The sequence below is a fragment of the Cohnella algarum genome (genome assembly GCF_016937515.1).
GTDB lineage: Bacteria > Bacillota > Bacilli > Paenibacillales > Paenibacillaceae > Cohnella > Cohnella algarum.
In genome coordinates, this window is record NZ_JAFHKM010000002.1 from 56,789 (window position 1) to 114,459 (window position 57,671).

Consider the following 57,671-nt stretch of genomic DNA (forward strand, 5'->3'; position numbering starts at 1 on the left):
GTATGGACTCGATTTCGCCGCTTGCCCTGCTGCTCATTGGACAGCCGGAACTACAGGCCACGTTGCAACTGAGAATCTTCAAGCCGATTACACAGCGGATGAACGTGCGTTTTCATTTGGAAGGCTTGTCGCTCGAGGAGTGCCGCGATTACATCTCCCACCAATTGGAGGTTGCCGGAAGTACAGGGCCGGTGTTTACGACAGAAGCGATGGACGCCATATACGCGCATGCTCGGGGATATGCCGAGAGATAAATAACGTCTGCACCGCTGCGCTTCTGGATGCAGTGCTGCGAAAAGACAAAATGATTGATACCGTCCATGTGACGAGGATCCTAGCTGAATTTAAGGAACAGTGAGGGATGACAAATATGAATGAGATACGATTTCATGGAGATACCGAGCGTTGGAACGTGTACGATGGAGAAGAGTTGCTTTGCTCGCTACGTTGTGGTGATGCCGTGATGATTCAAGTAGGAAAGCACTTCTTGCCATCCAACCTTGAGCTCGATACGGACTGGTACGTGAAGTTTGGAAATTCGAAGTTCTGGCTCCACCGACATGCCAAGTACCGCGTCCGACCGCTGTTCTAACTGCTCTTCGGAGCAGTTTTTTTACGCCGACAAACAAAGGCGAAATATAATTGTCTCCGAAACGGCGGTGAGGAAAGCAAAAAGCCACCGTCATTGGCGGTTCCGAATCTACCGTCAATTAAAGTGGCTGATGACAGAGTCCAGTCTGAGCATTTGATCCCGGTTGGCGAATATTCTAGGAGCCGTTGCTCCCCGACTTGACTGATCTTATTAGAAATTTGAATCGCCTTCAGCATACTCGTGCATTCGGAACATTTCAGAAATGCCATTCCTAATCCCTCCATCGCTAATGTCTGCTGATCATATTAGAACATACTGATTAGACAACATGTTGTCATAGAATATACGTTCTCATGGAATAAAACCCCCTTGCTGCTAATTCGACAATATAGGCAATAAGTCCTGTAAAAATAAGAAAAACCCAAACAAAGTAATAAAGAAACGCTTTGTTTGGGTAAATTGTATTGTATATTTGTTATTGTTAATGGGAAAGGCTCAATCAATCACGATACCTGTGCATGAGGGATCTCACTCTGATCAGCTTCTTCTACTCCCATCATCATTTTATAATGTGCATGATGATTTGTAACTTTGAATATTTTTTCAAATATATTAAGGTATCTAGCGTTTGTATCTAATGGATGTTCAATATACAAATCATCACTTGCAAAATGTGACCCGTCATTTGCCCAGGATAAAAGCGATTTACATATTAACTTTTCCTCTTCATCGAATTTATTCAGTATATCATCTTCACTAAAATTACCAAATACTTTAAAATAGTTTTCTATAATTCTACGAATCAAGTTTTGAACCGTTGTTGAAGAACTACTCTGTGTTGCAAATCTAAGTTCTTGCCACATTAACTCATATGAAGTTTTTATTGGATTTGTATCATAGGATTGAGCCTCAGTAACATTATTAACTTTTCTTATAATCCAGAATGTTTCATCATGTAATTTTCCGCCTTTTGAACGCTTTTTATTAAAAGTTACTTCTTTGTGGAAATATACATTATGGGTTAAAACAAATAATTGAACAATATTATTTTGATTGTTCCTGATATCATCAATAAGTTTTAAAATAAGATTGCTAACGATAAATAATACATTGCTATCCAAACTAGAAATAGGGTCATCAATTACAACGACTTTATTCTCTGTAATAAGATCTCTGTTATTACTTCCATTCAACAAATGCATAAAATATAAAAACGTTACGAATGTCTTTTCACCTTCACTCAACGTCTGATTCACATCTTCTCCAGTGGATCGTACCAAGCGATAATTTCCCTGGTTTTGTGTATACGCAAACTTAAAATTTGTAAAATTATACGCTTTTAACAGACGATTCATTTCATTAACGGATGGAATTACACTAGTGATTTGAGCCTCTAAACCCTCGATTTCTGAAATCAATCTGTTTTTCTCAGATGTTTTTGATGAGATCCCATCTTTTATCCCTGTAATCGCATTCTTAATATTAAATTCTTTGCGTACATATTTTTCGTGATTATGCAGATTTTCATTTGCAATGAATCTCCATATTTGATCCTTAAGAAGCTGTTCTTCATGGGCTCGGTTATCAACCAACCTGTTATGTCCAAGGATTTCCTGATTAACCCTCTCAATTTCTAAATTGATAATTTTTACAAATTCGTCAACAGGAACTAATGCAATTTTCTTACTTGGTTCTTTTTGTTTTTGTTCAATTAATTCGAGATTGATTTCGTTTTTCGATCTTATTATTTCTAACTGTTGATTTATTCTCTCTTTATCGATATATGGTACTTCTTTTTCCATTAGATCCTGGATCGAAGTCTCAAGATTATCATATGATTCCATGTATAGTTTAACACAATTTGCCAATTCCTTCATTTCATTTTCATAGGTTTCATTAAAGTACTCTTCCAATTTATTCAAAAAACCATCCGGCAATGACTGTTGACAAAAAGGGCATTTACCTTCCGACTTATGTATATGATCATATCCTCTTTTTACCCAATCGCTTATAGCCAGTCTAGAAATGAGAGCGGCGATATCGACCTCCTGCTTACCAACAATTTGTTTTTGGAATATTCGACTTGAACAAGCAACGTTTAGTTCGTCATTCTTTATTGATTGCAACGTTTGAATTTTCACTAAACTTCCATTAAATAATTTATTTGAACGAGCACGTAAATCCTCTAAATCACATAACTTATTTTCAAGTGAATGCGACTGTTTACATTTATTCATAAAGTTCATTTTATTATTTCGAACACCTGAAAAAGCTTGCAAAAACTCGTTATCATATTTTCTTTTCAATTCCCAGCAATCTTCTATAAATTCATTTTCATTCGCGTTATATTCCTCTTCTTTATTGGACAAGTTAGTGCGCAATCTACGAATCTCTTCGTCTAATTTATCAACAAGCCTCTTCTTTTCAGCAATTTCATTTTTTATTTCAGTTGACTCCTTACCTAATGTGAATATACCCTTAATGTGCGAATCCTGATGGAAATTTTCCTCAACGAATTTCTGGTTATATACCAATGTTTTTAATGGTTGTGATGTCCAATCAATATTACAATCCGGGAAGTTCTCAATATTTTTCATAGCATTTGATAATGATGTTTTCCCACTTCCATTGGAACCGTAGAAAAAATTAATTTTCTTTAATCCACTAAAGACAACACCTGTACTATCATAAGTTGCTATCTTCTTAATGGAAATTTCTTTAATCATTACTTCTTCACCCCGAAAATGTTAATTTAAAAAAGACGTAACTAAAATAGATGTCCATTTTAGTTACGCCCAGATGCAAGTAATTAAATTAGTAGTAGTATCTACAATCCGAAAATACTAAGCCCCAACAACCTCAGCGTTCTTATTAATCGTATCAATAATACCGATAATTGCTCGTGCATCGTCCAGATTATTACTAAACAGTTCCGTGATACTGCCGACCGAGCGGAATGGCTCCTCTTGGAGTACGGATTTTTCAAGAATACCGTTTTTCACTACATAATCGATAATCAGCTTCACAAACCGTAGTTGATGGACATTCAGACGGTTTTCCTGCAGGAATACCGTGAATGCTTCATTCGCGGCTTCCTGGTCGAGCCCTACGACCGTCCGTACAAGCTTCGTTACCGGTAAGTCTTTATATTCCCGCTCATAATCTTCTTTGGTTCCGAGTTCTGCCCATAGAATATGTTCAAGCGTCTCCAGATCTTGTTTCGTGATCGGTTTGTTGTTGCGCAATTTATAGATAGCGATTTGATCCTTGTTCGTTTGTAAATACTGGTTGACCTTTTTACGGTAATTTTGCAGGTCATTGGTATTATAGAAGCCTCTACTTTCCTCTACAGCAAGCCATTCATCTTTGAAGTTCGTATAATAGATTTGTTGTGTTTCCCGTTCCAGGAATTTAATGAGATCCCGTAAAGCAACACGAACTTTCTCCATTTCGAAGATGTCCGCTTCTTCCCAGAACTCTGTCGTCAAGACCTTCTCTATGACATGTCGCTGTGCGACGACTTGAGGAATCGTACCCAACTTGGAGAGTTTTTCTGCCGTCTCCATGACTTTGCGAATCGGCTTCACCGATTGTGTTCCCTGAAGCTTAGCCAATTCGATGATCAGCATCATATAGTCAAACCGCTTTGCTAATTCGTCATGGTCTAAAGAAACGACAAGAGGAGCAATATACTCCTTCAAATCCCCCATATCAGTATCGGTTAAGGAGCGCCATGCAGCGTCATTTTTATACTTATGGACATACTGGATATGCTGTCTGATGCGAAAATGCTCCTCATTTAGCGCACTCACGCTATCCTTCAACAATTTCACCAATTCCGTGCGATGTTCTATATATTCGGGTTCCTGATAACGCAGTTGTTGAAGTTCACGTACAATCTGAGTACGAACATTGAACAATTTTTCCGATAAGGTCTCGGCAATATCGGTATCCTTCCCTTTCGGATTGGCCCGGAAATACTCAAAGTTACGGCAGAAATCAAAGATCGAGAATTCCTTTTTGTCCTCACCAATTCCATGCAGATCTTTACACAACCGTGTCCCTCGGCCCACCATCTGCCAAAACTTCGACTTCGAGCGAACTTTCTTGAAGAATACCAGATTGACAACCTCAGGGATGTCTACGCCTGTATCGAGCATATCAACGGAAACAGCAATTTGAGGAAGCTTGTTCCAAATGGAAAAATCATCAATCAGAGATTGATAATAATTCGTTTTGATATCAATGACCCGTGCAAAATGCCCCTTTAATTCAGGATACAGGCTATCGAACCGCTCTACAATTGCAACTGCATGCCGATGGTTTTTGGCAAATATGATGGTCTTGCCCAGCTTATCTCCGCCTTCTACCTTCAAGCCCCGCTCCATAACAAACTGCAGCACACGGTCTATCGTATCCTGGTTAAACAACCATTCGTTAATCGCTGCACTATCAATATCCCGCGGCTCCTCTTCTTCATCCTCCAGCAACACTTCTTCGTATTGCTCTTTTTCCTCTTCGGACAGATCATCGTAGCGGATGCCGTCGTCCATGATCTTGGTTGTTGTTTCCACGGTACGGTAATCCACCAAATATCCTTCCTTGACTGCTTGCTCTAGTTCATAGGCAAAGGTTGGAACACCATTTTCCAGACGGAACACGTCATATGTGTTTTTGTCGACTTCATCTTTGGGAGTTGCCGTCAAGCCCAGTAGGATAGCATCAAAATAATCGAATATGGCCTTATATTTCTTATAGACGCTTCGATGCGATTCATCAAGGATGATCAAGTCAAAATGACCAACCGTAAACAGCTTTTTGCCGTCCTTCCGCTTGACCTCGTCGATGGCATTCATCATCGTCGGGTAAGTGGAAAAAACAATTCTTGCCGTCTCCGGATTGTCCTTGCTGTCAAGCAGGTTGCACAGTGTCATGTCGGGCAAATACTGGCTGAAGCTGTTTTTGGCTTGGCGAACAAGCGTTGTACGATCCGCAAGAAACAGCACATTCTTAACCCAATTATATCGGCTCAGCACATCAACAATGGCGCTCGCAGTGCGTGTTTTACCGCTTCCGGTCGCCATGACAAGCAAAGCGGTCCGCTGTCCTTTATTTAATGCATCACAAACCGAAAGGACTGCTTCATGCTGATAAGGGCGATTTACAATGGAGTTGTTGATTTGTACTTCCTGCAACGGTTTACGGATCGAGCGCCGGTTGACGAGCAACTGCAGCTCATCCTGACTGGCGAAACCAGATACTTGCCGACTGGCATAGTGAAGATCATCCCAGAAATTTATTACAAATCCATTGGTATAATAAATCAACGGACGCTGTCCATACCGCTGCTCCAAACAATCCGCATAGAGCTTCGCTTGCTGCTTGCCCACATTGGGATCTGCGCTGGTCCTTTTCGCTTCCACGACGGCAAGCGGCTTCCCGTTCTCACCCAATAACACGTAATCGACATAACCGATCCCTTGGCCGTTTGGCATGCCTTGTACTTCAAACTCTTCCAGTACATTTTTCTGGAATGTCCATCCGGCCAGCTTAAGCTCGAGATCGATGTAACGTTTGCGAGTCTCGAACTCGCTGATTTTATCCGGAACAAAGTTGTACTCCTGCGTGTTCTGCGCCTTGCGCTCGGTCAGCAGCTTCCGAAGCTCTTCATTTTCTTTGATCAGATCTTCCAGCTTACGGTCTTTTGAACCTAATCGGTCGTATAAATCCTGCAGCTCCTGAGGCCTAACTTTTTCTTGTTGTTTGTTCTCTTCCAATAAGAGTTGTTCGTCAAAACTTCTGGCCGTATACTCGACCGAATAACAATAATCGATCCAACTGATGAAGTTAAACAGGTTGCGAAGAGACAGAATCGCCTCGCCACGGCTGATCGTTGCATTGGAATGCACGGCGACATTTCCTAGCTTCGTAATATATTTCAACTGTGGTAGCATGGACTGATCGATTACGCGGAGAAAAGTTACATCGTGAATCAAGCTTGACAGATTGTCTTGATAAGGGACCTTCAAGTCGCTATCGTAGGTAAACAGCCATTTGACAGCAAGCTCCAGAGCCCTACGGCTGAGAATAGCGCTGGTCGCAGGACTGACGACCAACGCCTTTTCCGCCTCTATACATGCACCTGCAAAGCTGGCATAGGTTTTATTTTCTCTGAGAAATCCAAAATTCGTTAGCTGCACATCGCCCATCTAGACCGTTACACCATCCCTCACTATCAATTCGCCCTTGAAAGCTTTTTGAAGTAGTGCCTGGAAGTTGGATTCTAGTTGTTGAAGGGATTCAATCAGTTTCCCTTTTTGTATTAGGTATCGTTCGAAAACCCCAACATACTTATGTTGTGTTTCTAAATCGGGAATCGGTATCTTTATATCATTAATTTTTGCTAGTGTTAGTCGCTTTATTGCTGCTCCAGACATATTATTTGTGATTTGTTCTTTGACATATTGGTTGTTCAAATAGCTTACAACATATTGGGGGGTCGCATATTTAATATCTATTCTAATTAACGCGAGACTGGACAACATGCTAAATTCAAACTCGTATGGATTAATTGCTGCGATTCCTGTCGTAGCCCCATCTTTAATATACAAAATATCTCCCTTTTTTACAGGACATCGCTTATAGATGGCAGTATGATCACTTTCTGAAATGTAAGTTGGGTTCGAATAGAAATCAATATTATTTACCTTAACATGCTTTGCAGTTATATACGGTATACCTTCTGTCATAGGTTCGGGTGAATGATGAGTACCGTCAGTAATAAGTTCAGAAACTTCTTTAAGTTTACTAATTTTCCATGACTTGGCGTTTTTAATGGGATCACCAAACAAATCCAAAAATACAGCTTGAACTAATTCATCAAGTTTGGCTATTGCTTGTTTGCGTTTATCAATTAAAGCTTGGGCTTTGTCTAGAATATATGCAATTTCTTTTTGTTGTTCAAACGAAGGTAAAGGGACTTCAATATCTTCTAGAACTTTCTTCTGAATATGCGGAATTGTCGCCCCAGTGCAATTCTCCCTTAGAAATGAACTTTTTGATCGAAGAAACATTGCTATATAAGGGATATAGTTATTGGAATCCCGTGGTCTTAATACAGCTAATGTACTGCCTATAATTCCTGTGAGATTATAACCAATCGTTCCCGCATTGGCACCGTCCCATGCAATCAATATATCATTACTTGTTACGTATACACCATTATCAATTCTACTTACCCATTTTATGTTCTTGTCATTTCGTAGGTCTTCAATCTGGATATAACGTACCATTTCGTTTGCATCAATTCCTTGAATTCCTTCATATTTCTTTCCTTTAGCAATCGTAAATAAATCTCCAACCCGTCTAACTCTCACCCCAACAACGCCTCCAGTTCCGCAAGCCCTTCAACAATTTCATCCTCTAGCTGCTTGATCGAAGCCAGTATAACCTTCGGGTCCTCGTACTGAACTTCCTCATACTCTGTCTCTTTGTAGCGATTAATGCTGAGGTCATAGGCATTGGAGCGAATCTCATCGACCGGAACCAGGAACGATTTCTCCGTACGTTTTCGCTCCTTCTCTGCTTCCCAATTGCCAAACCGCTCCAAAATGTCGGGTATATCATTCGCCTCAATGGGATTCCGCTTGTCGTCAAGCGAATAACCGTCCGCCTTCATGTCATAGAACCAAACGTGATCCGTTCCGCCTGCACCTGTCTTTGTGAAGATTATAATGGCTGTCGATACCCCAGCATACGGCTTGAATACTCCGCTTGGCATCGAAATAACCGCTTCCAGCTTGTGATTCTCAACGATTTCCTTACGAATGTCTTTATGGGCTTTACTGTTACCGAATAGAACACCATCTGGTACGATGGAGGCGCAGCGCCCGCCTACCTTGAGCATCCGCAGGAACAGGGCAAGGAACAATAGCTCCGTTTTCTTCGTGCGAGTCACACGCAGCAGATCTGCTGCTACTGAATCCGCATCAAGCGATCCTTTAAACGGCGGATTGGCTAGGATTAACGTATATTTGTCTTTGTCCGTATTGTTTTCATTCAAGGAATCGCGGTATTCGATATTCGGGTTATCCACTCCATGAAGCAGCATATTCATGGCCCCGATGCGTAACATCGTACGGTCCATATCGAAACCGTAGAACATATGATTGTTGAAGTGCTCCTTCAAGCCCTGAACCAGGAATAGATCTGCATGATGTTTCCGCAAATATTCACCTGCGGCAACTAGAAAACCCGCCGAACCTGCAGCCGGGTCACATATGATATCTTCAGGCGTCGGTTTCATCAAAGCGACCATCATTTCGATAATGTGTCTCGGAGTACGGAACTGCCCGTTCGTTCCAGCCGTAGCTACTTTGGATAGCAGATATTCATACAAATCCCCGTTGGTATCCCTATCCTTCATGTCAATCGTATCGATGCCTTCGACAATGCGTACAAGCATATTCGGAGTCGGGATCATAAAGATGGCATCACCCATGTATTTGGCATAGGTTGAATCCTTATCTCCATGAAGCGTCTTGATGAAAGGAAATACTTCGTTCGAGACAACATCATACATCCGCTGAGGATCAAACGATTTAAATTGACTCCAGCGCAAGTGCTGCTTGTCACTTGGAAATAATCCGGTAAAAGGCAACGACAGCAGCAAGGATTCATTCTCTTTGCGCGTTTCCGCTTCGTCCAGCCCTTTAATGAACAATAAATATGTAAATTGTTCGATCACACTTAATGGATTGGTGATTCCGCCGGTCCAAAATGTCTCCCAAATCCGGTCTACTTTTTGCCTTAACTCACCTGTAATCATAACGATCTCCTCTGCATGTAGATTCTTGTCTAATTATACAACGGGCCGTCCTAATATGACATATTTCTGCAAGCTGGAAAAATACAAACCAGCTTCCTTCATCCGATAACCGAACGTCTCAGACCAGGCCTTAGCATAAGCCTGCACTTGCGGCGCATAAAACCGAACAAACTGCTCCAATTTGCTCTCATCCAATTGATCCGTTTTGAAGTCAACGATCACCCAGCCATCTTCCTCTTCGAAAGCGAAATCTATTACACCCTTCACCAAGATATGGCCACCGTTATCAGTCTGATATTTCAATGCCGCGGCAGCTGTTTCCGACATCGTTTGCTCGGTTGCGGGATAAGACATTGTCTCCCCATTGCTCTGAACCATCATAATCGGGATTTCAAACAATCGCTGCTTCGCTTGAATACTGCGCTGCCAGAGTTCGCTTTCGAGTACTTCCCGGAGTGTTGACAGAGCATCCCCCGCGTCCTTCTCTGATACTCCTTCGGTCTGGCAGAGGTATTGAACGTATACAGGCAATTCGCTCATCGGAAGACCTTTTCCAACTGCTTCAAGTCCCTTGTGGATCACACTGCCGAAGGATTGGCCTCTTCCCGTGGCTGACCATTCCGGTGTGTCGCTCATGCTCTTCGTCAGCCCGGTAACGGTTGATTCGGCATAAGTCGGTTGGCGCAGTTGATGGAACACCTGCTCTCTCTGGGCCAAGTAAGCACCTAGATCAATGGATGAGGCTTCGGACCCGGATAAACCAGATGAAGTTGTCCCAATTACAATATCTCCGTCAAGTTCCCGATCATACTCATCTGTTTGAACATCCGATTCCGGAACATCCAACTCCCGGATTAGCTCCATCCCATCCATGAGTGAACTCCACGGGCACTTGGCAGGTTGTTCGGGGTAGAGACTGACGACTAGCATTTGCTTGGCCCGCGTCGCCGCGACGTAAAGAAGCCGATCCCGCTCCGCGAGCATGAATGCACGCTCCCGCACGCTCATCGCTTCCCAGCCGACCGGCTGAGCAATCGTATCTTTCTGAAACCCTTTCGATTGCTGGATCAGGAAATAGCCCGCGGCCTCAGCCTCCGAACGATCAACAAACTGGTCGGCGTCATGATCCTTCTCCCCGCAAGGACAAGCGAGAAACACGATAGGCGCTTCAAGCCCTTTTGCCTTATGCACGTTCATGATCCGTACCGCTTGCCCTTTGCCTGTGTAGAGACTGGCGGTTTCCATCCCTTGGCTCTCCCGAATGGCCGAAATCGCATGCGCCAGTTCATGCCAATCCGATGCGAGCATGGCGTCACGCTGCAATCGCTCCAACATCTTAAGCAGTGTTCCAGACCGATTTGCTCCTGCTTCTTGCACCGTGGAATAAGGCAAAAGACCGGTATCCTCCAGAATGCAATACAAGGCTGACCATGCAGGCATTTCTTTCACCCAATCGGCATATTCCCGCAATTTACGGCATGCAGCGACAACTTGACTACCCTGTTCAGCTGACTCCTCAGGCAGCCGATAGATAGACCATGCATTCCCTTGAGCACGATACTCCATCAGCTCCTTGTCGCTAATACCGAATAGAGGTCCGCGCAATACGCTCAGCATCGCCACTTGATCGGACGGATCGGCCAGGTAGAGGGCCAATTGTCCCAGCGTATGAAGTTCGGGGTATAGAGCGGAGCTTCCTACCGTTTCCGCAGCAACGCCCCGCTTCTCCAATTCTTCTGCGTAGAGATGCAAATAATGCCTTGTCCTTGTCAATATAAGAAAATCATTGGGCCGTGCCTCTCTGAACACCCAGGATGCGCCATCCCGCTCCTGAATAAGCAAATTTCCGTCGCGGCAAGCCCACGCGATGGTTGCGGCAATACGCTGTGCGTCAACCGCCGCTACTTCCTCCTTGCCTCCGGAAATTTTCGGGTAAGTGAGTGCATAAACCCCGTGATCCGCGCGCTTATTCCCCTTTGGATTCGGTATATTCGTTTCCATCCGGACATACGCCGCTTGAACATCGGTTTCCCGGACGGGAAGCTTGCCGACAAATTGCCCGTTCACAAAAGCGCCGATCGCATCGACGGACCGGAAATTGCTGGTCAAGTGAAGCACATCTCCACATGCTTGAATCCGCGATTTCACCTCGTTATAGATGGAAATATCCGCGCGGCGGAAACGATAGATGGACTGTTTCGGGTCTCCCACGACGAACAAGGAGCCGGGCTTTGGCGTAAGCTTCCGCCAATTCCGTTCATTCGGATCATCGCCGGCTCCCGTTAAGAGAAACATCATTTCCGCTTGGACCGGGTCGGTGTCCTGAAATTCGTCGACCATAAGCCGTTGGTAGCGCCCGGCGAAAAACGCGCGAACTTCCGGGTAATCACGCAGAAGACGGCAGGCATACATCAGCAGATCCTGAAAGTTCAGCTTCCCTGCCTGCAATCGCCGTTCTCTGCAATACTCCAATGCAGGCAAGACAAATTGAATGACTTTCGGATACAGATATTCCCGCCACGATTGAAGAAAGGGGAACAGGACCGTAATCTGCCAATCGTGAAATCGTTCGGATATGGCTTTGGCTTGCTTCTTATCCGTCCATTTGTACTGCTTCACATCCAGTTTGAAGTCAAACATCTTCGCAAGCGTTAGCATCAACATATCGTCCTGCTCATCCGACAACCGCAGCATACGATTAGCAGTACGCAGTTTTGCCTGAAGATTATCCCACCCTTTTTCCGGTTCAGCTGTCGGTAGAAACCTGTTGGCTTCTTCAATCATGGGAAGCAAGGAGAGTCGGATGAGGTTGAAATCAGGACGATGAACCGGTTCGCAAGGGATTTGGAGATCCGTAAAAATAGATACCCGATCATAGACATTCTTCAGGATGCTGACGTCGATTCCCACCTCGGTAAAGGAGCCATTCCTGTAATGAATTAAAATGCGGTTTGCAAAACAAAAAGCGCCTCCTGTATGCTGGGTCTCGGAATGGTGCACATTCACTGCCCTAATTAAGAGGAGGACGCTCACTATGAAGTTTAACCAATCGAGCAAGCAAAATCAACGGATTTCGAGAATTTCTGAAACAACATTGGTCATCGGGACGGATATCGCGAAGCACAACCATGTCGCTCGGGCCTTCACCTACCGTGGCATTGAGCTCGGTAAGCGTTGCCTGTTCCAGAACGACGAGAATGGCCTACTGGACTTGTTGGCCTGGGCCGAATCCATCCAGCAAGAACATGGACTGACGGACGTACTACTTGGCGTAGAGCCCACCGGGCACTACTGGTTCCCGCTGTTTCACTTCCTGAAGCAGCGCAGCATCGAAGTGGTGCTCGTGAATCCGCATCACGTCAAGAAAAGCAAGGAACTCGACGACAACTCGCCGACCAAGAACGACATCAAAGATGCGAAGGTCGTCGCCAAACTCGTCATCGACGGACGCTATACACAGCCGCAGCTGCCGGAGGGTGTTTACGCCGACCTGCGTGTACTGATGAACCAGCGTGACCGTCTATGCGGGGATTTGAATCGGGTGAAAGGAAGAATCCACAATTGGCTGGATCGCTTCTTTCCCGAATATAGGCAAGTGTTTAAAGACTGGGAAGGCAAGGCCTCGCTCATTACGTTGCAACACTTTCCGCTGCCACAAGACGTCGTCTCCGCCGGCGAAACGACAGTCGTGGCGACTTGGAAGAAGAACGATGTGAAACGAGCTGTGGGCCCCAAGAGAGCGGGACTGCTCTACCGGAAAGCCCAAACGTCCATCGGCCTCACGGAAGGCGCTACGGCGGCCAAACATGAGCTAGCCATGTATTTGGAACAGTACGCCATGCTGTGCAGGCAGATCGAACAACTGATGGAGCATGTGGCGGATCTGGTGGAACAGATTCCGGGCGCCACCCACATGATGAGCATTCCGTGTATCGGCCTCATCACTGTGGCAGGATTCCTGGCGGAAGTCGGAGACTTGAGCGGCTACGATCACAGCAGGCAAATCGTTCGTCACGCCGGTCTCAGCCTGCGAGAAAACAGCTCCGGGCTTCACAAAGGGGAAACGACCATCAGCAAGCGAGGTCGTTGTCGTCTCCGGGCTTTGCTGTACCGGGCGGCATTGACCTTGGTTGCCAAAAATCCGGAGTTCCGCGCACTGCACCTGTACTTCACGACGCGCCGGGATAATCCGCTGAAAAAAAAGCAGTCGATGATTGCGATTTCGAGCAAGCTCATTCGAGTCATGTTTGAGCTAGGCCGTAAACAGAAGAACTATGACGTCAGCAAAGTACTCGGCCCCCATCGGGAGGCTCAATTGCAAGCGGCAGCTTAATTCATTCACAGATGGATAACTCACTTTGGTTTCATCGCTTACACACATGTTGATCTTTGACAAACGAAGCACGGATAGGCTGGGAGTAATCGATTCCATTAGGGCAACGACCCCGTAAAGGAGCTAACCTGGCCTCCACCCCTTGAGAGGTAGAACGAAGGAATGTAAGGGCAACGACCCAGGGAGATATGGGAGGGTAAACCGCAAGGGCACATGTGGAGATCCATATGCGACCATACGGCTTTCAAAAAGCGGGGTGGTCCCCACCTCTATTCCCGCCAACAGGTCGATCCCAAATATTCGCTCCGCGTCAAATCTTATCCAAGGGAGCCTCGGATGTCAAAGTTGAAATCCTGAGAAAATGCGAGAAAAACGGAGAAAAGATTAATTTATTGAGGGAGGCAAGTGCTTCACTATCTTCCTCCTGCAGCTGAATCAGATATTCATCCCAGCATTGATCGTGGAACGCACGATTCATTTCATCATCCATTTCTTCGAAAGAAGGGTCCAATCCGGCCTCAATCGGTCGCTCGCGAAGCATGGAGGAACAGAACGCATGGATCGTTCCAATAAAGATTTGGTCTAGATTGGCCAAAGCTTCTTCCATTCGTTCTCTAGTTTCGCCTTCAATATCAGCCGTTTTCCGCTCTAAAGCAATGCGGAAACGCTCCTTCATCTCATCCGCCGCTTTATTCGTAAAGGTGATCGCCGCAATATGCTCCATCTTCGCCGTTCCGGACTCGATGAGTGCCAGCAATCTGCCGACCAAGCTGGTTGTCTTTCCCGAGCCTGCACCGGCTTCTACCAGAAAGGTCGTGTTCAGCTCCTCCAATATCCTCTTTCTAGCTTGTTGATCGGATGGTTCATTCAATGTTCTCCACCTCCAGCAGCGTGTGCAGTAGTTCCGAATTTGCTTCATCCTTTCGCTTATGGGCCATCATCTCTGCGTGCTCTCCGCATACAGCCGCATAGTCGCAATATCGGCAGACCGCAGGATTTGAAGCGGGAATAAACAATCCCTGTTCCATCGACAAAAGGATTCCCCGGATCACCGCGGTGACTCGATTCCGTTCGGTTTGCGGGCGTGCAATCACTTGCCCGTGCCCCCGTTCGCTTGGAAAGACGTAAGACGCTTCAAGCACTTTTGCATCAGAATCCACACCCGTTTGCCGCATCCATAGCTCCGTCCCCATTGCGTAAAGCGCGTGTTGCAGCTGCGTACCGCCTGCGAACATGCCATTTTCCTTGTAAGGCCGAGGACTGCCGGTCTTATAGTCGATAATCCGATATTGATGCGGCGCAACTTGATCGATCCGGTCGACGATCCCGCGCAGCGTAATCGCCATGTCCTCGCCAAGCTCAAGGTGCAACGGCTGGCCGTCCACGATGAGCTCTTGTTCGAAAAACCGGGGAGCCGTCTTAGCCTGCAATTCCATGCGATAGAACACGTCCACATCCCGGAGCATCGCTTGCCGTTCCCTCTCAAACACATGAGGGCTCGGTGCCGGAATCCGCTCGGCATACAAGAGAATCGTCTCCTCCGCAATACGAAGCAAACGGGCATGATCGTGTGTAATAGGCATGACTTTACTTGCGTTGACTTCCGTCATATAACGACGATAAACCTCGTGCAGCAGCGAGCCTCTTTCATTCGGCTTCAGCCAGGAGGTACGGTCAAAAGTCACCTGATCTTTCACGCGAATCCTGAGCACATATTGGAAAAAGTACCGCATCGGACATTCCGCGTACTTCTCCAATTGACTTGCGCTAAGCGTCCGTTCGTCCCGGTCTTTCCAATAATCAGTCCATTCATCCCCCGCTATATATCCGTCATGCTCCGTCACTTGCGAGCTGCCACGCGCCTCGAGTGCAAGTCTGCCTTGACGAAGCGACGGATAGACCGATTCGATGAAGGATTGCCGGTCCCTCATAAGGTTTACATTCGCATGGATTTGTCGGAAGACATAATGAGAGCCGTCCAATGGCAGTCCATTTAGCTCAGTAGAGGATGGCTGCTCTACATCCAAATACCCGACAGGTTCGCCTAAGCTTCGGTGCAACATCTCATAGTCCGCATTCGTTTTTCCGGATACTTTTCGGAATACCTGTAGAAGTTGAAAAGCCGGGCTTGCTGTCGCTCCTTCTGCCAAGTCATACGACGAGAAGCTAAATGTGATATTGCCACTTATCATCCCAAGCCGACCATCACGAAGGCGTTGCCGATCTCTTTGTCTCTGCACGGCTGTTTGAAGCCCGGCATCGATCCGTCTGCACTCTTCATCGAGAAGCATGGGATTTTGCCTGATATTCCCGGACCACGACTGTTCATCCATCCCGAGAAGAAACGTATGTTTTCTCCCGCTGATCCCCCGTTCGCCAAACTCGATATGTACAGGAATCCGGGCTTGGGTAACCGTTGCACCCCGACTCGAAGTTCCTGCAGCATGTCTCGGGCATACAAGAACATTTGCTGAAACGGCATCGAGTCCGGAACAGGACATTCCTGCAGTTCTTTAGCGATACCTTTCATTTCTTGCAGGACGATCGCATCCTCTTCCGTTCCGCATACACCAAATCTATCCAAGATGTTAACGAGCCATCCCCAGATTCCCTTAGGAGATGAGAGCGCCGCTTCGTCTGGAAACAATTCTCCCAGGAGGTTTGTCAGATGCTTCTTGATGTCGTCATCCCGCTGTTGTTGTTCCGTCCGCTCCCGTTCTTCGGGTCTTTCATCTGCATCCCCTTGGAACCGAACATGCCCCGACCCCAGCAACTTGATATACCGTTCTTTCCCCCAGCCGATTCCGCTTTTCTCCAGGGCTCGAATACAATCCGCATTCGTTATTCCTTGGTCACGATCGGAGAACGTGATCAATTGCTGTTGCAGCATCAATACGAGCTGCCGCACCTGATAACCGGACTCCAACCAGTTCAGCAGAAAATGTGCGGCTCTTCCCATTCCGGATGTAATCACAGGCAGCCCGTCTGCATAGGAACAGGGAATACCGAAAGAAGCACACATGGTCGAAATAACCAACGCATATTCTTCATCCGGTACGATCATCTCCACTTCATCCAATGGCATCCGGCCCTGAATAATGCGTCTCAATGCTTCGCGAACCTCCGCCAGCCTTCCGGTCGCATGATAGAACTGAACCTTTCCGAACGGCATTGTGGATTGGACGTCAGTGAAGGAAGAAACCGCTATAATCCTCGTCATCCGTCCGTTTGACAACCGCTCCAGCATTCGAGCGGAAACCGGTGAAAGCGGCATAGGGTCTGGCAGAATAAGCTCCACGTTTTCCGGCAATTGGGTTGGTATATGCGACAAAAGGCCGGAGAAATCGATCCAGCTCCGCTGATTCAGAAAGCGCTCATACGCTGACAACACCTTTCTGACATAGCTGCCTTTTTGCTGGCTCATAAAGTGGTCGTCTCGAAGCTCCCCCGCACTCACTCCGGCACGGCGCAGATCCATAATGGCTTGGTGAACATGCATGGCAATACCAGGCTTTACTTGATCCACCGCGATGTAGGAATCCGGCTTGGAAGCCATTTGTTCCATGACATGATGGATAATCCAAAAGGACCGCTGTTCCCCGATTAAAGTCAGCCCTTGTTGATACAGGGAGAACTGAACCTGACTTCTTACAAAGGATTGAACCGTTTGGACCTCCACATTCATAACCGGCCCTAATTCCCGGCATATTCGCATCAACCAGGACTGTCCTTCGATGTAGGAAGGAGCAATAACAATTTTGCGGCGAAATGGCTCTCTACGGATTGCATCATATAAACGTTCTAGAAACGTGCCTACTATTTTCAAAAGGGATACCTTCCTTTCGTCTATCTTTCAACAACAGCAACTTACTGCCCATACAACTGTCCCCAACGCTGTAGCTGTTCCTTAAACTTTTCCCGGACAGATGCAGGCTCTAAAATCTCCGCTGAAGGTCCGTACTGAACCACCCAATTCATAAACTCCCGCTCGTGGTTGACGGTGACCTCGAATAATAAGCTGCCGTCCGGCAGATCGGTCATCTTCGGTCTCACGAACAATTCTTCTTCCTTCACATAGCGGGCGACATCCGGATGGAATTTAATCTTAAAAGTGATTAAAGAATCCCCGCGTTCAATCGACCAGGTATGCTTCATATACTGAGCAATGTTAAAATCACCCTTGTCGAATCGATTACTTGTCAACTCTACATGGCGGAAACGGCTTATACGAAACGTGCGAATGTCCTGCTTGGAATGACAATAGCCGATCAAGTAAAACCGTTGATCCCGCGGGACCAAATAGTACGGATCAATTTGGCGCTCCGTCAATTCATTCCGGCTCTGGGTATGGTAAACAGCCCTGATCGTCTTACTGGCGATAATCGCTTCCATGATGGGCAGCAAGAAGTTGGCACTGTTCTCCCGATAAGCCGGGGTGCCCATTTGGATCATGTCTGCGACATTTTCCAGTGTATCGTACCGCTTCCGGGTTTCTTTCACATGGGTAGCCATCACCTTGTCGTAGGCGGATTCAAAGCCTGGAGGCAATTTGCTGGTGTCCAACACGGAGGGCAGGACAGAGAACACCAACGCTTCCTGCTCCGTGAAATTCAGCGGGTACATGGCGAAATTACCGACAAAACGGTACCCTTTTCCGTAACCCTCGTTTGTAATCGGTGCGATCAAGTCCAAAATCCGCATGTCCCTATAAATCGTACGATCCGTTGTCTCGCATTTGTCCGCCAGCTCCTTGGCCGAAATCCCCGGATTGGATTGAATGGCGAGAAGTATTTTAAAGAGCCGAATCACTTTATCCGTCATGCTATATCTCCTATCGTGGCATATAGAATGTAAATCCTTATCATCATTGGGATTCTACGCTTTACCTGGTTCTTCCTGCCTATAAGGAGAAAACGAAACGTTCTCTGTCGTTTTGATGATGTACACTTCCTCTAGACCCGGCGTAAGTTCAACAATTGCCGTATCCTTAACGACAAATCGCACCATGCCGCAAACATGATGCTCAAACATATCATAAATCCGGCCGGCGCTGCGGCATCCTTTCGGTACGGTATGCGGACTGTTGGCGACATAACCGATTTTGCCCAATGGGATCATATCCACCTTTATCGCTTCATGGTCATGCGGATTATCCGGGTCTTTGATCAAGTGAACGACCTGACCCGGCTTTAGAAATGCTGCTCCGTAGTAATGCTGCGTGCCTGTGACGGCGATATAGATCGGTTGATCCACTGTACTCACTCCCGCATGTCTTTCCTTCATTATGACGGATCGCAACGACCATAGATTGTCAGCGAATATATGTTCTGCGCACAAAAAAAGCACTGCGGCATCTCAACTTGAGATCGCAGTGCTGCATTCATTTTAGAAAATGGGCAAACTGATCCGGCGCATTCCGAATGTCTTGTGCCAACTTCTCGTATTCCGCGGATAATTTGACCGAACGAACTCTTTTGGCGTCTTGATCGCGCGGCTCAATGAATCCTTCTTCTCTCCAATGACTTACCTTTTCCCTTATTGAACGGTCCGACAAACGCAGCAGGTCCCTCATTTCGCTTGTCGTTAGGGTATCTTGTTTAAAGGTTAATTGAGCAAACACCATTCTTTGCTGGGGATCTAACTTGCGAATTAGATCCGGTTCGATTTTCGTCATTTGAGCAGATTTCTCCGTTACGATGGCAGCGGCTTCTTGAAAAACCTCCGCCAAACCATCGATAAAGAATTCCAGCCAAGGCGTCAAATCAGCTTCATTCCGCCCAAAATAATAATTGTGATGGAGACCCAACTGGAGTCGGCGATAATATTCAGCCAAGTTGCGGTCATAGAAATTCTCGAGTACAAATAACCCCTTTAAGCCATATCCGCCGCGTCGTAAAAGATATGTCGTGATCATCCGAGCCGTTCGGCCATTCCCGTCCAAATACGGATGGATCGTTAGGAACTGCCACATGAATATGCCAGCCTTGATAGGAACCGGAACCGAATAGGTTTCCGGCGAGTTCACCCAGGCAACCAAATCCTCCATTAATACCGGGACATCTTTCCATTCCGGCGGCAAATAAAAACCGGAGGCATTGCGGCTGCCTACTTGATTCTGTTCTTCGCGATACTCGCTAACACGCGGTCTTCGTCCGTGTGATATTCGGATAATAGCATGCAGCTTTTTAATAAATTCCTCTGTGACCGGGAGCTGTCTTTTTTCGGCTTCATCCAGGTATTCCAAAGCTTTCATTAAGTTATAAACTTCCTGCTCTTCATTGTCATTGCTGGTTTGGTACAAGACTTTTCGCTTCGTCGCCTCGTCAAGCGTGTTTCCTTCAATTTTCGTTGAAAGAATGACCGTCTTTTCCATCGATTCTTTCTTAAGCAAATCCAGAATAGATGCGGGCAGTGGAAGCAAATCCACCACAACACTGGCGCGTTGTATATCCATTAGTCTGCGGGCTATGGTGTCCGTTATTGAATATTTGGGTGTAAACATAACATCACCTTCCTCAATAACACTATACCATTGCCGCTATTTTGCCGCAAAGTATTTTTGTTTCATTGCATTTTCTTCGTATATTTTAATTTCTACAATGACATCCTGTACAACGCTTTATTCTCCAGCCCTCGGACCGGCTGTGTCCACAACTCCTTGTCCGAAGTGGCGCTTAGTGCGTCCTCCGCCATCTGGAGTTTGGCATCCAGTGCGTCAATATAGTGCAATGCTACCGCTTCTGCCGTTTGCGGCTGTACCGGGCTCCCCCATTCCCCGAGGTTATGGTGAGAGAGAATAAGGTGCTGCAATCCGATCACTTGTTCCGAATCAAGCGGAAGTTCCAGCCGCAACGCAGCTTCTGTGATCCAACTGGCCGCCATTGCGATATGCCCGATCAACTTACCCTGAACGCTGTAGTCTGTCACAACCCCAAGCTGGGCAATCATCTCTTCTGGTTTGGCGATATCATGTAGGATAATCCCGGCCTTGATCATATCTGCATTCAGAAAGGGCCGCTGCTTGCATAGGAACTCGCCGATCTCCAGCATACGAACAATATGATAGGCCAGTCCTGCAAAGTAAACATGGTGGTGCATTTTGGCCGCCGGATAATGAGCCAGTTTCTCTCTTACCTTATCTACACAAAAGCCTACAATATCGCGTATCACCGGGTCCGAAATACTCTCGATGACTCTGTTTATGACCTCTAATAATTCCGAAGATCCAATTGGGGCCGCCCGAATAAAATCGGTTAGAGACACACCGTCTTCATTACTTACATTGCGAATCCGGGTGATCTTAACCTGCGGCTTTTCCCGATACAATTGAACGATTCCCTGAACCTTGACTAGCGTCATGGGAGAAAAGCTGTCTTTTTCTGTTTCCTTCACATCCCAATACTTTGCAGGGAGCTGGCCGCTGGCATCACACAGCACCTGTCACCGCCGGGATATAATTGACCCACCAGCGCCGGAATGAAAATGACCCACCCCTGTAGAATATATCTCCTCGAGAATATCGGCCAAGATATTTGGAGAGGAGGAAATATGCTAAGGAGTGGGACAGTGATTAGATTACATGAACTTCAAGCTAGCGGCAAGAGTATCCGTGAGATCATGCGGGAGACGGGTCATTCGAGAAATACGATTCGTAAATATCTTAGAGCCGATGGTATCCCTGAACCCAATCCCCGCAAGAAAAGAGCTTCCAAACTAGATCCATACAAGTCCCAGTTGGATCTTTACTTGGCCAAAGGAATATTCAATTGTGAAGTTCTACTACGTCTCTTAAGAGAACAAGGATATGGCGGTGGAATTACGATCATCAAGGACTATGTGAAGCCGCATCGTCCTCCAAAACAGGCGCCGGCTGTGCAACGCTACGAGACGAAACCTGGACAACAAGCACAGGTAGACTGGAAGATTTGCGAGTACGTCGATCTAACCGGGGAGGTTCGGAAGATCCCTGTCTTTGCAATGGTTTTGGGCCACTCCCGCGCGACGTATATGGAGTTTACGAAACGCTGTGACATCCACAGCTTTCTACGCTGCTTGATGAACGCCCTAGAATACTTTGGCGGCGTCCCGAAAACGATGCTCACCGACCAGATGAAAACCGTCATCTTGGGCATGGGCGACGACCGAAAGCCGCGCTGGCATCCGTTGTTTGAAGACTTCGCCGCAGCCATCGGCATGATCCCTAAGGTCTGCCGCGTACGACGTCCACAAACCAAAGGCAAAGTCGAACGAAGCGTTCAGTTCATCGAGCAGAACTTCATGCCAGGAAGACAATTCACGGATCTCGGTGATCTGAACCGCCAGGCCCGGAAGTGGTGTGACGAACAAAATCGCCGCATTCATGGCACAACCGGCGAAAGACCATTCGACCGTTTGGCCAATGAAGCGCTTGGGCCGTTGCCAACTCCGGAGCGCTGGGAAAAGTACCGATTCGAGCCTCGAAAGGCCAGCCGGGACGGATTCGTCAGCTACGATGGCGTACGGTACGGCGTTCCTTGGCGGTTCAGTGGCCGTGATGTGAAGGTGCGTGAAGTGAATGGCATAGTCGAGATTTATTCTGAGAAGCAGCTCATTGCCCAGCATGAAAAGCAATACCGATCACGAACGCTTGTCATGTGCGAGAACCAGTACACCAACCTGAGTACGGCGCAAGGCTATGCCTACCCAAGGCCTCAAGGGCTTCAGATACCTGAACAAGATGTGGAGGTGCGATCTCTCGATGTTTATGATCGCCTTGTGGAGGTGGGCGCATGATTGCACTAGAACAAGCTCGCCTCCGTCTGGAGGAACTCGGCTTAGAACAAGCTGCCCAAGCTCTCGATGCAAAGTTAGAGGCCGCCGGCAGAAGCCAAAGCACTTACCTCACTTTCCTAAACGAGTTGCTGGAGGCTGAGATTTTGGAGCGTCAACGCCGAAACGTTGAGGTACGAATGAAACTTTCGCATCTACCGTATCGACGAACGCTAAGTGATTTCGACTTCACGTTTCAACCTGGGCTTGATGAGCGCCTGATTCGTGAACTTGCTGCATTAACATTCGTTGGGAGGCAGGAGAATGTTCTCTTTCTCGGCCCTCCCGGCGTCGGGAAGACCCATTTAGCCGTCGCAATTGCGATGGAGGCGATTGGACAAGGCTTGCCGGTGTATTTCGTTTCGCTCGCTCAACTAGTTAGCGATTTGCGAAAGGCGTACGAGGAAAACCGATTGGAGAAGCGAATGAGGGTTTATCTTCGTCCTCGGATACTCATCGTCGACGAGGTGGGCTATCTCCCCCTGGACCCACTGGGTGCGAACCTGTTTTTCCAACTGGTCTGTGCTCGGTACGAGAAAAGCAGCATGATCCTGACCAGTAACAAAAGCTTTGGTGAGTGGGGCGAACTTATGGGAGATGCCGTTCTTGCAACGGCCGTGCTTGATCGCCTCCTCCATCATTCCCACGTAGTAAACATCCGTGGGAACAGCTACAGGCTTAAAGAAAAACTAAAAACCGGAATCTATTCGTCACCAAGCGCACAGGTGGGTCAAAATTATCCCGGCGCTAGTGGGTCAATTTAATTCCGGCGTTGACAGCACCAAATCGAAGTAATCCTTTGCCGGGGATGTATTGGTCTGCTTCAGCTCCAGCTCTTTCAGCAAATAGAAGCCGACGAACTCATCGTTCGTGGTCAGTTCTTTTATCAAAGTCATTCTTTTCACCCCCATCTACAACTCCAAAAACTCTGCCTCTGCCTCAGTGATCTAGTATATTTTTATTTTATAGTTAAGTCATGACAACACTTTGTCAGCGAATATATGTTCTGCACAAAAAAACGACCAGATCTAATCCGGTCGCGTAGAATTCCTTATTCACATTGGGAGAAATGTAAAATTCAAGATTTAATCATCTTCGGTTAGTAGTAATTCCCTTTTACAAACATCACACTGGACCTTGATAACCAATCCTAGACTTGTTGGTATAAATATGTACGCAAACTTTGCTCCCGTTACATCTTTGGGTTCACATTTATCCCAATTATTAATTTTGTTTTCCATAGATTTGCTAATTTCAAACTTCATATGATTCTCCATAATCAATGTAACTGATCCTTGATCTTATGCACCCATTTTGGAAGAGATTCGGCCTGATATTTTAAAATACTATGTTCAGCTTGCATAACGATTTTACCGGAAACTTCGCTATTATCAATCACAATCAAATGATCAATGAGATGGATATGAGTTAGCAGATTTTGCATGGATGTGGTTTGTCTCCGAATGATGTCTTCAGTCGGTATATGATGTCCGCCGTTTCGAACTCTGGCGGCAACACGTTCGATATTGAGCCGAACATCGTTTAGACCCACATAAAACATCGTCACTTCAAAGCCGTTCGCCTTGGCTTCCCGTATCAGTCTTATCGCATTACCGCCGGCCAAAGTCGTTTCTACAGAAAAATCGCGTTTATGATGGATACAATCTCTCGCAAGTTTAATCGCTTCTTTGCCTGCGGATACTTTGCGGCGATCCGGATGGTCAGAATCAATGCCGCGAGCTAAAGCGTCGGGATCTATATTGACACTGATACCAAGCCTGTCCACTATCAAATTGCGAATGGTGCTTTTGCCGCTGCCGTTATTGCCGGCGAATACAACCATCACTGTGGAGTACTCATTCATGATGAACCCCAGGATTGTCGATTGGCTCGATCACACCGTTTGAATATTCTTTGACAATCTGGCCTTTTTCCGTTTGATAGACAATGTAAGTCCCGTTCGCTTTTGCATCCAGTTTCGCGCGATCGCCCGTAAGTTTGATCAGTTTTTGCAAATCTTGAACACGATCCATCATTGATCACCACCGAATCCGTCTCCATTTAGACATTATTATAACATATTCGATTATGATCAAAATTACAGGTTTCGCATACCGGTTTGTCCACCCTCATCACAAAAAAATCCGCTGTGCACAAACCGCGTGACTTCTTATTCCATTATAAAGTTCAAAAACGGATCTTCCCCAACTCCTCCCGGAAAGCCGGTCTTCGCGGAAACCTGGTTAACAATTCTTGTGTGACGGTGAACGCTTCTTTCCGCCCGCCAACCTGTTGAAGCATTCGAATGATCCGGCAAACATCGGCGTAATCTCGCCTGTCCCTGGATTGATCCGCCCGGAATTCGATATATGCCACGAAAAGCGCCTTCACCTCCTCCGGGTAATGCGGAAGCAATTGCTCATAGAACGATTCAATTCGGTAAGGTGCCTTGCGGACATGTTCCAAAAGCCGTGCGAACATCTCCTCTTCCACCAGAATTTGGGTATACGTATGCTCTCCCCTCGGGCTCTGCTCCAATTGATCTAACATATCTTGCAGATACAAGGACCATTCTCCCTCATCCGAAAATGTATCCTTCACAGACCGGTAATAATCATATTCTCCGTTCATGATCAGCTCCATCCCGAGTTTCCGCTGCTGTTCGACTTGTCCTGTGCGATGGTATGCCTCATACCGATATTTCTTCCAGCGATAGACGAGCCCCGGCAGCCCCTGATCTTGAGCTTCCCCGGCCTCCGCCAATCGAATCGCTTCCTCGGCATCGCCTTGCTCAAGCGCCGCTCGAATCGCAATCTCCCGAATTTCCGGGAAATGCAGATGTTTATACAAATAAGCTTTCGCCTGGTCCTCACCTGATCGTTCCAAAATTTGACCATATCGGAGCACAGCCACCCGCTCGTCTGCGTACCCCCGCGACCAATGGCTTCCGGACATATGACCCAGGAGTGATTCCGCCGCATCATCCCATTGATGTTGCATCTCCTCCGACTCAATCAGCGCGCCTGCCGCCTCGAGGAGCACGAGCTGCCAATCCGACCACCCGTCGTAATAAGGCTGGTGTGTCTCCTCCAACAACCGGCGGAAAATCTTCAAGCGTTCTTCCGCCGGAATATGATGGTGATCCTGAACCAGCTTGAAGATCGATTCCAGACAGCTTTCGATCACGATCCCGACTCCACCGTCCGAATCGTCGGCGGACTGCAATAATTCAATCATCTCTTCGATGATGCAAAACAGAATCGCCAGCCCGTGCAACCATTCCTCTTCATCGAAGGCGGAGAGAGCCTTTTCAGCGACGATCTCCGCACCTTCCACCGCGCGGCTTACGTTCCGCCAAGACACAAAACCATGATCATCCGAATATGTGTCAATGTAGGATCGAATCAACCGCCGGCAGGCGTCCAACTCCTGATCCGCGCCCCTTTTCGACAAGTGGAGTCTGATGCGCTCTTCCGCGGTATATGAATCCGATGCAATCGAGAGCAGCAATTCGATTAATTTCTCCTTGCTCTCTGCTTCCAACAGTTGCCGGAGAGACGGTTCCGGTGAAGATACCCCGTCTGCTTCTCTATTCTTAAGCTCGAGGAATACGGCGACTTGATGCTTGCAGACCGGTCCAAAATCGTACGGACAATCGCATTCCGATTCCATTATGTTGTTCTCGTTGTCTAGCCTTACATAAACCTCATAATCCTCGTACCCGCGCACAACCGCAGTGTACTTTTCATCGGCAATGGACTTCAAGGAAATTACCCGTCCTTCGGACGCGTATTCCTTCCCTCTGTGTACAACTGCAGGATCTATGTATCTGGAAAAATCGGATAAATTCAAGAGGACCACCCCCTTTGGATGCTTCTTTCCATCTTGGAATTCCAATAGTCGATGAACACCTGATAAGATCGCACCGTGGTAAAGAAGGGAATATGTTGGTCTGCCGCAGCGTCGACATATTCATCTTTTAGAAATGGTGACAGCGACACAGGTCGTATATCGGTTGCCATTTGGAAAATAATCCTGCTCATTTGTTGCTTTTATGCTTAAGGATGTATGTTTTAGCCAAGTGGTTTAGATGGCCAACAGCAATTGAATTGGGATCACTCGGGTCATGCTTCTTCTGCATGGCACGTTCAAATTCATCAATCATCTTTGCAAAATCGCATACATTCTGCTCAAGACCAAATAAGCGTTTCATGTCTCGATAGTGTCGAAAAAAGACTGCGTTAGCTTGATCATTGGGATAACCTAATTGTTGAAGTTCCGAAATGACCGCTTGAGCATACAGCCTAATCATCGTCTGTCTTGAAGAACGTTTCACCGGTATCCCCTGCCCAAACATTTCTTTATTACTCGAGAATCAACTTCACTTCAATGGATTCCAACCAATCAGAAACACGTTTGCGATTCTGCTCTTCAACAAACTGGTAATACCGCTCTAACTGCTCGCTGTCGGAAGATAACGTTGAATCTTCGGAATATTCTCTTGCCGCCGCTCAATATGTGCATCAAAGTGGATTGCAGCTTTTTATCTTCAACCGTTTCCGCAAAATCAACCATGTCGGTATATCCTTCATCCGACTCCCGTTTCGGTATCCGAAAGTAAATTTCATTAAAGCCTTCTTCAATGATCTCGCTTAATTCTTCGTCCTCTTCATCCCGGTCAAACGTTCGCAACATGACAACATCTCCAGTTTCGATATTCAGGAAGGACTCTATTCCTTCTACGTACATGTCGTATGCATCCACAATCTCCTGAAACTGCTGCTTGGTCAATTTCAATTCTTTCATAGGTTCTCCCTCAGCTACTATCGCTTTGATCAACTCGCCGCGTTGTTCCGCCTCATATTCCTCCCACGTGATTCCATACGGGAAGCCGCCATCCGTATATCCGGCGATAAAATAGAAATTCTCGTCTTGCTCCAACAGCCCCGCGGACTCCGATTTGTGATTGGCCCGCTTCACTTTCTTCCTTCCACGCATCATGCCACTCACCTAAATCCATCGTATTTGAGCGTGCAGTTCAGCCAAATGGTCATGAAAACCCCAGCCGATCCCTTCTGTTTTCGAAACAACGGCTTCGAGACGCTCCTCGAATTCGTCAAACAACTCGGCTGTTTCATCTTTATTTACTTGATCAATGATATCGGCATACATGGACACCATGCTGTAGTAGAAGCGTTCATCAATATCCCCGTAGCTTAGGGTGAAATCAACTCCATTTTCAACGTAGACCAGCTTCAATTCCAGGGCGTACCTGGCATTTCCAGTCAATCTCTCGAATTCCGAAATCGCATGTTTCGCTTCCTGGAGTCTCAGCTTGCCAAATCCCCGCTCAGGGAAAAACTCCTTCTCAATCTTCTTGCGATACTCTTGAAACAGAGACTCTACCGCTTCATCGCCTAGTATTCTTACGGCAAGAAACTTCTCCATATCTTTGCTGGCGCCATAACATGCCTTCACCAAATCGATAAGCTGGTCGCTATTTAGCTGCTTCAGATGCTTATTCAGAGCAGACTTCGTCAGCTTCACAGGCTTTTTCCCTGCCGGCCGCTTAACCAGTGACTTGGGGATCAGCTTGTCCTTCTGCCGCTCAAGCTCCTGATTCACTTCTTCGCAGGAGAAATGTTCGGGATCATATCCTTCTCGAACCCAGCCTATAAAATGATCCCGCTCCGGATGATTGGGAGTAAGCAGTACTTCCAGCATATGCTGATGCCCCCAGACACCTCCCACATCTTCAAGCGGGCAACTGCGAGCTCCATCCAGACACAAGGGCGCCGGATCGGAAATCGATGCGTCAATGTTGATCAACGTAACCGTGTGCCGCCAATCGTCGCCAAAATCATAGACGTATGTAAAAACGGCGTTTTCCTCTTGAACGTGCTTCTGAACGGTTTCTCTTCGTGCATTTAGTATCTCACGGTTCTCCAAATCCGCGAATGTCGGATCAGGCAGCCCGATCACCTTCTCGTTCACATGAAACTCGTACAAATGGTAATTTTCCCAACCCATGACCGCTTGGATGATTTTGTGAAGCTGATGAAACGTCACATCGGGATGAAATTGAAACTCCCTCCAAATCTTCGGAGCAATCTCATCCAGTTCGATTCTGCATCGATAAACCATGATCGTCTGTTCTCCTTTTGGTATTCCGAATATAGAAACAAACCCATTGTATCCCGATTGGAATTACAATGGGTAGGCTAAATGGTAAACAGCGGCAAACCGAATGCTTCCCGAACAAAGCTCATATCGTGATCCCTTGATACAAGACCAAGCTGGTGCTCAATAGAAGTTGCAATAATAATTGCGTCCGGAGTTTTAAGCTTCCGTCCTCTCGACTTTTGTTCCCTGCGTATGTCCCCGGCAAGTCGGGCAACACTGGAACTTACCTCAATACATCTTCGTGAATTAAACAGCTTGATTCCTTGCAAACGATAAGCGGATTCCAGCCCGCTGAACACTTCGCACTCCGTAATGACGGAGAAATAAATCGACATCCGATCGTCACTGGCCTGCCTGACAAAATCCAACGCGGCATGCTCCCCAGCCAGCAATGCGATCGCAATATTGGTATCGAGTAAATAACCGCCCATTTAGTTCCACTCTTCCTCACGCATTTTCTTGACTTCATTAGCCAACTGCTTTGCTTGTTCCGGTGTTAATACCCCTGCCGACTCAAGGATGTCATCAATGGAGTAGTCATCCTCTACTTCAATCGTGTCGTTATCCAAATTGATTTTTACTTTGCTGTGCGTAATATTCATCTTTTGCAGTATGGAGCGAAGTTCCTTAGCCGTTTGCTGATCCATCTTTTTGGGCAAAGACATGGTTTAAACACCAACCTTCCGATTTAAGATTTGCAAGATATTTCAGTATTTCCGACGTACTCAAGGTCTTGCCGGATTTATATTCAACTCTGCTTTGTTCAATCATGAATTTCAGCTCCGGAATCGCTTCAACATCGGCTTGAATGGATCGCTGATCTTCAATATCATTTCAGAAGCAATTCTTCTTGTCATGCCGATGCGTTCATATAGTGTTATCAACAGTATAACATACACCACTACGAATCCAGAAGAAGCAGAAATCCGGCCCTACCGGACCGGCTTATCGCCCCATATAGCTCGTCCACCCTCGCCGCACAAACCGCCCGCTGCACACAAAACGCGCCGTTTCCTGACGTCGATTCGTGTTCACAACGTGTTGTTATTTTGGGGGACAAAGAGCCGATTGTTCGAAGAAAAAAGCCGAACCCGCCGCCAACGAACGAAGTCGGCCCGGATTCGGCAATGATAAATGGCGTATGAGACCCTTCAGCTCCCCGCGAACGAGCGAATTTCCTGCAAAAAGGCTTGTCCGTACTTGGCGAATTTGGCGTCCCCGATGCCTTTCACCCCGCGCAGCTCGTCGCTCGACCGCGGCATGGCCCGGCACATCTCCAGCAGCGTCGAATCGTGGAAAATGACGAACGGCGGCACGCCTTCCCGGTCGGCCAGCTCCTTGCGCAGCTTGCGAAGCCTCTCGAACAGCTCCGGGTTGGCGGCGCCCCCTGCCGAAGCCGCCGCGCTTCCCCGGCTCGCCCTGCCGCGTCCGGCCGGCGCCGGCGCTTCCGCGCGCCGGAGCACGCGCGCCTCCCCGCTCATCACGTCCCGTACCTTCTCCTGAAGCTGCAGGACCGGATACTGGCTGTCCGACAGGCGCAAGTAGCCGTCGGCGACCAACGCGTGAATGAGCTGCGTCAGCTCCTTTTCGGAAACGCCGCTCAGCCGGCCGTACACGCTCAGCCGGTCGAAGCCGAACTGGCGCACTTTGGCGTCGTTCGCCCCGCGGAGCACCTTGGCCGTCAGCGTGACGCCGAACCGCTGCCGCATCGCGGACACGCAGGCGAACACCAGCTTCGCCTCGTCCGTCACGTCGCGCAGCTCCCGCTCGTCCGTGCAGTTGCCGCAGCGGCCGCACGGCTCGGCGTCCCGCTCCCCGAAATACCGGACGATCGCCCGCTGCAGGCAATCCGACGTGTTGACGTACTCGACCATATCGTTCAGCAGCCGATAATCGTTCCGCTTTCGCTCCTCGTCCGCCTCGCTCCGGTCGATGAAAAATTTTTGCGTCATCGTATCCTGCCCGGAAAAAAGCAGCACGCACTCGCCCGCTTCCCCGTCGCGCCCGGCGCGCCCTGCCTCCTGGTAATAGGCCTCGAGGTTTTTCGGCATGTTGTAATGCACGACGAAGCGGACGTTGGATTTGTCGATGCCCATCCCGAACGCGTTGGTCGCTACGATCAGCTGAATGTCGTCGCGCAAAAAAGCGTCCTGCACCTCCGCGCGCTCCTCTTCCGTCCGTCCCGCGTGGTAGTAGCCCGCGCGAAAGCCCATCTCCCGCAAAAAGCGATAGCAGCCTTCCACTTCCCGCCGGGTGGCGGCATACACGATGCCGGCCTGATTCGGACGCTCCCGGATATAGCGGAGCAAGTATTCCCGTTTGTCGACGTTTTTGACGACGGAAAGCGTCAGGTTGTCGCGGGCGTACCCGGTCGTGACCCGCACGGGCGAGTCGAGCGCCAAACGCTCGGCGATGTCGGCTTTGACGACGTCCGTCGCGGTCGCCGTAAAAGCGGCTACGACCGGGCGCGGCTCGATCCGGCGAAGCAGCCTGACGATCGTCAGATAGCTCGGGCGGAAATCGTGGCCCCACTGGGACACGCAGTGCGCCTCGTCCACCGCCACCAGCGGAATGTCGAGCTGGCCGACGAGCGACATGAACCGTTCGGATTCGAGACGCTCCGGCGCAATGTAAACCAGCTTGTATTTCCCTTGAACGAGATTACGCAGCCGCTCGTTCGTCTCTTGCGCGCTCAAGGAGCTGTTGATGTACGTCGCCGGAATTCCCGCCGCCGTCAGCGCGTCGACCTGATCCTTCATCAGCGAGATGAGCGGAGAAACGACAAGGGACGTGCCCGGAAGCAGGATCGCCGGAATCTGATAGCAGACCGACTTGCCGGCCCCGGTCGGCATGACGCCCAAGGCGTCGCGCCCTTCCAGAATCGCCCGGATCAGCTCGGCCTGGCCGCTGCGGAACGAGTCGTAGCCGTAATAGGCGCGGAGCGCTTCGAGCGCCCGCTCGAGCCCCCTCACGCCCCGCCTCCCGGCAATTCGGCCGTCTCCGCGGGCCGAGTGCTGCCTTCCGGATTCAGCAGCGGCGAAGCTTCTCCCGTATGATACACATGCAGCAGGTGAAGCGCCCGCGTGCAAACCGTGTAAAGCAGCTTGCGGTCCTGCTCCCGGCCGTACCTTTCGGCGGAAGCGTCCCACACGAGCACGGCGTCGAACTCGATTCCCTTGGACAAATACGAGGGCAGAATCGAGAGACCCGGAGGCAGCTTCGCCGACTCCCCGGTAACGAGCGCGAGCGGCACATCGTCGGGCAGCCGCTCTTTCAGCAGAGCCGCGGCATTGGCGGTCTCGCCGGCCGTTTTCGTGATGATGCCGATCGTCGCATGGCCCGCTTTCAGGAGCGATTCCGCGTCAGCGGCGACGCGCCGCGCCAGATCCGCGGCATCGAGACAGCCGATCACCTCGGGAACGTCGCCGCCGCGGTGAAACGGCGCAATGGCGGCGGCGTCCTCGGGCCGCAAAATCCGTTTCGAAAACTCGACGATCGGCTCGGTGGACCGATAGCTTGTCGTCAGGCGCCATATCGCCGTGTCTTCCGGAGGCACGAGCCGCGTCCAGCCGCCGAAGCCGCCGCTTTCCTGCGCCTGCACGTAAATCGCCTGGTTGAAATCGCCCAGCACCGTCAAGCGCGCCTTCGGAAACCGCCGCCGCAAAAAAGCCGCCTGAAACGGCGAATAATCCTGCGCCTCGTCGACGAACAGGTGGCGGACTTCCCCGTCCACCTTGCGGAAGCCCTCGAGCGCCTCGAGCACGTACAGCAAAGGAGTGGCGTCCTCGTGGTCGATCGCCTTGCGGTCCAGCGTCTCCTCCGCCCGCCGCGCCATCCATTCCCAGCCGGCGGGCAGCTTCCTGTCCGGCGAGCAGGCGGCGAACAGCGTGCGGCTGCGGAACAGCTCCGCGTACGTGCCGATCGGATCGACGAACCGGAAGCCGCGCACCGCCCTGCGGAGCGGTTCGATCAGCCGTTCCGCCGCGCTGCGCCTAAGCAGCTCGGTCATGCGCTCCTCGTCGTCGAACGCCCCGTCGTGAAACCCGCCTTCGCGCCGAATTTGCACGTAGGCGCGCTGAATCGCCTCCTCGTCCGCCAGCTCCGCCGCTTCCTCCAGCCAGGCTTCGCCCATCTGGCCGTCGATCCATTCGGTCAGCCGCTCGTTCAGCCAGCGCCTCATCTTGATCATCCGCTCGCCGAAATCGCCCGCTCCGTAAGCGCCGTAAAACTGCTGCTCCATCTCGGCGGTGGAGACGATCGTGTCCTTCCGGAAGCGCAGCGGCCGAAACTTGACGCCTTCCTTCAGCAGCCGCTCCAAATAGCGGACGATCGTCTGGAAGAAGTGCTCCGAGCCCTTGTAGCGCACCGAACGCTCTCTGGCGTCGCCTTCGGCGGTTCCTTCGATAGCGGAGAGCGCTTCGACCTGCGAAAACAGGTCTTCCGTCTGCCATCTCCGGCCGAGCCGGGCTTCGATCAGCTCGCGAAACGTCATTTGCCGCATGTTCGCCTCGCCCAAATCCGGCAGCACGCGGGAGACGTATCCTTTAAATACCGGATTCGGCGAAAAAAGGACGATTTGATCGCTCGTCAGCGTTTCGCGGAACCGGTACAGCAAGTACGCGATGCGCTGCAGCGCCGCCGACGTCTTTCCGCTCCCCGCGGCCCCCTGCACGACCAGCAGCTTGTGGCGTTCGTCGCGGATGATCCGGTTCTGTTCCTTCTGAATGGTGGCGACGATGCTTTTCATCGACGTATCCGACCGCTCCGACAGCACCGCCTGCAAAATGTCGTCGCCGATCGTCTCGTCCGTGTCGAACACATGCTTCAGCTTCCCGCCGCGAATGACGAATTGCCGCTTGAGCGACATTTGGCCGGTCGCTTCGCCGCTCGGCGTCTCGAACGATACCCGTCCGGGCTCCGCATCGTAAAACAGGCTCGAGATCGGCGCGCGCCAATCGTAAATATAGAACGTTTGCCCGTCCTCGCCGATAAGCGAGCCCCGGCCGATGTAGATTTTTTCCGTTTCGGTTCCGTCCTCCGCGAAATCGATGCGGGCAAAGTACGGATTGTCGTGCTGCCTGGCAAGCCGCTCCGCTTCGGCCGAAGCCACCTTGTGGCTCCGTTCGCGCTCGGCGAGCAATTCGGCTTGCTGCACGATGCTGGACCACGTTTCGCCGAGCTCCGTCGCATCGGAGAAGTTGACCGTGACGTCGTCCCAAAACTCCTGGCGGATGCCGACGACGTCGCCCCGCCTGTCGCCGAGAACCGACAGCTCTTTGCGCAGCTTGCGATCGACGATTCCGAGCACTTCCTTCAGCCGTTTCGTCTCCTCCTCGCGGATGGAGTGTTCCTTGGACACCGCGATCTTCCTTTCCGCTGCAAAATTTCGATATCCCTTGTTGTATCACGCCATGCGTTCGAGCGCAAGCTTTGCGGGCTCTTTCGGACCGAAAAAACGGTCGATATTTCCCGGGAAACAAACGCCCCATTTTGGAAAAGCCATGCTATGCGCCGCCCTGCTTGTCGCTCGGCTGCAGTCGCTTTCCTCCGAAGTCATCGCCGCGGTCCCGTTTCGAGTATAATGGGATTGTCCTTATTTTTTTCAATGCCGAATGGGGTGCGAACTTGAACAAGTGGGCGCTGACCGTTATCTATTTGCTCGCATGCGCGTTTCTGACCCGGCTCATTCCGTTTTCCTCCTTTTTTCGCACCGTCGATACGCTCGTTCACGAGTTCGGCCATGCGGCCGTCACTTTGCTGATGTCCGGGAGGGTGCTCTCCATCGAGCTGCATGCCGATCATAGCGGCCTCACCCGCTCGCTGCTGCAGGGCCAATGGAAGTTCGTCCCGGTAACGCTGGCCGGCTATATCGCCGCTTCCCTGTTTGCCGTCCTCTTGTTTTGGTTGTACGACCGGGGCCGCCTGCGAACGGGCCTTGCCGTCTGCTCCTCGATCGCGCTCGCGACGCTCGTTTTTTTCGTCCGTTCCGGCTACGGCACGACCTGGCTGATCGGGTTCGTCGCCCTCAATCTGGCCGTCCTCCTGATCCGGAAAGCGTGGCTTACGAAAACGTATTACCTGCTCGTCGCTTTCCTCAGCCTCGAGGAATCCGTGCTCGGACCGGCTTTTCTCGTGTACGCTTCCGTCACCCGGCCGGCCGCTTCCGGCGACGCGTACGGCATGCAAAATCTGACCGGCGTTCCCGCCGTCGCATGGGCATTGCTGTTTCTAGGCGTCGCCTTGCTGTGCGCAAGAAGCTCGCTTCGATTGTTTTTGAAGCGGAGGACGGCGCAGGCGAACGAATGAAAACTCTCAGCGGCGCAAGAATCAAGCCCGAAAAATCTTGTCCGTCAGGCACATCCCGCGCCTTCCCCTCATATACATAAGGTGGTGGAAACTTTGCCATGGGGAGGGGCAGGCCGCTGTGACCTACGAAGAGGAACTGGAACGGTCGATCGGCGAAATTACGGAAATCGCCAAAGGCTTCGGACTCGATTTTTATCCGATGAGATACGAAATTTGTCCGCCCGACATCATCTATACATTCGGCGCCTACGGCATGCCGACCCGGTTCAGCCATTGGAGCTTCGGAAAAACCTTCAATCGCATGAAAATGCAGTACGACCTCGGCCTAAGCAAAATTTACGAGCTCGTTATCAATTCCAATCCCTGTTACGCCTTTCTGCTGGACGGCAACTCGCTCGTGCAAAACAAGCTGATCGTCGCCCACGTGCTCGCCCACTGCGACTTTTTCAAAAACAACGCGCGCTTCTCCGCCACCAACCGCGATATGGTCGAAAGCATGTCGGCCACCGCGGAACGGATCCGCCAGTATGAAATCGACTACGGCGCGGACGAAGTGGAAACCTTTCTCGACGCGGTTCTCGCGATTCAGGAGCACGTCGATCCCGGCATCGTGAAGCCCCACGGACTGGACAAACGCAGATACATGCAATGGCAGCAAAAACAAGATAAGGAAAAGCTGCGGCGTCCCGCTTCTCCCTACGACGACCTGTGGTCGCTCGACGAGCGGAATTCCGAACCGAAGGAGCGCGACCAGCCGAAAAGCGCCGAAGCCAAAAAATTTCCTCCCCAGCCCGAGAAGGACCTGCTCTGGTTCGTGCAGGAATTTTCGCCGGTGCTGGAAGACTGGCAGCGCGACATCATGTCGATGCTGCGCGAGGAAATGCTCTATTTCTGGCCGCAAATCGAAACGAAAATCATGAACGAAGGCTGGGCGACGTTCTGGCATCAGCGGATTATGCGGGAGCTGCCCCTGACGAGCGAGGAGACGATCGAGTACGCCAAGCTGAATTCCGCCGTCGTCCAGCCTTCGCGCAGCTCGCTCAATCCGTATTATTTGGGCCTGAAAATTTTCGAGGACATCGAAAAGCGCTGGGGCCGCGAGCGGATGTTCGACATTCGGGAAATGGATTCGGATCCGTCGTTTTTGCGCAATTACTTAACGAAGGAACTGACGGATGAGCTCGATCTGTACGTTTTCGAGAAAAAGGGGCCGGAGTGGACGATTACCGATAAAACGTGGGAACATATCCGCGACCAGCTCGTGTACTCGCGCGTCAACGGCGGATTCCCCTATCTGGTCGTAACGGACGGGGACTGGCAGCGCAGCGGCGAACTGTATCTCGCTCACCGCTACGAAGGGATCGAGCTGGACTTGAAATACGTCGAGCGGACGATGCCGTACGTCGCCCGGCTGTGGGGCAAGCCGGTCCATCTCGAAACGATCGTGGACGGAGCCGGCGTTCTGTTCAGCTGCGACGGAAAAAAAACGACCCGCAAAAGCATCTGATCGTTCGGCTTCCCGCAAGCGGACGGCGCAAGCCGGGCGGGAAGCCTTTTTTCGTTTTGGCGTTTAAATTTCGGCGCTTGGTCGTAATCTACTCCTATGGAAAGGAGTGGAGCTTAAGCCATGATGATGTCAACCGATCAACCGTCCCAGCCGAACCGTCCGAACCATTTTCCCCCGCAGCATCAGGACCGCCAGCCGGGACTGGAAAGCGACATGACGCCGCCGCCGGAAGCCGAATCGCCGATCTACAAGCCCGCCGACAAGCTTTCCGGCAAAGTCGCGCTCATTACCGGCGGCGACAGCGGCATCGGCAGGGCCGTCGCCATCGCGTTCGCGAAGGAGGGCGCGGACGTCGCGATCGTTTATTTGAACGAATTTACCGACGCCCGCGAAACGCAGCGGCAGGTCGAGGCCGAAGGCCGTCGCTGCGCCATCTTCGACGGCGACGTCGGCGACCCGGTGTTTTGCGCCAAAGCCGTCCAGGAAACGCTGAACGCGTTCGGCAAGCTCGACATTCTCGTCAACAACGCCGCCGAGCAGCACCCGCAGGACAAGCTCGAGAAGATTACGCCGCAGCAGCTCGAGCGAACGTTCAAAACGAACGTTTTCGCCATGTTCTATTTGACGCAGTCGGCCCTGCCCCATATGAAATCCGGCGCGGCGATCATTAACACGACCTCCGTGACGGCTTACCGGGGGAGTCCGAACCTGCTCGATTATTCGTCGACGAAGGGGGCGGTCGTCTCCTTTACCCGCTCGCTGGCGCTGAACCTGGCCGCGCAAGGCATCCGCGTCAACGGCGTGGCGCCCGGTCCGGTTTGGACGCCGCTCATCCCGTCCACCTTCGACTCCCAGCAGGTGGCGAAATTCGGCTCCGACACGCCGCTCGGACGCGCCGGGCAGCCGGACGAAATCGCCCCCGCCTACGTCTACCTGGCCGGCGAGGATTCCTCGTACGTGTCGGGTCAGGTGCTGCACGTGAACGGCGGCGAGATTGTCAACGGGTAAATACGCGCAAAAGGGCCGATTCGATCGCGGATCGGCCTTCGTTTTGCGGCTGCGGCTCCCTAGAAAAAAGAAAAACGGGAGGAAGAACAGCGAGGCGAGCAGCGCCAGGCTGACGGCGAAACCCGCGCCATAAGGATAGCCGTAAGGGTAGCCGAAACCGCCGAAGCCGAGAAACGCGTTCGTCTTCGCTTTCGCCCCGCCCTTTTTCCTCCCGGCGCAGCCTTCTCTTATTCCGATCCGAACAAAGGCTTGTTGAAGGGCTTGTACTTGGAGGGAGCTTCCTTGACCAGGTGATCGACTTTCTTCACGTTGGCCTCCGAAACGGTCGCAAACCGGCTGTCTTTGCCCCAGGGATAGTCGAAATACACTTTCCGCGTCTTCGGATCGAACGCTTCCGCGCGGTTCAGATTGGCCAAATTCGTCCGATCGAGCCGTTCGAACCCGTGTTCCTTGAACAAAACCTGCAGTTCCTCCAGCGTCGTCGGATAAAAATACGTTTCATCCTTCGTCAAAAACACCGGCCCGTTGGGCGACGGCTTCACGACTACGATATCCGCAAGCTCCAACGTACAGGGCTTGCCCTCTTTGTCCAACAACCGGATTTGCTCTCCCATGGCTTCTTCCCTCCGTGTCCGTCTATTTCCGCATCTGATCATTTCCTCTGCCGTCAACTATGAAATAATTGCCATAATTATAGAATAATTGATTCTATATAAGTTCAACTAATGATTCTAGACGTCAATGAGCTTTTGTAAGGAAGATTCCATGCGAATGCACAGACGGTCAATTATGGCCCACTTGTCTTTGGAGATTTCCTCCATGAAGGTCTTCACATTCTTACGAATCTCGGCGACCGTATGATAAAAAACATTGTTAATGACATCAGCTTTCAGCCACTTCCATAGCCCTTCTACAACGTTGAACTGAGGGCTGTACGGAGGCAAGAAGGCGAACTCCAACCGGCCTTTCTGCTCTTCCAGGAAAGGTTGCAGTAATTTCGCATGATGGATACGGGCATTGTCCAGCACGATCACGATCTTGCCCGTAGCGTAATGAGCAAGGACGATTTTCAGGAAAGCCAGAAATGTTTCGGCTGTGTACTGCTCATCTTCTTGCCATACGATTTCACCGGTCTCGTAGTCCACAGTGGCGAGCAATTTCACGCCGCGATGTTTGCCCGTGGTCGGAATGATCCGTTGCTTTCCTTTCTCGAACCAAGTTTGCTGCAAGGCTTGGTAGTCCCGAATCATGCTTTCGTCTTCAAACAGCAAATGATGAATTTCGCCGTTCATCAGTCTTTTTTTAACTGAGGAAACTGCTCTTGGACAAAAGCCTTTTGCTTGGCTTCATCGGCTGCTTCGAGCGTATACGTTGGTTTAGTGAATCGCAGGTCCAGTCGGTGCAGCAATTTGGCCATACCTGCGATGGTATAGCTTCTTTCAAACTCACGCATCACATAAGCGACAGCCAGAGCCAGCGTCCAATTGTACTTCGCGGGAAATCCAACTTCGTGTGGAAGCTTCGTGATGATGATCTGCTTGAGCTGTTGTTGCTGCTCGGCGGTTAACTGATTAGGAGCGCCTGTAGAGACGCCCATCGCCAAGCCATCCAGCCCTGAATCTTGATAGGATAGGATGTAGGTGTTCACCGTTACGGGTTTTCTACGAATGATCTCCGCAATTTCGGTCACCGTCATCTGTTTCACGGCATGCAAGTAAATCGTTTGGTAGCGTTCATACATCCGGCGGCTTTTTTCTTGCTTGAGCCGCTTCTCCAATTCTTGTTGCTCTGCTGGTTGAATTTCCATCATTATCACTCGTCTCATTTGTTTTCTTATCTCTTCGACGTGTGGGTCGGAAATTCATGCCAGAGTTCAAAAAACTTTAGTTTAACTTATATATTAATGCAACCGTTGGAAAAAAGAAAAAAAGCCCCGAAGCGGGGAACGCGATAACCGGTTTCGTTATCGGCGGCCGGCATCGGGGCTCCTTGACCATTACCGGTTCAGCAAGCTTCCGACATACCGCAGCAGCTCGTTGGCGCACACCGGGCAATAGTTGTGCTCTTCGATGAGACGCTTCGTGACTTCGTTGATCCGCTTGAGCTGATTTTCGTCCGGCGTTTTCGTGGAGGTCGTGATTTTGACGATGTCCTTCAAATCCGCGAACAGCTTTTTCTCGATCGCTTCCCGCAGCCGTTCGTGCGTGTTGTAGTCGAATTTCCTTCCTTTCCGCGAATAAGCCGAAATGCGGATCAAAATTTCTTCGCGGAACGCCTTTTTCGCGTTTTCCGACACGCCGATCTGCTCCTCGATCGAGCGCATGAGCCGCTCGTCCGGGTCCATCTCCTCGCCGGTGAGCGGGTCCTTCATTTTCGTCCAGTTGCAGTACGCCTCGATATTGTCCAAATAGTTCTCGAACAGCGTGCGCGCCGACTCCTCGAACGAATAGACGAACGCCTTTTGAATTTCTTTTTTGGCCAGATTGTCGTATTCCTGGCGCGCCACCGAAATGAAATTCAAAAATTTTTCCCGCTCTTCCTTCGTGATGGAAGGATGCTGATCCAACCCGTCCTTGAGCGCCCGGAGCACATCCAGCGCGTTGATGCAGGGCAAGTCGTGCTTGATGAGCGCGCTCGAAATCCGGTTGATCACGTAGCGCGGATCGATGCCGGACATCCCTTCGTCCGTGTACTCGTTTTGCATTTCCTTCAAATCGGCTTCCTTGAAGCCTTCCACCTCTTCGCCGTCGTACAGCCGCATTTTTTTGACCAGGTCCATGCCCTGTTTTTTCGATTCCTTCAGCCGCGTCAAAATGGAAAAGACGGCCGCCGACCGGAGCGCATGCGGCGCGATATGGATATGGCTCATGTCCGACTGTTTGATGAGCTTGTCGTAAATTTTTTCTTCGTCGGTCACTTTCAGATTGTACGGGATCGGCATGACGATCATCCGCGATTGCAGCGCCTCGTTTTTCTTGTTGGCGATGAACGCCTTGTACTCGGATTCGTTCGTGTGGGCCACGATCAGCTCGTCGGCGCTGATGAGCGCGAAGCGGCCGGCCTTGAAATTGCCCTCCTGGGTAAGCGACAGCAGGTTCCACAAAAACTTCTCGTCGCATTTGAGCATTTCCTGAAATTCCATCAGCCCCCGGTTGGCCTTGTTCAGCTCGCCGTCGAAACGGTACGCCCGGGGATCGGATTCCGAGCCGTATTCGGTAATCGTCGAAAAGTCGATGCTGCCCGTCAAATCCGCAATGTCCTGGGATTTCGGGTCGGACGGGCTGAACGTGCCGATGCCGACGCGATTTTCTTCGGAAATGAACACCCGCTCCACCGGCACCCGCATAATGTCGCCCTCGTATTCGGTTCGGAGCCGCATTTGGCAGGACGGGCACAAATTCCCTTCGATCCGCACCTTGAGCTCATGCTCGATATCGGGCCGCAGCTCGTGCGGGATGAGGTGCAAGGGCTCCTCGTGCATCGGGCAGCCCCGAATGGCGTACACGGCGCCCCGCTGCGTCCGGGCGTACTGTTCCAGCCCTTTTTTCAGCATCGCCACGATCGTCGATTTGCCGCCGCTTACCGGCCCCATCAGCAGCAGGATCCGCTTGCGGACGTCCAGCCGGCGGGCCGACGAGTGGAAATATTCCTCCACGAGCTTCTCGATGGTCCGGTCGAGTCCGTAAATTTCGTTTTCAAAAAACTTATATCGCTTCTGTCCACCGATCTCCTCCACGCCCTGCGCCAAAATCATGTCGTACACGCGGGCATGCGCGGTCATCGCCGGAGTCGGATCGCGGCGCAACAGTTCAATGTAATCCGCGAACGTGCCGGACCATGCCAGTTTCTCGCTTTCGGCCCGATATTCCGCGATCCGTTTAAAGATATCCATGCCGCTTCCTCCCTCGTTCTCTGTCTCTTCCCGTTACGAAACGTACTACATACCTATGCGGCTAGTTCGACGATATTTCTCGGAAAAACGATGAAAACGAAGCGGAGGTTTCTCATGTCAGCTTTGAATGCCGCCGCGCCGCGCCCCGGCCGGGAAAAGAAAATCGTTCGTGTTATAATGAAAAAAAGAAACGGATCGCCATTCGGGAGGGCTTGCGTTTGGCCATAAAAAAAGAAACGGAGCTGTACGCGCCGGTCAAATCGTTTTTCGCGGGACGCGGATACGAGGTGAAAGCGGAAGTGCTCGGCTGCGACCTGGTCGCCGTGCGGCCGGATGCGGCCGCCCCCGTTATCGTCGAGATGAAAAAGACGTTTTCGCTCCCGCTGCTGCTTCAAGGGATCGACCGTCAGCGCACGGGAGCGGAGGTGTGGCTTGCCGTCGAACGGAACCGCACGAAAAAAGGCGCCCACAACCAGCGGTTTGCGGAGCTGTCCGCGCTGTGCAGGCGCCTGTCGCTCGGCTTTATGACCGTTACGTTCTACAAGACGAAGGCTCCGGTCATCGAAGTGTGGTGCGAGCCCGGGGCGGCGGGGGCAAGCTCGGGTCCGCCGGCGCGGCCGCGGATCGTGGCCGCCGAAGGGCAAGCGCCCTTCGGCGGGCAGCTCGCGGCCGAAACCCCGCTTGCGGCGTCCTATGCCGTCGCGGCCGGGGGCCGCAAACGCTCCCGCGCGGCCAAGCTGCTGAAGGAATTTGCCGGCCGAAGCGGGGACTACAACGTCGGGGGAAGCACGGGCCGCAAGCTGGTGACGGCTTACCGCGAGCGGGCGCTGCAGTGCGCCCTCGCGCTCCATTGCCGCGGCGAGCTCCCGCCCCGCGAGATCGGAAAGCTGACCGGAGTGCCGAATGCCGGCCTGCTGCTCCGGGACAACCACTACGGCTGGTTCCGCCGCGTCAGCCGGGGCGTTTACGGTTTGACCGACGCGGGCCGCGCGGCGCTCGGCGAATACGAGGCGGTAGCCGCCGTATGGGCCGCCCGCTTTGAATGGGCGGCCGGCTGGCTCGCCGCGGACGAAACCGCCGCGGGTTCGGCGCGCCGGGCCCGGGGCGACGGAGAACCGGACGCCGGCAGCCCGGACGCCAGCGGCCCGAATGCCAGCGGCCGGCGGCCGTAGCCGGTTTCGCCGATCCGCCGGCAATCGTCGCCCCGAATCCTTCGCGCCGCCGGCAACGCCAGCCCGGCGCCCGGATTTGCCGGCGGCCCGCGGCCGCAGCTGTCGCCGGCTGCCGGCTTCCTCAGCCGTAACGCCCCATCATCTCCTCCACGGTCGCCTGCAGGCGCTGAACGCCGGCGCGAATCTGTTTCTCGTCCGAATGGACCGCGGTGATCCGGAGCTTGAACCGTTCCGGCTCCGAAGCGTAGAACGCCCTTCCCGGCTGGAACAGCAAGCCGTGAATCCACGCTGCGCGCAGAAGCGAATCCGCATCCAGCCCTTCCGGGAGCGTAACCCATACATGCATCCCTTCTTTCGGCGTTTCCCAAGCCAGCGCCCGCGGGTTGTGCCGGCTCAGTTGCTCCAGCAGCAGCCCGACTCGCGCCTGGCAAACGAACCTTTGCGTCGCGACCAGCGACTCGAGCGTTCCGGCCTGCAGCAGTTCCGCCGCCGCTTGCTGTTCCGCCGGCGGCACCTGCGGAAGGCGCCCGCTTCCGGCGGAGAGCGCCTGCAGCCGCTCCTCCCCGATTCCCCTGCACGCCAGCCAGCCGAGGCGCAAGTCCGCCACGATGCCCGGGGCCATTCCCCGACCGAGCATAGCGGAGCTCCGGCTTCCGCTTCCGCATCGGGCGCAAGTCCATCCTGCGCGAGCAGCAGCTGGCGGTCGTCCCTCAGCAGCGGCACGTTCGCTTCCCTGCACCGCTCCGCCAGCGCGATTCTCCGCTCCGCGCTCCACGCCCGCCCTTCCGGATCCGTACATGCGACCGCCGCGTACACAAGCTTCGGTTTCCATTGCCGGATGGCGCGGGCAAGGGCATCCGGATCCATGCCGTCGCGATCCCCCGGCACGGCTACGGCGACCGCCCCCGCCCGTTGAAAAATTTGCAAAGCCGACCGCCCGCAAGGGCGCTCGACGAGCACGACATCCTCCGCGCGCAGCCAGCCGCGGACCGCCAGTTCGATCGCCGCATCCGCTCCGGCGGCAATCCAGACGCGGGACGGGTCGCGTTCCGCCGCGCTTCCGGCGATCCGTTCGGCCACTTGCTCCCGAAGGCCGAAATGTCCTTGTACCGGCTCGGTCCCCAACGTCTCCTGCCGACCCGTTGCGGCGAACTTGCCCGTTCGCTCCTCCCACTCCCCCGCGCCGATCAGGCCTTCCTTCGGCCATCCGCCCATCCAGTTAATGATCCGGTTCAACCGCCACTCCTCCCCCATGCGTCAAAAAGGAGCTTTTTTCGAATCTTTATCAATGTATGCCGGACAATCCCCACATTTTGCGTTTTCTTTTTGGCGGGTGTTGGGTATAATAAAGGAAGTTCAGTGGAGGTGTGGAAGATGATTCTGGGGATGAGCGATAAATTTTGGATTGTAGTTCTTGTTTTCGCGATGCTGGTCGTCGCCATTCTGACGGCCGCCTACAACGACGACAAGACGAAGGGCCTGTAACATTAGCTTTTATCCATATGGCATGATTGGAAAACGCCGCACCCCGCCGCAAGACGGAGAGGTCGATCGGCGTTTTTGGCTTTTCGGGGCATCTCGATCTCGGCAAAATCAAAGAACCGCCGACAACGTCGAGGGACGGTTGCAGGCGGTTCTTATTCGCAATGAGTGCGAGTCCCGAATTTTAAACTCTTTGCATTTCGTCGATGCATTCGGCGCAAACGTAGCGTTCCTTGAATTCCCCTACGGATTCCATCGAACCGCAAAATACGCACCGCGGACGATACCGCTCCAAAATAATATGATCGCCCTGCACCAAAATTTCGACGGGATCCCCCTCGTTCATTTGGTACCTTTTGCGCAAAGATTTCGGCAGCACGATGCGGCCCAGTTGATCTACCTTCCGAACGACTCCAGCAGGTTTCAACGTATTTCCTCCCATTCATTCCCGGTAATCTAAGCTGGTAATCTCCCTAATGCATTTACCCACGTTAACATTTCGCTAACGCCAATCCGTTTCCTTCCGTTTTTCGGATTTGCTTAACATTATACAAGATTTCGATAAAATTTGAGCGATTTTGTCAACATTTGTCGAAAAATATTTCATTCCAACGCGAAAAACCCGTTTTGCCGGAGCGCCTCGTAAACGATAATGGCCGCCGAATTGGCCAAATTGAGCGAGCGCACCTTATCCGTCATCGGCAGACGCATGCACGTGTCGGGCGATGCGTCGAGCAGCGCCTGCGGAAGGCCCTTCGTTTCCTTGCCGAATACGAAAAAATCGCCGTTTCGAAATTGAAAGTCGCTATAGCGCTTTTGGGCGCGCGTGCTCGTATAAAAAAACCGTCCTTCCGGATGGGCGGCCTGCACCTCCCGAAAGGAATCGTAATACGTTATGTTCACCGCATACCAGTAATCCAGCCCCGCCCGCTTCAGCTCCCGATCGTCGGTCGAAAAACCGAGCGGCCGCACGAGATGCAAATGGGTGCCGGTGGCGGCGCACGTTCTGGCGATATTGCCCGTATTGGCCGGAATTTCCGGCTCGACGAGCACGATATTCAAGGGCATTGCCGTTTTCCTCCTTCATGCTAATGAGATCGCGCATGCAGCATGCATGCATGCAAAGACCGCGGCAGGGAGCCGCGGTCCGCAGGTAAAACCAAGCTTTAGTTAAGACGGAAGCTTCGTTTCCGTTATCCGTGACGCCGTTTGAATTCGTCCATGAACTGGACGAGCGCCTGCACGCTGGCCAGCGGCACCGCGTTGTAGATCGAAGCCCGAAGGCCTCCTACGCTGCGGTGACCCTTCAAGCCGACGAAGCCTTCCGCTTCCGATTCCTTGACGAACCGCTTCTCGAGCTCCTCGCTGCCGAGCCGGAACGTAACGTTCATGATCGAACGGCTGTCCGGGGCGGCGAAGCCGCGATAAAAGCCGCCGCTTTGGTCGATCGTTTCATACAGCAGGTTCGCTTTCGTCCGATTCGCTTTTTCGACAGCTTCCGCTCCGCCCTGGGCCTTGACCCATTTGAGCACGAGATTTGTCATGTAAATGGCGAACGTCGGCGGGGTATTGTACAGCGAATCGTTCTTCGCGTGGGTATCGTACCGCAGCATCGTCGGCACCGGCATCGACGGAGCGCCGATCAAATCCTCGCGGACGATGACGATCGTCACGCCGGACGGGCCGAGATTTTTTTGCGCGCCGGCATAAATGAGGCCGAATTGCGAAATTTGCAGCGGCCGGCACAAAATGTCGCTCGACATGTCCGCGACGAGCGGCACCGATTCGGTATCCGGGTATTCCGGCCATTGCGTGCCTTCGATCGTTTCGTTCGAAGTCAGATGAACGTAAGCCGAATCCGGCGCGATTAGCAGTTCGCTCGCTTTCGGAATCCGGTTGTATTTGTCGCTTTCCGACGAGCCCGCGATTGCCGTCTGGCCGAACAGCTTCGCTTCCTTGATCGCCTTGGCGGCCCAGCTTCCGGTGTCGATATAGGAAGCCGTCTTGCCCGGCTGGAGCAGGTTCATCGGCACCATCGCAAACTGGGTGCTGGCCCCGCCTTGGACGAACAGCACCTTGTAGCCGTCCGGAATGCCGAGCAGCTCGCGCAGCAATTGTTCCGTTTCCTTGTGAACGCCCTCGTACACGGCCCCTCGATGCGACATCTCCATGAGCGACATGCCGGTTTCGCCGAAGTCGACAAATTGCTGCTGCGCCTGCTGCAGCACTTCCAACGGAAGGGCGGCCGGACCGGCGTTAAAATTAAAGGCTCGTTTAGCCATCGGATTCCCACCTTGTGTTCTTCATAATAGGCTAATCATATCAAAGCGTTACGGACACATCAACCGGGAAAACGGCAAAAAGGTTGTCAAATCTAAGAATATCCGAACAAAATCATGAGCTTCGGATTAAAATCTTCGGTTCTACGCTCTTTTGATTCCCGACAGAAATCGATCCTTTCCGAGACGACAAAAAGCTCCCTTTCGGGAGCTTTTCGCGACTTTTCGATTTTTCGATATTAGCAATCGAAGTAGAGGCCGTATTCGTACGGATGCACGCGGATGGAAACGGCTTTCGCTTCGGCGCGTTTGAATTCTACATAATTGTCGATGAATTCTTTCGTGAAGACGCCGCCTTCGGTCAGGAACTCGTAGTCGGCTTCCAGAGCGTCGAGCGCTTCGTCCAGCGAGCCCGGAACGCTGCGGATTTCTTTCTTCTCTTCATCGGAAAGTTCGTAGATGTTTTTGTCGTACGGACCGTAGCCGAGAGCGGTCGGGTCGATTTTGCGCTTGATGCCGTCCAGGCCGGCCATCAGCATAGCCGCGAACGCCAGGTACGGGTTCGCCGTGGAGTCCGGCGTACGGAACTCGATGCGGCAGCCCTTCGGCGTAACGGCAGCGACCGGAATACGTACGGCGGCGGAACGGTTGCCCTTCGAGTAAACGAGGTTTACCGGAGCTTCGTAACCCGGAACGAGACGTTTGAACGAGTTCGTGGACGGGTTCGTCAGCGCGATCAGGGCCGGAGCGTGGTACAGGATACCGCCGATGTAGTTCAGAGCCAGTTGGCTCAGGTTCGCGTAAGCGCCCTTCTCATAGAAAAGCGGCTCGCCTTCGTTGAAGATCGATTGGTGAACGTGCATCCCGCTGCCGTTGTCTCCGAAGAGCGGCTTCGGCATGAACGTTGCCACTTTGCCGTATTGGCGAGCGACGTTGTGAACGATGTATTTGTATTTCATCAGGTTGTCGGCCGTTTTCGTCAGCGTGTCGAAGCGGAAGTTGATTTCGGCTTGACCCGCCGTCGCCACTTCGTGGTGGTGGCGTTCTACGCGAAGGCCGGCTTCTTGCATCAGGCGCACCATTTCGCTGCGGATGTCTTGCTGCGAGTCGACCGGAGCTACCGGCACGTAGCCGCCCTTGACGCCGACTTTGAAGCCGAGGTTGCCGCCTTCTTCTTTGCGGTTCGTGTTCCAAGCCGCCTCTTCGGAATCGACGACATACGTCGAGGAGTTCATCGTCGTTTCGTAGCGAACGTCGTCGAATACGAAAAACTCGGATTCCGGAGCAAAGAACGCTGCGGTGCCTACGCCGGATTTTTGCAGGAATTCTTCAGCCTTGTGGGCGATGGAACGCGGATCGCGCTCATAGCGGTCGCCGTCCGGCGTATAAATATTGCTCATGACGATCAGCGTAGCGTGCGCGGTGAACGGGTCCACGTATACGGACTCGGCATCGGGCATCATAACCATATCGGATTCTTCGATGCCGCGGAAGCCGGGAATCGAGGAACCGTCGAAAGCGACCCCATTAACGAAGGTGTCGGCGTCTACTTCGGATGCAGGCAGCGTAATGTGGTGCGCGCGGCCGGAAAGATCTACGAAGCGGAAATCCACAAACTCGATATTCTTTTCTTTGATGAGTTCCAAAACATTTTGAACGGACATCTTAAATTTTCCTCCTCATTTCCGAACATTAAGTCCGCAAGAGCGTCTGAACGTTCAACTTTTACTGAACTTATTGAGGTTATTATAATTCTCGCTTTAGGGAGCGTCAATAGTTATGTAAGGTATTTTTTGTGGAAGTGTTAGCTATTCTGACACTTTTGAAAACCCGGCCGGCGCCTTGTAAACGCCTTCATCAGGAGCGTCCCCTTGCGTTTCGTTCGGCGGAGACCACCTTTTTTTAGACCGGATTCCTGAGTTTCCCGTTCAACCCCTTCCGGAGGCGGCCCGCCTTCATTTGGAAACATGTTACATTTTCGGCATACGGCTATTTCCGAATATTTTCGTTCGACAGGGCTGAACGGGACGAGCGGCGGCTTAACGAATGAACAACTCGGACAGCAATTCGTAACCTCTGACGCGCAGCCGGAAGTCGGACATCATGCTCGCCACCATGACCTCGTTCGTTCCGTAGCCGTCCGCGAATTGTTCGAGCCGGCGTTTTACGGTCTCGGGTCCCCCGACGATCATCCGGTTGCGGTTGTCGCGCACGCGCTCCCGTTCCCATTCCGAATAAGGGTAAACGAGCGCTTCCTCCGGCGTCGGATACGGCAAGCCGTACTCGCCTCGCTCGTGGCGCAGCAGGCGCAAGTCCATCGCCGCCGCCTCCCGCTCGGCGATCGCGTCCGAGTCGGCGCAAAAAACGAATACGCATGCCGTTGCGCGAGAACGCTTCCCGAGCGGACCCGGACGGAAATGGCTCCGGTAATCCCGGACGGCCCCCTGCCCCCCGGCGCCGTTGATAAAATGGGCGAACGCAAACCCGGCCCCGAAATGGGAGGCAAGCGCCGCGCTGTAGCCGCTGGAGCCCAGCAGCCAGATTTCCGGCGCCGTTCGAACGCCCGGAGTCGCTTTAAGCCCGCTTAACGGGTGCTCCGGCGGCAGCGGTTCCCCGATTTCCAGATAGGCGGCCAATTCCTTCAGCATCTCCTCGAACCGCGCCTCGTTCGCCTTCGCCTGCTCGCCTCTTAACGCCTGCGACGTCAACGGCATCCCGCCCGGCGCCCGGCCGATGCCCAAATCGACCCTTCCGGGGAAAAGCCCCTCCAGCACGCGAAAATTTTCCGCGACCTTGTACGGACTGTAATGGGGCAGCAGCACGCCTCCGGAACCGATCCGAATCCGGGACGTGTTCGCCCCGATCGCCGAAATGAGCACTTCGGGCGAAGAGCCCGCAAGCCCGGCGGCGTTATGGTGCTCCGACACCCAATAGCGGGCAAACCCTAACCGGTCGGCCACCCGCGCCAGCGCCAACGTATTTCGCAGCGCCCTCGACGCGTCCTCGCCCGGACCGAGCGGCGATTGGTCCAGCACCCCCAGCTTCAGCTTTTTCAACGGCCATTCCTCCTCTCGTCGTACGTCTATGCTAGCGAGTTCAAAAGCAGAAGCGCAGATCCCCTTCTTTGCCCGACGCCGGGGGATTTGCGATAAGTATATCATGCAGAAACAGGTTGCGCGGGGGTGCGGGGGTGCGCAGGATAGCGCGGGGGTGCGCAGGATAGCGCGGGGGTGCGCAGGATAGCGCGGGGGTGCGCAGGATAGCGCGGGGGTGCGCAGGATAGCGCGGGGGTGCGCAGGATAGCGCGGGGGTGCACAGGATGACGCAGGGATCGGCGAAGCTTGATTGGATTTTGTCCAATCAAAAACCGGTGTTTTCGCCAAACACGTCATCTTCGTTGGATTTTGTCCAATCTGGCGAGGCTTTTTTCGCCTATTCACGCAAATTCCTAGTTCCCCATTGGATAAAATCCACTCTAGACTACGGTTTCCCCATTTTCCGCTCCCTTGACTGGACAAAATCCAACATAGGCTCCCTCCGCATCCCTCCGCTTGAGCGCCCTTCTCCTGCTCCCTACATTTTCCGCAAAACGATTCCGTAAGGTGAAGAACTGCTATTTCCGATAGGCGAACGAAAAATTCCGCACGCCCCTTCGGGAACATGCGGAATGTTGGTCGGCTTATTTATTTCGCCCAGGTCGCGAACGCTTCGGCCGGCGCCTTCGGCGTTTCGAAACGTTTGCCGACGAGCGGAGCCAACTGCTCCAGCTCTTTCAGCAAATTCGCGAATTGGTCGGGGAACAGCGATTGGACGCCGTCGCCGGTCGCGGAATTGTCCGGATCGGTATGCATTTCGATAATGAGGCCGTTGGCTCCGGCCGCTACCGACGCTTTCGTCATCGGTTCGACCAGTTCGCGGCGGCCCGTCGCATGGCTCGGGTCGGCGATGACCGGCAGGTGCGACAGCTGCTGGATGACCGGAATGGCCGCCAGGTCGAACGTGTTGCGGGTGTAAGACTCGAAGGTGCGGATGCCGCGCTCGCAAAGCATGACGTCGGGGTTCCCGCCGGCCAGAATGTACTCGGCCGCATTGAGCCATTCGTCGTACGTGGCGCTGAAGCCGCGCTTCAGCAGCACGGGCGTCCGAATCGTGCCCAGCTTCCGCAGCAGGTCGAAGTTTTGCATGTTCCGCGTGCCGACCTGCAAAATATCCGCATACTCGGCGCACACTTCGACCGTTTCCGGCGTCATCACTTCCGTGATGGTGAGCAGGCCGTGCTTTTCCCCGGCTTCCTTCATCCATTTAAGGCCTTCGACGCCGATGCCCTGGAAGCTGTAGGGACCCGTTCTCGGCTTGAACGCGCCGCCGCGGAGCACCTGTCCGCCGGAAGCCTTGACGAGGCGGGCGATTTCGTCGATTTGCTCGGGCGTCTCGACCGCGCAAGGTCCGCCCATGACGACCAGGTTGTCGCCGCCGATCTTCACGCCTTTGATCTCGATGATCGTGTCGTCCGGATGGAAGTCGCGGCTTGCCAGCTTGTAGGATTTCGAAATTTTTATGACATTTTCCACGCCCTTCATCGAGCGAAGATGCTCGGCCAGGTGCGGGTCGGCTTTGCCGATAATGCCGATGACGGTACGGTCCGTTCCGCGCGACACGTGCGCTTGCACGCCGCTCTTTTCAATCGTGCCGACGATTTCCGCAATTCGTTCTTCCGAAATGGTAGGGGAAGTAATAACGATCATTCAAGTCCACGCTCCCGAATAAAATATGCCCACTTGCTTCAACGCTTGTTTGCTTTGACGCTTATACGCTTTTAAGTGATAAAGCAAATATAGCCGAAAAAATGCCCCGTGTCAACGCCCAAAATGGAGGCGGCACGGGACATGGCATCGCATCGGCGTTTACACCGATTTCTCGCGAATCGTCGGCAACAGCTTCTTCATGTTGACCGTTCGCCGGATTTCCCACGTATCCGGGTTGTCGTGATCGTACTGCTCCAAATAAGCGATCACTTCCTTCGTAAGGGGCGTCGGCGTCGAAGCGCCGGAAGTGACCGAAACCCGGTTGACTCCTTCGAGCCATTCCCGCTTGATTTCGGTGACGTCCGCCACCCGGTAAGCAGGGACGCCGGCGATTTCTTCGGATACCTGGGCGAGCCGGTTGGAGTTGTTGCTGCGCGGGTCGCCGACTACGATGCACAGGTCCGCTTCCTTCGCCTGCGCCGCGACGGCCTCCTGCCGAACCTGGGTCGCGAGGCAAATCTCGTTATGGACTTCAGCGCCCGGATAGACCTCCAGCAGCTTCGAAATCAGATGCTTGATGTCCCATTGCGACATCGTCGTCTGGTTCGTCACGATAATCCGCTCCGAGGCCAAAACCAGGTTCCGGATGTCTTCCTCGCGCTCGATCAGGTGAACCCGGTCCGGCGCAATGCCGATCGCGCCTTCGGGCTCGGGATGGCCTTTCTTCCCGATGTAGATGACGTCGTAGCCTTCGGCGACTTTTTCCCGGATCAGATCGTGCGTCTTCGTGACGTCCGGACAAGTCGCGTCAACGGTCGTCAGTCCCTTCTCTTTCGCTTTGCGGCGGACCTCGGGCGAAACGCCGTGCGCGGTGAAAATGACCGTGCCGCTGTCGATTTTATCCAAAATGTCGAGCCGGTTGGCGCCGTCCAGCGTTATGATGCCTTCGTTCTCGAACGCTTCCGTCACATGCGTATTGTGAACGATCATGCCCAAAATATAAATGGGGCGCGGCAGGTCCCGGTTCTTCGCCGTTTGCAGCGCGAGCACCATGGCATCCACTACGCCGTAGCAATATCCTCGAGGGGAAATTTTAACGACTTCCATATTCAACGCCTGCTTTCCCGCCCTGATAGTAGGTTGACGTTCTCTCTAGCTTTCCTCCCTTTCCGGGAGTCGAGGGCGTTCCGTAGGCTCTATTATATCGTATTCCGCCGGCTCGGAAAAGTCGACGGGAAACCAGACGAAAAAGCGGCTGCCTTCGCCCAGCTTCGTCCGCACCTCAAGCGACGCGTTGTGCATGTCCGCTATCCATTTCGCAATGGAGAGGCCGAGTCCCGTGCCGGACGTCTTGCCCCGCGACTCGTCGGCCCGGTAAAACCGGTCGAAAATGTGCGGCACTTCCTCCTTGCTCATGCCGATTCCCGTATCCGCCACGACCAGCCCGACCCGGTCTTCCGAACGGACCGCCTCCAGCCGGACTTCGCCCGAAGGCGTGTACTTGAATCCGTTTTCGATAAAAATAAACAGCAGCTGCAGCAAATAGTCCCGGTTGCCCTTCACCCAGACGCCGTCAAGCGCCTCGAGCGGACCGACGATCCATTCGGCATTCCGCGGCAAAAACGCCGCGCGCCGAGCCGCTTCCTCGGCAAGAGGCCGCAGCGACAATCTTTCCATCGGAACGTCGGAGCCCGCGTCGGCTCTCGCCAGCGCCAGCAAATCGTTGACGAGCCGGCTCATCCGCCGCGCCTCGTCCGCGATATCGTGAATCGCCTCTTTCGATAGCTGTTCCCGCTCCTCCGTCGTCAGCGCCTGCGATTTCTCTCCGTGCGCGCCTTCCCACACTTTGGCGAGGAAATCGACGTTGCCGCGGATCGTCGTAAGCGGAGTGCGCAGCTCGTGAGACGCGTCCGACACGAACCGCCGTTGGGCGATGTTCGACTCCTCCAGCCCTTTGTAGGCCGTCTCCAGGCGCTCGAGCATATGGTTCAGCGTGCTGCGCAGCCGCCCGATCTCGTCCTGGCTGTCCCCCGGAATCCGGGTGCTGAGGTCGGATCCGCTCTGAATTCGCTCGGCGGCCGCCGTCACCTGCTCGATCGGCTGCAGCGCCTTGCGGGAAAGGAACATGCCGAGCATGAACGCCACCAGCAGCGCCGCGACCCCGGTCAGCACCAAAATCGTGCGCAGCAGCAGGAGCATGCTTTCTTCTTTACCGATATATCCGGCGACTTGCAGCAGGCCGACGATTTCGGTGCTGCCCGTTAATGTTATGGGCGTTTCAAAGACGTAAAACGGCGATCCGTCCATATGCACTTTCGTATACCTGCTCTTCGCGTCCTTCTTGGCCGGATAAGCCAGGTCCGTCCCGTAGGCGAAGCTTTTCCGGCTTACCGTTCCTTCCCGATCTTGAAGATAACTGACCACCTGAATGCCGATCATATTATAATCGAAATCTCTCGGAACGGAGATTCCCAAATCGAATCCGATCCCATTGCGGTTGGGGGATATATAGGGTTCGAGCGCCTTGGCTTCATCCTGAAGCCGGCCCTTCAATTCCTGCATCGTATTTAAACTCACCACGTAATACACCAGAAACCCGAACGCGATCATCGTCAAGGCCAGCAGCCCGGAAAACCATAATGTCAGGCGAAGTCGGATAGACATCGCTTAATTGTCTCCTTTCAGGACGTAGCCCGCCCCCCGGACCGTCTGGATGAGACGGCTTCCCCCGTGCTCCTCCAGCTTTTGCCGGAGCATGGCCACGTAAACCTCCAGCACGTTCGATTCGCCGCTGTAATCGTATCCCCATATGCGTTCCATAATTTGATCCCGGGACAGCACCCGCTTCGGATTTTGCATGAAAAAATGCAGCAAATCGAATTCCTTGGCGGTCAGCTCGATCCGCTTCTCTCCCCGGATGACCTCGCGGGAGTCGACATCGAGCAGCAGATCGGCAAATCGGAGGGAATGGTTCTCCTCCATCTGCTCGGGATTGCGCCGCAGCAGCGCGCGAACCCGAGCCGTCAGCTCCTCCAGGGCGAACGGCTTCACCAGGTAATCGTCCGCGCCCAGATCGAGCCCTTTTACCCGATCCTGCACGTCGTCCTTCGCCGTCAACATGAGCACCGGCGACTGGATGCCGGCCGCCCGCAAACGCCGGCACACTTCCCAGCCGTCCAGCAGCGGCATCATGACGTCGAGAATGACGAGATCGGCATGGCGGCCGATCAACACTCTGAGGCCTTCCTGGCCGTTGGGGGCGGTCGTCACTTCGTATCCCTCGAACGCGAGGCTTCGGCGCAAAAGGGACGTTATTTTTTCATCATCATCGATTACAACGATATGCGGTCTCATCGCGGACTCCTCTCGATACTCGCTTTCATGGCATTCTTTCTCTTTATCATAACCCGATTTTAAACGAAAAGGACAGCCCTGGTAGACTGCCCTTTTCGTACGATTGCCGCTTACTCTTCGGTTTGCTGCGATGCGTCGTACTCGTTTTTGTCGCCGATCGTGACCGTCAAATCGATTTCCTTGCCGCCCCGGATGACATTCAGCGTCACCTTGTCGCCGACGTTTTTGGCGCGGATCGCGTCGGTCAGTTCATCCGGCGTATTGTATTTCGTTCCGTCGATGCCGACAATGACGTCGTATTGGCGAAGGTCCCCGTTGTAGGCGGGCGTGTTGTACAGCACGTTGTAGACGAGCGATCCGTCCGTGCTGCTCAGGCCCAACTGGCGGGCCGTCGATTCGGTCAGCGCCTGCAAGTTCGCGCCGATATACGGAATCGGTTCCTTCGGAATTTCCGTGTTCGTCTTCAGGTTTTCCAGCACTTCGCTGATCGTGCTCGTCGGAATGGCGAAGCCGATGCCTTGCGCTTCCGAGCTGACGGCCGTATTGATGCCGATTACTTCGCCGTTCATGTTAATGAGCGGGCCGCCGGAGTTGCCGGGGTTGATCGAAGCGTCCGTTTGCAGCAGATGCTCGTAATTGCGGGTGCCGTTAGTGTCCTGGATGCTGATTTCGCGCTCGTTGGAGCTGAGAACTCCGACAGTGACGGTATGGTCGAAGCCATACGGGTTGCCGATGGCGACGACCCAATCGCCCATGTTGAGCGCGTTGGAATCGCCGAGCTTCAGCGTCGGGAAGTTGCTGCCTTCGATTTTCAGGACGGCCAGGTCGAGATCGTAGCTGGAGCCGAGCAATTCCGCCGTGAACGGCTCTTCGAACCCTTGCACGGTGACCTTGATTTCGGTCGCGCCTTCGATCACGTGCTCGTTCGTCAAAATATAACCGGTCGAATCGAAGAAGAAGCCGGAACCCGTTCCCGTTTGCTGCAGCGAATCGCTTCCCTGGCCGCCTTGGCTGTCCTGCTCATCCCCGAAAAACTGCCGGAAGAACGGATCGTCCATCCAGAAGTTATTGGAACCGGACCGGGACGATGCGTACGTTTCGATTTTGACGACGGCCGGGCTCGCTTGCTCGAAAATCGCCGAAATGTTGTCCGGCCGGGTCGTATCGGCAACGTTGCTGACCGTGCTTCCGCTCTGCGCCGACGGGGACGGACTGGAAGTCGTGCCGGTTGCGGCGGTCAACGCCTGATCGCCGCCGAACCAGTTGTAACGGTCTGCCGAAAACATCAGGCCGCCGACGACAAGCACGCCGACCATGAAGGAAGCGAAAATCGCCAGGAACGGGGAGCGGCGGCGCTTTTGCGGGGGCGCTTCCCAATTGCGGCCTCCCGAGACGGTAAACGGACGGTAATCCCGGGTCACGGGCACAAGCTCGGGCTTATCGCCTCCGTCTCCTCCGCCCGACTGCGACGACCCGGCGAAAGGACCGTACGTATTATATACGTTCGAGCTTGGCGAAGACGATTCGTTCGCATCGCGGTGATTCGGGCTTCCGTCGCTCGCTCCGTATCCGCTGTAGCCGTTATATTTGGTAGTTGCGGAGGACGTTCCGTAGCTCCCGGGCCTATGAGGCCGGAAAATCGTCTCCTCGTCGGAAGAAGCGGATTCCGCCGCCTTCGTTTCCCCTTGCGTTTCGTTCATCTTTTCGGACGCGTCGTCGCGGCCGTATCGGAATCCGAACAGATCGTCGTTTCTTTTGTTTTGGTCGTCCATAGGGTCATTCCTCCTGGAAGGCCGCCGCGGTCGCGTTCGCGGTTGCCATATCGTTCATGATTCTATATTCGGCTATTTACCTTAAAGCTATATTAAAACGAAATAAATGTGAATTAAATCTTCCATTCGCCCTTTATCGCCTATTCCCCCGAAAAAGTCAAATTCATTTTCATATCCGGTTCTCCCTTTCTCTCAATCATCGCTTACCGAGATGGGCGCCGGCTCCGATTCGATATCGCGGAAATTCTATCTTAACTCATCATGCGGAATAAAATCATCACGCACACATCGCAAAGTCGGACCGTCAAGCGGTTCTGCACATGCTTTTGTATGATACTTCATACAAAGAACCACTACAAACCGCTTTCACGGGGACATTTGTATGATTTTTCATACAAATTCTGCCCATCAAGCGGTTCTGCACACGCTTTTGTATGATATTTCATACAAAAAACCACTATAAACCGCTTTCTCGGGGATATTTGTATGATTTTTCATACAAACTCGGCCCGGCAGGCGGTTCTGTACACGCTTTTGTATGATATTTCGTACAAACCCGTCTGCGGGATCGTACCGGGCTAGCCGAGCACAAACGTTGCTAGAGGAACGAACGACCGGCAGCCGCGGGGCACCCGCGCTTTTCCGGCAAAAAACCGAAGCCCTCCGGGCAGCCGGAGGGTTGGCAAAACGTAAGGCCGGAGATCCGGCCGGTCGATGTTCGAATTCGCGCATGCAGCCCTGCGATCGTCATTCCCGAAGCAAATTGTTCGAATTCGCGCATGCAGCCCTGCGATCGTCATTCCCGAAGCAGTTGTTCGGCTTCGCTCAACCGCCCTCGCGCCGTTTCGATCCAGCGCGGTTCGATATCCGCATCGCTGTCCAGCGGGTCGGAAAATTGGTCGAACGTCGCCCCGAGCGTTCTCGGCTGGGCTTCCGGATCCAACCCTTCATTATAGACATGCTTCAGCACGTAAGGCTCCTCGAAGCGGATATCCGCCTTGATGTCGTCCGTTTCGCTGTCCAGGCTGCCTCTCGTGACGACGAAAGGCAAACGGAGATAAACCTTTTTCGCTTCGTCCAGCGCGCAATCGAACGATCCGCGCCGGTAATCCCAGTTCCCGCCAAGCGAAAAGCCCTTTTCGCCGAGCGCCCGTCTGGCCGAAGCGAATTCCCGCTCCCGGCCGGTCAAGGACGAAGAGATGGCATACATAGGGACATCCCCTTTTTATAGTATAGCCTATCCTCGTTCGTTCCGTTTTATCCCTTTTTGTGCCTTGGCCGGGATTGATTCTCTCCGCATCGCCCCGAGCCGGGTTCCGCCTTCATTGAGCCCAACCTTTGCGATGGGCGTAAATGGCCAGCTGGGTGCGATCCTCGACTTCGCATTTCATCAGCAGATTGCTGACATGGG

The 57,671-nt window shown here is 52.4% G+C and carries 48 protein-coding genes and 1 pseudogene (2 of these 49 running past the window's edge); 9 read left to right on the forward strand and 40 right to left on the reverse strand.

Features of this window, described 5'->3' with window-relative positions; all coding sequences use genetic code 11:
- A protein-coding gene (locus JW799_RS00360) for an ExeA family protein (protein ID WP_205428197.1) crosses the window boundary here: on the forward strand, positions 1 to 254 show its end. It extends 445 nt beyond the left edge of the window; only the last 254 of its 699 coding nucleotides appear in the window; the start codon falls outside the window, past its left edge; the stop codon is at positions 252 to 254.
- Positions 255 to 370: 116 nt separating this feature from the next.
- On the forward strand, positions 371 to 592 hold the full coding sequence (locus JW799_RS29890; protein ID WP_176220599.1) for a DUF5348 domain-containing protein: 222 nt from the start codon (positions 371 to 373) through the stop codon (positions 590 to 592).
- Between the two features lie 503 nt (positions 593 to 1,095).
- Here the strand turns inward: JW799_RS29890 and JW799_RS00370 are convergent.
- The 5 genes from JW799_RS00370 to JW799_RS00390 all read right to left on the reverse strand — a co-directional run bounded on the left by JW799_RS00370 (position 1,096) and on the right by JW799_RS00390 (position 12,419).
- Positions 1,096 to 3,318, reverse strand: a complete 2,223-nt coding sequence (locus JW799_RS00370) for an AAA family ATPase (RefSeq protein ID WP_205428198.1) — start codon at positions 3,316 to 3,318, stop codon at positions 1,096 to 1,098.
- A gap of 117 nt (positions 3,319 to 3,435) precedes the next feature.
- The gene (locus JW799_RS00375) at positions 3,436 to 6,801 is read right to left on the reverse strand and encodes a DEAD/DEAH box helicase family protein (protein ID WP_205428199.1); all 3,366 of its coding nucleotides are present in this window, start codon (positions 6,799 to 6,801) and stop codon (positions 3,436 to 3,438) included.
- Positions 6,802 to 7,968 (reverse strand): restriction endonuclease subunit S, encoded by a 1,167-nt coding sequence (locus JW799_RS29475; protein WP_205428200.1) that lies wholly within the window; start codon positions 7,966 to 7,968, stop codon positions 6,802 to 6,804.
- Positions 7,965 to 9,419, reverse strand: a complete 1,455-nt coding sequence (locus tag JW799_RS00385; RefSeq protein WP_205428201.1) for a type I restriction-modification system subunit M — start codon at positions 9,417 to 9,419, stop codon at positions 7,965 to 7,967. Before JW799_RS00385 ends, JW799_RS29475 begins: the two co-directional genes overlap by 4 nt.
- A 33-nt stretch (positions 9,420 to 9,452) precedes the next feature.
- Positions 9,453 to 12,419, reverse strand: coding sequence for a UvrD-helicase domain-containing protein (locus tag JW799_RS00390; protein WP_205428202.1), 2,967 nt, complete (start codon positions 12,417 to 12,419; stop codon positions 9,453 to 9,455).
- A 34-nt stretch (positions 12,420 to 12,453) separates the two neighbouring features.
- Here JW799_RS00390 and JW799_RS00395 point away from each other — a divergent pair, with 34 nt between their 5' ends.
- The gene (locus JW799_RS00395; RefSeq protein ID WP_080834646.1) at positions 12,454 to 13,752 is read left to right on the forward strand and encodes an IS110 family RNA-guided transposase; all 1,299 of its coding nucleotides are present in this window, start codon (positions 12,454 to 12,456) and stop codon (positions 13,750 to 13,752) included.
- A 310-nt stretch (positions 13,753 to 14,062) separates the two neighbouring features.
- On the opposite strand, the gene JW799_RS00400 is transcribed toward JW799_RS00395, so the two are convergent.
- The 7 genes from JW799_RS00400 to JW799_RS00430 form a co-directional block, all read right to left on the reverse strand.
- Positions 14,063 to 14,623, reverse strand: a complete 561-nt coding sequence (locus JW799_RS00400; RefSeq protein ID WP_205428203.1) for a UvrD-helicase domain-containing protein — start codon at positions 14,621 to 14,623, stop codon at positions 14,063 to 14,065.
- Entirely contained in the window at positions 14,616 to 15,944 is a 1,329-nt protein-coding gene (locus JW799_RS00405) for a RecB family exonuclease (protein ID WP_205428204.1), read from the reverse strand. Before JW799_RS00405 ends, JW799_RS00400 begins: the two co-directional genes overlap by 8 nt.
- Entirely contained in the window at positions 15,941 to 17,578 is a 1,638-nt protein-coding gene (locus JW799_RS00410) for a PD-(D/E)XK nuclease family protein (RefSeq protein ID WP_205428205.1), read from the reverse strand. The genes JW799_RS00405 and JW799_RS00410 overlap by 4 nt, the downstream gene beginning before the upstream one ends.
- Positions 17,579 to 17,619: 41 nt before the next feature.
- Positions 17,620 to 18,573: a helix-turn-helix transcriptional regulator gene (locus tag JW799_RS00415; protein ID WP_074730127.1), complete on the reverse strand. Its 954-nt coding sequence runs from the start codon at positions 18,571 to 18,573 to the stop codon at positions 17,620 to 17,622.
- A gap of 54 nt (positions 18,574 to 18,627) precedes the next feature.
- Positions 18,628 to 19,005, reverse strand: coding sequence for an HIRAN domain-containing protein (locus JW799_RS00420; protein ID WP_197186978.1), 378 nt, complete (start codon positions 19,003 to 19,005; stop codon positions 18,628 to 18,630).
- 127 nt (positions 19,006 to 19,132) lie between these two features.
- Positions 19,133 to 20,254, reverse strand: a complete 1,122-nt coding sequence (locus JW799_RS00425) for a Fic family protein (RefSeq protein ID WP_201318253.1) — start codon at positions 20,252 to 20,254, stop codon at positions 19,133 to 19,135.
- Positions 20,255 to 20,346: 92 nt separating this feature from the next.
- A complete protein-coding gene (locus JW799_RS00430) occupies positions 20,347 to 21,189 on the reverse strand; it encodes a 3'-5' exoribonuclease YhaM family protein (RefSeq protein WP_338026184.1) in 843 nt (280 codons plus the stop codon).
- Between the two features lie 111 nt (positions 21,190 to 21,300).
- On the opposite strand from JW799_RS00430, the gene istA reads away from it, so the two are divergent.
- Positions 21,301 to 22,524, forward strand: coding sequence for an IS21 family transposase (istA, locus tag JW799_RS00435; RefSeq protein ID WP_205428206.1), 1,224 nt, complete (start codon positions 21,301 to 21,303; stop codon positions 22,522 to 22,524).
- The gene (gene istB, locus JW799_RS00440) at positions 22,521 to 23,324 is read left to right on the forward strand and encodes an IS21-like element helper ATPase IstB (RefSeq protein WP_205428207.1); all 804 of its coding nucleotides are present in this window, start codon (positions 22,521 to 22,523) and stop codon (positions 23,322 to 23,324) included. The genes istA and istB overlap by 4 nt, the downstream gene beginning before the upstream one ends.
- Before the next feature lie 9 nt (positions 23,325 to 23,333).
- Here the strand turns inward: istB and JW799_RS00445 are convergent.
- The 11 genes and pseudogenes from JW799_RS00445 to helD all read right to left on the reverse strand — a co-directional run.
- Positions 23,334 to 23,456: pseudogene (locus JW799_RS00445) on the reverse strand (3'-5' exoribonuclease YhaM family protein); the annotation flags it as partial.
- Positions 23,457 to 23,839: 383 nt separating this feature from the next.
- Complete coding sequence (locus JW799_RS00450; RefSeq protein ID WP_240353108.1) at positions 23,840 to 24,424, reverse strand: ATPase; 585 nt, start codon at positions 24,422 to 24,424, stop codon at positions 23,840 to 23,842.
- Entirely contained in the window at positions 24,417 to 24,596 is a 180-nt protein-coding gene (locus tag JW799_RS00455) for a hypothetical protein (protein WP_019537557.1), read from the reverse strand. Before JW799_RS00455 ends, JW799_RS00450 begins: the two co-directional genes overlap by 8 nt.
- Positions 24,597 to 24,747: 151 nt before the next feature.
- On the reverse strand, positions 24,748 to 26,412 hold the full coding sequence (locus tag JW799_RS00460) for an SWIM zinc finger family protein (protein WP_205428208.1): 1,665 nt from the start codon (positions 26,410 to 26,412) through the stop codon (positions 24,748 to 24,750).
- 187 nt (positions 26,413 to 26,599) lie between these two features.
- Positions 26,600 to 26,896, reverse strand: coding sequence for a nucleotide exchange factor GrpE (locus JW799_RS00465; protein WP_150959863.1), 297 nt, complete (start codon positions 26,894 to 26,896; stop codon positions 26,600 to 26,602).
- 95 nt (positions 26,897 to 26,991) lie between these two features.
- Complete coding sequence (locus JW799_RS00470; protein WP_338026185.1) at positions 26,992 to 27,570, reverse strand: hypothetical protein; 579 nt, start codon at positions 27,568 to 27,570, stop codon at positions 26,992 to 26,994.
- Positions 27,571 to 28,704, reverse strand: a complete 1,134-nt coding sequence (locus tag JW799_RS00475) for a DUF6155 family protein (protein WP_205428209.1) — start codon at positions 28,702 to 28,704, stop codon at positions 27,571 to 27,573. It lies immediately after the preceding gene.
- 77 nt (positions 28,705 to 28,781) lie between these two features.
- A complete protein-coding gene (locus JW799_RS00480; RefSeq protein WP_205428210.1) occupies positions 28,782 to 29,174 on the reverse strand; it encodes a type II toxin-antitoxin system VapC family toxin in 393 nt (130 codons plus the stop codon).
- Positions 29,175 to 29,408 carry a hypothetical protein gene (locus JW799_RS00485; protein ID WP_007781139.1) on the reverse strand — a complete coding sequence of 78 codons (234 nt, stop codon included), beginning with the start codon at positions 29,406 to 29,408 and terminating at the stop codon, positions 29,175 to 29,177. It abuts the gene before it with no gap.
- Between the two features lie 486 nt (positions 29,409 to 29,894).
- The gene (gene recQ, locus JW799_RS00490; RefSeq protein WP_205428211.1) at positions 29,895 to 31,715 is read right to left on the reverse strand and encodes a DNA helicase RecQ; all 1,821 of its coding nucleotides are present in this window, start codon (positions 31,713 to 31,715) and stop codon (positions 29,895 to 29,897) included.
- On the reverse strand, positions 31,712 to 34,102 hold the full coding sequence (gene helD / locus JW799_RS00495; protein WP_080836734.1) for an RNA polymerase recycling motor HelD: 2,391 nt from the start codon (positions 34,100 to 34,102) through the stop codon (positions 31,712 to 31,714). Before helD ends, recQ begins: the two co-directional genes overlap by 4 nt.
- Before the next feature lie 266 nt (positions 34,103 to 34,368).
- On the opposite strand from helD, the gene JW799_RS00500 reads away from it, so the two are divergent.
- The 3 genes from JW799_RS00500 (at position 34,369) to JW799_RS00510 (ending at position 37,564) form a co-directional block, all read left to right on the forward strand.
- The gene (locus JW799_RS00500; RefSeq protein ID WP_205428212.1) at positions 34,369 to 35,049 is read left to right on the forward strand and encodes a M50 family metallopeptidase; all 681 of its coding nucleotides are present in this window, start codon (positions 34,369 to 34,371) and stop codon (positions 35,047 to 35,049) included.
- Between the two features lie 118 nt (positions 35,050 to 35,167).
- Complete coding sequence (locus JW799_RS00505; protein WP_205428213.1) at positions 35,168 to 36,556, forward strand: SpoVR family protein; 1,389 nt, start codon at positions 35,168 to 35,170, stop codon at positions 36,554 to 36,556.
- Positions 36,557 to 36,682: 126 nt separating this feature from the next.
- Positions 36,683 to 37,564, forward strand: coding sequence for an SDR family oxidoreductase (locus tag JW799_RS00510; protein WP_420830668.1), 882 nt, complete (start codon positions 36,683 to 36,685; stop codon positions 37,562 to 37,564).
- A 227-nt stretch (positions 37,565 to 37,791) separates the two neighbouring features.
- Here the strand turns inward: JW799_RS00510 and JW799_RS00515 are convergent, their stop codons facing one another.
- The 3 genes from JW799_RS00515 to JW799_RS00525 form a co-directional block, all read right to left on the reverse strand.
- Positions 37,792 to 38,178 (reverse strand): LytTR family transcriptional regulator DNA-binding domain-containing protein, encoded by a 387-nt coding sequence (locus JW799_RS00515; protein WP_080836727.1) that lies wholly within the window; start codon positions 38,176 to 38,178, stop codon positions 37,792 to 37,794.
- Between the two features lie 117 nt (positions 38,179 to 38,295).
- Positions 38,296 to 39,365 (reverse strand): IS630 family transposase gene (locus JW799_RS00520; protein ID WP_420830669.1). Its coding sequence is split into 2 segments (ribosomal slippage): positions 38,296 to 38,859 and positions 38,862 to 39,365, totalling 1,068 coding nucleotides; the frame shifts between segments, so codons are not numbered across the junction.
- A gap of 195 nt (positions 39,366 to 39,560) precedes the next feature.
- Positions 39,561 to 41,456, reverse strand: coding sequence for a PrkA family serine protein kinase (locus tag JW799_RS00525; RefSeq protein WP_080836725.1), 1,896 nt, complete (start codon positions 41,454 to 41,456; stop codon positions 39,561 to 39,563).
- A gap of 218 nt (positions 41,457 to 41,674) precedes the next feature.
- Here JW799_RS00525 and JW799_RS00530 point away from each other — a divergent pair, with 218 nt between their 5' ends.
- Positions 41,675 to 42,628: a DUF2161 domain-containing phosphodiesterase gene (locus tag JW799_RS00530; protein ID WP_205428215.1), complete on the forward strand. Its 954-nt coding sequence runs from the start codon at positions 41,675 to 41,677 to the stop codon at positions 42,626 to 42,628.
- 121 nt (positions 42,629 to 42,749) lie between these two features.
- On the opposite strand, the gene JW799_RS00535 is transcribed toward JW799_RS00530, so the two are convergent.
- The 14 genes from JW799_RS00535 to JW799_RS00600 form a co-directional block, all read right to left on the reverse strand.
- Positions 42,750 to 42,974 carry a hypothetical protein gene (locus JW799_RS00535; protein WP_205428216.1) on the reverse strand — a complete coding sequence of 75 codons (225 nt, stop codon included), beginning with the start codon at positions 42,972 to 42,974 and terminating at the stop codon, positions 42,750 to 42,752.
- 47 nt (positions 42,975 to 43,021) lie between these two features.
- Complete coding sequence (locus tag JW799_RS00540; protein WP_205428217.1) at positions 43,022 to 43,864, reverse strand: aminotransferase class I/II-fold pyridoxal phosphate-dependent enzyme; 843 nt, start codon at positions 43,862 to 43,864, stop codon at positions 43,022 to 43,024.
- A 430-nt stretch (positions 43,865 to 44,294) separates the two neighbouring features.
- The gene (locus JW799_RS00545) at positions 44,295 to 44,537 is read right to left on the reverse strand and encodes an AbrB/MazE/SpoVT family DNA-binding domain-containing protein (RefSeq protein ID WP_080836721.1); all 243 of its coding nucleotides are present in this window, start codon (positions 44,535 to 44,537) and stop codon (positions 44,295 to 44,297) included.
- A gap of 176 nt (positions 44,538 to 44,713) precedes the next feature.
- Positions 44,714 to 45,178 (reverse strand): tRNA (uridine(34)/cytosine(34)/5-carboxymethylaminomethyluridine(34)-2'-O)-methyltransferase TrmL, encoded by a 465-nt coding sequence (gene trmL / locus JW799_RS00550; protein WP_080836719.1) that lies wholly within the window; start codon positions 45,176 to 45,178, stop codon positions 44,714 to 44,716.
- A gap of 125 nt (positions 45,179 to 45,303) precedes the next feature.
- Complete coding sequence (serC, locus tag JW799_RS00555) at positions 45,304 to 46,392, reverse strand: 3-phosphoserine/phosphohydroxythreonine transaminase (protein WP_080836717.1); 1,089 nt, start codon at positions 46,390 to 46,392, stop codon at positions 45,304 to 45,306.
- A gap of 236 nt (positions 46,393 to 46,628) precedes the next feature.
- Positions 46,629 to 48,053 (reverse strand): type I glutamate--ammonia ligase, encoded by a 1,425-nt coding sequence (glnA, locus tag JW799_RS00560; protein WP_080836715.1) that lies wholly within the window; start codon positions 48,051 to 48,053, stop codon positions 46,629 to 46,631.
- Positions 48,054 to 48,428: 375 nt separating this feature from the next.
- Complete coding sequence (locus tag JW799_RS00565; RefSeq protein WP_240353109.1) at positions 48,429 to 49,445, reverse strand: LLM class flavin-dependent oxidoreductase; 1,017 nt, start codon at positions 49,443 to 49,445, stop codon at positions 48,429 to 48,431.
- 627 nt (positions 49,446 to 50,072) lie between these two features.
- Entirely contained in the window at positions 50,073 to 51,134 is a 1,062-nt protein-coding gene (aroF, locus tag JW799_RS00570) for a 3-deoxy-7-phosphoheptulonate synthase (RefSeq protein ID WP_080836711.1), read from the reverse strand.
- Between the two features lie 159 nt (positions 51,135 to 51,293).
- Entirely contained in the window at positions 51,294 to 52,241 is a 948-nt protein-coding gene (locus tag JW799_RS00575) for a 4-hydroxy-3-methylbut-2-enyl diphosphate reductase (RefSeq protein ID WP_205428219.1), read from the reverse strand.
- A gap of 45 nt (positions 52,242 to 52,286) precedes the next feature.
- Positions 52,287 to 53,798, reverse strand: coding sequence for a sensor histidine kinase (locus JW799_RS00580; RefSeq protein ID WP_205428220.1), 1,512 nt, complete (start codon positions 53,796 to 53,798; stop codon positions 52,287 to 52,289).
- 3 nt (positions 53,799 to 53,801) lie between these two features.
- Positions 53,802 to 54,488, reverse strand: coding sequence for a response regulator transcription factor (locus tag JW799_RS00585; RefSeq protein ID WP_080836704.1), 687 nt, complete (start codon positions 54,486 to 54,488; stop codon positions 53,802 to 53,804).
- A gap of 110 nt (positions 54,489 to 54,598) precedes the next feature.
- A complete protein-coding gene (locus tag JW799_RS00590; protein WP_205428221.1) occupies positions 54,599 to 56,260 on the reverse strand; it encodes a S1C family serine protease in 1,662 nt (553 codons plus the stop codon).
- 796 nt (positions 56,261 to 57,056) lie between these two features.
- The gene (locus tag JW799_RS00595) at positions 57,057 to 57,470 is read right to left on the reverse strand and encodes a YugN family protein (RefSeq protein ID WP_205428222.1); all 414 of its coding nucleotides are present in this window, start codon (positions 57,468 to 57,470) and stop codon (positions 57,057 to 57,059) included.
- Between the two features lie 112 nt (positions 57,471 to 57,582).
- Positions 57,583 to 57,671 carry the final stretch of a response regulator gene (locus JW799_RS00600; protein ID WP_080836698.1) on the reverse strand. It continues 577 nt past the right edge of the window, so 89 of the gene's 666 nt are visible here — the last part of the coding sequence; the start codon falls outside the window, past its right edge — the gene reads right to left on this strand; it ends in the stop codon at positions 57,583 to 57,585.

What these genes read in the sequence shown, in the direction of transcription:
- JW799_RS00585 (WP_080836704.1), bottom strand. Translation starts at nt 54,488, where the DNA reads ATGAGACCGCATATCGTTGTAATCGATGATGATGAAAAAATAACGTCC.
- trmL (WP_080836719.1), bottom strand. Translation starts at nt 45,178, where the DNA reads ATGCCCTTGAATATCGTGCTCGTCGAGCCGGAAATTCCGGCCAATACG.
- istA (WP_205428206.1), top strand. Translation starts at nt 21,301, where the DNA reads ATGCTAAGGAGTGGGACAGTGATTAGATTACATGAACTTCAAGCTAGC.
- JW799_RS00370 (WP_205428198.1), bottom strand. Translation starts at nt 3,318, where the DNA reads ATGATTAAAGAAATTTCCATTAAGAAGATAGCAACTTATGATAGTACA.
- JW799_RS00425 (WP_201318253.1), bottom strand. Translation starts at nt 20,254, where the DNA reads ATGTTTACACCCAAATATTCAATAACGGACACCATAGCCCGCAGACTA.
- JW799_RS00475 (WP_205428209.1), bottom strand. Translation starts at nt 28,704, where the DNA reads ATGGTTTATCGATGCAGAATCGAACTGGATGAGATTGCTCCGAAGATT.
- JW799_RS00455 (WP_019537557.1), bottom strand. Translation starts at nt 24,596, where the DNA reads ATGATGGATCGTGTTCAAGATTTGCAAAAACTGATCAAACTTACGGGC.
- JW799_RS00590 (WP_205428221.1), bottom strand. Translation starts at nt 56,260, where the DNA reads ATGGACGACCAAAACAAAAGAAACGACGATCTGTTCGGATTCCGATAC.
- JW799_RS00515 (WP_080836727.1), bottom strand. Translation starts at nt 38,178, where the DNA reads ATGGGAGAGCAAATCCGGTTGTTGGACAAAGAGGGCAAGCCCTGTACG.
- JW799_RS00485 (WP_007781139.1), bottom strand. Translation starts at nt 29,408, where the DNA reads ATGTCTTTGCCCAAAAAGATGGATCAGCAAACGGCTAAGGAACTTCGC.
- JW799_RS00375 (WP_205428199.1), bottom strand. Translation starts at nt 6,801, where the DNA reads ATGGGCGATGTGCAGCTAACGAATTTTGGATTTCTCAGAGAAAATAAA.
- serC (WP_080836717.1), bottom strand. Translation starts at nt 46,392, where the DNA reads ATGGCTAAACGAGCCTTTAATTTTAACGCCGGTCCGGCCGCCCTTCCG.
- JW799_RS00525 (WP_080836725.1), bottom strand. Translation starts at nt 41,456, where the DNA reads ATGGATATCTTTAAACGGATCGCGGAATATCGGGCCGAAAGCGAGAAA.
- JW799_RS00575 (WP_205428219.1), bottom strand. Translation starts at nt 52,241, where the DNA reads ATGGAAGTCGTTAAAATTTCCCCTCGAGGATATTGCTACGGCGTAGTG.
- JW799_RS00395 (WP_080834646.1), top strand. Translation starts at nt 12,454, where the DNA reads ATGAAGTTTAACCAATCGAGCAAGCAAAATCAACGGATTTCGAGAATT.
- JW799_RS00580 (WP_205428220.1), bottom strand. Translation starts at nt 53,798, where the DNA reads ATGTCTATCCGACTTCGCCTGACATTATGGTTTTCCGGGCTGCTGGCC.
- JW799_RS00595 (WP_205428222.1), bottom strand. Translation starts at nt 57,470, where the DNA reads ATGTATGCCATCTCTTCGTCCTTGACCGGCCGGGAGCGGGAATTCGCT.
- aroF (WP_080836711.1), bottom strand. Translation starts at nt 51,134, where the DNA reads ATGATCGTTATTACTTCCCCTACCATTTCGGAAGAACGAATTGCGGAA.
- JW799_RS00535 (WP_205428216.1), bottom strand. Translation starts at nt 42,974, where the DNA reads ATGCATGTATGGGTTACGCTCCCGGAAGGGCTGGATGCGGATTCGCTT.
- JW799_RS00405 (WP_205428204.1), bottom strand. Translation starts at nt 15,944, where the DNA reads ATGATAAGTGGCAATATCACATTTAGCTTCTCGTCGTATGACTTGGCA.
- istB (WP_205428207.1), top strand. Translation starts at nt 22,521, where the DNA reads ATGATTGCACTAGAACAAGCTCGCCTCCGTCTGGAGGAACTCGGCTTA.
- JW799_RS00385 (WP_205428201.1), bottom strand. Translation starts at nt 9,419, where the DNA reads ATGATTACAGGTGAGTTAAGGCAAAAAGTAGACCGGATTTGGGAGACA.
- JW799_RS29890 (WP_176220599.1), top strand. Translation starts at nt 371, where the DNA reads ATGAATGAGATACGATTTCATGGAGATACCGAGCGTTGGAACGTGTAC.
- glnA (WP_080836715.1), bottom strand. Translation starts at nt 48,053, where the DNA reads ATGTCCGTTCAAAATGTTTTGGAACTCATCAAAGAAAAGAATATCGAG.
- JW799_RS00510 (WP_420830668.1), top strand. Translation starts at nt 36,683, where the DNA reads ATGTCAACCGATCAACCGTCCCAGCCGAACCGTCCGAACCATTTTCCC.
- JW799_RS00415 (WP_074730127.1), bottom strand. Translation starts at nt 18,573, where the DNA reads ATGACGGATAAAGTGATTCGGCTCTTTAAAATACTTCTCGCCATTCAA.
- JW799_RS00480 (WP_205428210.1), bottom strand. Translation starts at nt 29,174, where the DNA reads ATGGGCGGTTATTTACTCGATACCAATATTGCGATCGCATTGCTGGCT.
- JW799_RS00450 (WP_240353108.1), bottom strand. Translation starts at nt 24,424, where the DNA reads ATGAATGAGTACTCCACAGTGATGGTTGTATTCGCCGGCAATAACGGC.